At 33.7% G+C, this 57,671-nt stretch carries 51 protein-coding genes, 2 tRNA genes and 1 riboswitch (2 of these 54 running past the window's edge); of the genes, 29 read left to right on the top strand and 24 right to left on the bottom strand.

What is annotated here, in order from left to right; all coding sequences use genetic code 11:
• On the bottom strand, window positions 1-2,012 hold the 5' portion of the coding sequence (locus BUA98_RS05320) for a TAT-variant-translocated molybdopterin oxidoreductase (protein ID WP_072970535.1). 1,042 nt of this gene lie to the left of the window's left edge; 2,012 of the gene's 3,054 nt are visible here — the first part of the coding sequence; it begins with the start codon at window positions 2,010-2,012; its stop codon lies beyond the left edge, outside the window.
• Between the two features lie 32 nt (window positions 2,013-2,044).
• Entirely contained in the window at window positions 2,045-3,376 is a 1,332-nt protein-coding gene (locus BUA98_RS05315) for a c-type cytochrome (protein ID WP_072970534.1), read from the bottom strand.
• A gap of 219 nt (window positions 3,377-3,595) precedes the next feature.
• Here BUA98_RS05315 and BUA98_RS05310 point away from each other — a divergent pair, with 219 nt between their 5' ends.
• Entirely contained in the window at window positions 3,596-3,985 is a 390-nt protein-coding gene (locus tag BUA98_RS05310; RefSeq protein ID WP_072970533.1) for an SPOR domain-containing protein, read from the top strand.
• 71 nt (window positions 3,986-4,056) lie between these two features.
• Here the strand turns inward: BUA98_RS05310 and BUA98_RS05305 are convergent, their stop codons facing one another.
• Window positions 4,057-5,265 carry an MFS transporter gene (locus BUA98_RS05305; protein WP_072970532.1) on the bottom strand — a complete coding sequence of 403 codons (1,209 nt, stop codon included), beginning with the start codon at window positions 5,263-5,265 and terminating at the stop codon, window positions 4,057-4,059.
• A 98-nt stretch (window positions 5,266-5,363) separates the two neighbouring features.
• Here BUA98_RS05305 and BUA98_RS05300 point away from each other — a divergent pair, with 98 nt between their 5' ends.
• Window positions 5,364-6,170, top strand: a complete 807-nt coding sequence (locus BUA98_RS05300) for an AraC family transcriptional regulator (protein ID WP_072970531.1) — start codon at window positions 5,364-5,366, stop codon at window positions 6,168-6,170.
• 105 nt (window positions 6,171-6,275) lie between these two features.
• On the opposite strand, the gene BUA98_RS05295 is transcribed toward BUA98_RS05300, so the two are convergent.
• The 4 genes from BUA98_RS05295 to rimP all read right to left on the bottom strand — a co-directional run bounded on the left by BUA98_RS05295 (window position 6,276) and on the right by rimP (window position 11,596).
• Window positions 6,276-6,785, bottom strand: a complete 510-nt coding sequence (locus tag BUA98_RS05295) for a DUF4920 domain-containing protein (protein WP_072970618.1) — start codon at window positions 6,783-6,785, stop codon at window positions 6,276-6,278.
• A 148-nt stretch (window positions 6,786-6,933) separates the two neighbouring features.
• Window positions 6,934-9,816 carry a translation initiation factor IF-2 gene (gene infB, locus BUA98_RS05290; protein WP_072970530.1) on the bottom strand — a complete coding sequence of 961 codons (2,883 nt, stop codon included), beginning with the start codon at window positions 9,814-9,816 and terminating at the stop codon, window positions 6,934-6,936.
• A gap of 48 nt (window positions 9,817-9,864) precedes the next feature.
• Window positions 9,865-11,118 (bottom strand): transcription termination factor NusA, encoded by a 1,254-nt coding sequence (gene nusA / locus BUA98_RS05285; protein ID WP_072970529.1) that lies wholly within the window; start codon window positions 11,116-11,118, stop codon window positions 9,865-9,867.
• A gap of 13 nt (window positions 11,119-11,131) precedes the next feature.
• On the bottom strand, window positions 11,132-11,596 hold the full coding sequence (rimP, locus tag BUA98_RS05280; protein ID WP_026983725.1) for a ribosome assembly cofactor RimP: 465 nt from the start codon (window positions 11,594-11,596) through the stop codon (window positions 11,132-11,134).
• A 177-nt stretch (window positions 11,597-11,773) separates the two neighbouring features.
• Here rimP and BUA98_RS05275 point away from each other — a divergent pair, with 177 nt between their 5' ends.
• The gene (locus tag BUA98_RS05275; protein ID WP_072970528.1) at window positions 11,774-12,598 is read left to right on the top strand and encodes a universal stress protein; all 825 of its coding nucleotides are present in this window, start codon (window positions 11,774-11,776) and stop codon (window positions 12,596-12,598) included.
• Between the two features lie 76 nt (window positions 12,599-12,674).
• Here BUA98_RS05275 and BUA98_RS05270 read toward each other — a convergent pair.
• A tRNA-Gln gene (locus tag BUA98_RS05270) sits at window positions 12,675-12,745 on the bottom strand.
• Window positions 12,746-13,011: 266 nt separating this feature from the next.
• Window positions 13,012-13,082: transfer RNA gene (locus BUA98_RS05265), tRNA-Gln, on the bottom strand.
• Between the two features lie 246 nt (window positions 13,083-13,328).
• Here BUA98_RS05265 and BUA98_RS05260 point away from each other — a divergent pair.
• Complete coding sequence (locus tag BUA98_RS05260) at window positions 13,329-16,610, top strand: glycosyltransferase family 117 protein (protein ID WP_072970527.1); 3,282 nt, start codon at window positions 13,329-13,331, stop codon at window positions 16,608-16,610.
• A 95-nt stretch (window positions 16,611-16,705) separates the two neighbouring features.
• Entirely contained in the window at window positions 16,706-17,344 is a 639-nt protein-coding gene (locus tag BUA98_RS05255) for a polysaccharide deacetylase family protein (RefSeq protein ID WP_072970526.1), read from the top strand.
• A 28-nt stretch (window positions 17,345-17,372) separates the two neighbouring features.
• Here BUA98_RS05255 and BUA98_RS05250 read toward each other — a convergent pair whose 3' ends face one another.
• The 6 genes from BUA98_RS05250 to BUA98_RS05225 all read right to left on the bottom strand — a co-directional run bounded on the left by BUA98_RS05250 (window position 17,373) and on the right by BUA98_RS05225 (window position 21,872).
• The gene (locus tag BUA98_RS05250) at window positions 17,373-17,675 is read right to left on the bottom strand and encodes a thioredoxin family protein (protein WP_056190453.1); all 303 of its coding nucleotides are present in this window, start codon (window positions 17,673-17,675) and stop codon (window positions 17,373-17,375) included.
• Window positions 17,676-17,745: 70 nt separating this feature from the next.
• Entirely contained in the window at window positions 17,746-18,981 is a 1,236-nt protein-coding gene (locus BUA98_RS05245; RefSeq protein WP_072970525.1) for a metallophosphoesterase, read from the bottom strand.
• A 178-nt stretch (window positions 18,982-19,159) separates the two neighbouring features.
• A complete protein-coding gene (locus tag BUA98_RS05240; protein ID WP_072970524.1) occupies window positions 19,160-19,342 on the bottom strand; it encodes a hypothetical protein in 183 nt (60 codons plus the stop codon).
• Between the two features lie 103 nt (window positions 19,343-19,445).
• Complete coding sequence (locus BUA98_RS05235; protein WP_244279169.1) at window positions 19,446-20,783, bottom strand: sensor histidine kinase; 1,338 nt, start codon at window positions 20,781-20,783, stop codon at window positions 19,446-19,448.
• A 10-nt stretch (window positions 20,784-20,793) separates the two neighbouring features.
• Complete coding sequence (locus BUA98_RS05230) at window positions 20,794-21,468, bottom strand: response regulator transcription factor (RefSeq protein WP_072970522.1); 675 nt, start codon at window positions 21,466-21,468, stop codon at window positions 20,794-20,796.
• Between the two features lie 185 nt (window positions 21,469-21,653).
• Entirely contained in the window at window positions 21,654-21,872 is a 219-nt protein-coding gene (locus tag BUA98_RS05225; protein WP_072970521.1) for a hypothetical protein, read from the bottom strand.
• A 224-nt stretch (window positions 21,873-22,096) separates the two neighbouring features.
• On the opposite strand from BUA98_RS05225, the gene polA reads away from it, so the two are divergent.
• On the top strand, window positions 22,097-24,949 hold the full coding sequence (gene polA / locus BUA98_RS05220; RefSeq protein ID WP_072970520.1) for a DNA polymerase I: 2,853 nt from the start codon (window positions 22,097-22,099) through the stop codon (window positions 24,947-24,949).
• Between the two features lie 44 nt (window positions 24,950-24,993).
• Window positions 24,994-26,106 (top strand): hypothetical protein, encoded by a 1,113-nt coding sequence (locus tag BUA98_RS05215; protein WP_072970519.1) that lies wholly within the window; start codon window positions 24,994-24,996, stop codon window positions 26,104-26,106.
• A 42-nt stretch (window positions 26,107-26,148) separates the two neighbouring features.
• Here the strand turns inward: BUA98_RS05215 and BUA98_RS05210 are convergent, their stop codons facing one another.
• Window positions 26,149-27,174: a LacI family DNA-binding transcriptional regulator gene (locus BUA98_RS05210; protein WP_072970518.1), complete on the bottom strand. Its 1,026-nt coding sequence runs from the start codon at window positions 27,172-27,174 to the stop codon at window positions 26,149-26,151.
• Window positions 27,175-27,367: 193 nt separating this feature from the next.
• Between BUA98_RS05210 and BUA98_RS05205 the strand changes: the two genes are divergently transcribed.
• From BUA98_RS05205 to tsf, 6 genes are all read left to right on the top strand, one after another.
• A complete protein-coding gene (locus tag BUA98_RS05205; RefSeq protein WP_072970517.1) occupies window positions 27,368-28,117 on the top strand; it encodes a ferritin-like domain-containing protein in 750 nt (249 codons plus the stop codon).
• 26 nt (window positions 28,118-28,143) lie between these two features.
• Window positions 28,144-28,956: a ferritin-like domain-containing protein gene (locus BUA98_RS05200; RefSeq protein ID WP_072970516.1), complete on the top strand. Its 813-nt coding sequence runs from the start codon at window positions 28,144-28,146 to the stop codon at window positions 28,954-28,956.
• 192 nt (window positions 28,957-29,148) lie between these two features.
• Window positions 29,149-29,604, top strand: a complete 456-nt coding sequence (gene rplM, locus BUA98_RS05195; protein ID WP_026983738.1) for a 50S ribosomal protein L13 — start codon at window positions 29,149-29,151, stop codon at window positions 29,602-29,604.
• Window positions 29,604-29,990, top strand: a complete 387-nt coding sequence (rpsI, locus tag BUA98_RS05190) for a 30S ribosomal protein S9 (protein ID WP_007808909.1) — start codon at window positions 29,604-29,606, stop codon at window positions 29,988-29,990. The genes rplM and rpsI overlap by 1 nt, the downstream gene beginning before the upstream one ends.
• 176 nt (window positions 29,991-30,166) lie before the next feature.
• On the top strand, window positions 30,167-30,964 hold the full coding sequence (gene rpsB / locus BUA98_RS05185; protein WP_072970515.1) for a 30S ribosomal protein S2: 798 nt from the start codon (window positions 30,167-30,169) through the stop codon (window positions 30,962-30,964).
• A gap of 136 nt (window positions 30,965-31,100) precedes the next feature.
• Window positions 31,101-32,063 (top strand): translation elongation factor Ts, encoded by a 963-nt coding sequence (gene tsf, locus BUA98_RS05180; protein WP_072970514.1) that lies wholly within the window; start codon window positions 31,101-31,103, stop codon window positions 32,061-32,063.
• A 67-nt stretch (window positions 32,064-32,130) separates the two neighbouring features.
• Here the strand turns inward: tsf and BUA98_RS05175 are convergent, their stop codons facing one another.
• Window positions 32,131-34,185: a M3 family metallopeptidase gene (locus BUA98_RS05175; RefSeq protein ID WP_072970513.1), complete on the bottom strand. Its 2,055-nt coding sequence runs from the start codon at window positions 34,183-34,185 to the stop codon at window positions 32,131-32,133.
• 271 nt (window positions 34,186-34,456) lie between these two features.
• Between BUA98_RS05175 and BUA98_RS05170 the strand changes: the two genes are divergently transcribed.
• From BUA98_RS05170 to BUA98_RS05105, 14 genes are all read left to right on the top strand, one after another.
• Window positions 34,457-38,140: a TraB/GumN family protein gene (locus BUA98_RS05170; RefSeq protein ID WP_072970512.1), complete on the top strand. Its 3,684-nt coding sequence runs from the start codon at window positions 34,457-34,459 to the stop codon at window positions 38,138-38,140.
• Window positions 38,141-38,198: 58 nt separating this feature from the next.
• The gene (locus tag BUA98_RS05165) at window positions 38,199-38,861 is read left to right on the top strand and encodes a queuosine precursor transporter (protein ID WP_026983743.1); all 663 of its coding nucleotides are present in this window, start codon (window positions 38,199-38,201) and stop codon (window positions 38,859-38,861) included.
• Between the two features lie 12 nt (window positions 38,862-38,873).
• Window positions 38,874-39,545, top strand: coding sequence for a hypothetical protein (locus tag BUA98_RS05160; protein ID WP_072970511.1), 672 nt, complete (start codon window positions 38,874-38,876; stop codon window positions 39,543-39,545).
• Window positions 39,545-40,114: a DNA-3-methyladenine glycosylase I gene (locus BUA98_RS05155; RefSeq protein ID WP_072970510.1), complete on the top strand. Its 570-nt coding sequence runs from the start codon at window positions 39,545-39,547 to the stop codon at window positions 40,112-40,114. Before BUA98_RS05160 ends, BUA98_RS05155 begins: the two co-directional genes overlap by 1 nt.
• 89 nt (window positions 40,115-40,203) lie before the next feature.
• Window positions 40,204-40,302, top strand: a riboswitch (TPP riboswitch).
• 85 nt (window positions 40,303-40,387) lie between these two features.
• Complete coding sequence (gene thiS, locus BUA98_RS05150) at window positions 40,388-40,594, top strand: sulfur carrier protein ThiS (RefSeq protein WP_072970509.1); 207 nt, start codon at window positions 40,388-40,390, stop codon at window positions 40,592-40,594.
• A gap of 163 nt (window positions 40,595-40,757) precedes the next feature.
• Window positions 40,758-42,581: a phosphomethylpyrimidine synthase ThiC gene (gene thiC, locus BUA98_RS05145; RefSeq protein WP_072970508.1), complete on the top strand. Its 1,824-nt coding sequence runs from the start codon at window positions 40,758-40,760 to the stop codon at window positions 42,579-42,581.
• A 52-nt stretch (window positions 42,582-42,633) separates the two neighbouring features.
• Complete coding sequence (locus BUA98_RS05140; protein WP_072970507.1) at window positions 42,634-43,233, top strand: thiamine phosphate synthase; 600 nt, start codon at window positions 42,634-42,636, stop codon at window positions 43,231-43,233.
• Window positions 43,200-43,955: a hydroxymethylpyrimidine/phosphomethylpyrimidine kinase gene (locus BUA98_RS05135; protein WP_072970506.1), complete on the top strand. Its 756-nt coding sequence runs from the start codon at window positions 43,200-43,202 to the stop codon at window positions 43,953-43,955. Before BUA98_RS05140 ends, BUA98_RS05135 begins: the two co-directional genes overlap by 34 nt.
• Window positions 43,945-44,583, top strand: coding sequence for a thiamine phosphate synthase (locus tag BUA98_RS05130; RefSeq protein ID WP_072970505.1), 639 nt, complete (start codon window positions 43,945-43,947; stop codon window positions 44,581-44,583). The genes BUA98_RS05135 and BUA98_RS05130 overlap by 11 nt, the downstream gene beginning before the upstream one ends.
• Window positions 44,564-45,340 (top strand): thiazole synthase, encoded by a 777-nt coding sequence (locus tag BUA98_RS05125; protein ID WP_072970504.1) that lies wholly within the window; start codon window positions 44,564-44,566, stop codon window positions 45,338-45,340. The genes BUA98_RS05130 and BUA98_RS05125 overlap by 20 nt, the downstream gene beginning before the upstream one ends.
• A 141-nt stretch (window positions 45,341-45,481) precedes the next feature.
• Window positions 45,482-46,618 carry a 2-iminoacetate synthase ThiH gene (gene thiH, locus BUA98_RS05120; protein WP_072970503.1) on the top strand — a complete coding sequence of 379 codons (1,137 nt, stop codon included), beginning with the start codon at window positions 45,482-45,484 and terminating at the stop codon, window positions 46,616-46,618.
• A 59-nt stretch (window positions 46,619-46,677) separates the two neighbouring features.
• The gene (locus BUA98_RS05115) at window positions 46,678-47,388 is read left to right on the top strand and encodes a HesA/MoeB/ThiF family protein (protein WP_072970502.1); all 711 of its coding nucleotides are present in this window, start codon (window positions 46,678-46,680) and stop codon (window positions 47,386-47,388) included.
• Window positions 47,389-47,501: 113 nt separating this feature from the next.
• Window positions 47,502-49,382, top strand: coding sequence for a transglutaminase domain-containing protein (locus BUA98_RS05110; protein WP_072970501.1), 1,881 nt, complete (start codon window positions 47,502-47,504; stop codon window positions 49,380-49,382).
• A complete protein-coding gene (locus BUA98_RS05105; RefSeq protein WP_159433450.1) occupies window positions 49,379-51,271 on the top strand; it encodes a DUF3857 domain-containing protein in 1,893 nt (630 codons plus the stop codon). The genes BUA98_RS05110 and BUA98_RS05105 overlap by 4 nt, the downstream gene beginning before the upstream one ends.
• Here the strand turns inward: BUA98_RS05105 and BUA98_RS05100 are convergent.
• The 4 genes from BUA98_RS05100 to BUA98_RS05085 form a co-directional block, all read right to left on the bottom strand.
• Window positions 51,268-52,062 (bottom strand): MOSC domain-containing protein, encoded by a 795-nt coding sequence (locus BUA98_RS05100; RefSeq protein WP_072970499.1) that lies wholly within the window; start codon window positions 52,060-52,062, stop codon window positions 51,268-51,270. The two genes, BUA98_RS05105 and BUA98_RS05100, sit on opposite strands and share 4 nt — an antisense overlap.
• Before the next feature lies 1 nt (window position 52,063).
• Entirely contained in the window at window positions 52,064-52,702 is a 639-nt protein-coding gene (gene aat, locus BUA98_RS05095; protein ID WP_072970617.1) for a leucyl/phenylalanyl-tRNA--protein transferase, read from the bottom strand.
• Window positions 52,703-52,945: 243 nt separating this feature from the next.
• Window positions 52,946-53,317, bottom strand: a complete 372-nt coding sequence (locus tag BUA98_RS05090; RefSeq protein ID WP_026983757.1) for a DUF3127 domain-containing protein — start codon at window positions 53,315-53,317, stop codon at window positions 52,946-52,948.
• 30 nt (window positions 53,318-53,347) lie between these two features.
• Window positions 53,348-54,223 (bottom strand): flavin reductase family protein, encoded by an 876-nt coding sequence (locus BUA98_RS05085; protein WP_072970498.1) that lies wholly within the window; start codon window positions 54,221-54,223, stop codon window positions 53,348-53,350.
• Between the two features lie 159 nt (window positions 54,224-54,382).
• Between BUA98_RS05085 and BUA98_RS05080 the strand changes: the two genes are divergently transcribed.
• Window positions 54,383-55,537: a sensor histidine kinase gene (locus BUA98_RS05080; RefSeq protein ID WP_072970497.1), complete on the top strand. Its 1,155-nt coding sequence runs from the start codon at window positions 54,383-54,385 to the stop codon at window positions 55,535-55,537.
• 37 nt (window positions 55,538-55,574) lie between these two features.
• Here the strand turns inward: BUA98_RS05080 and BUA98_RS05075 are convergent, their stop codons facing one another.
• Window positions 55,575-55,961, bottom strand: a complete 387-nt coding sequence (locus tag BUA98_RS05075) for an HIT family protein (RefSeq protein WP_072970496.1) — start codon at window positions 55,959-55,961, stop codon at window positions 55,575-55,577.
• A gap of 66 nt (window positions 55,962-56,027) precedes the next feature.
• The gene (gene greA, locus BUA98_RS05070) at window positions 56,028-56,504 is read right to left on the bottom strand and encodes a transcription elongation factor GreA (RefSeq protein ID WP_072970495.1); all 477 of its coding nucleotides are present in this window, start codon (window positions 56,502-56,504) and stop codon (window positions 56,028-56,030) included.
• A gap of 155 nt (window positions 56,505-56,659) precedes the next feature.
• Between greA and BUA98_RS05065 the strand changes: the two genes are divergently transcribed.
• Window positions 56,660-57,073 carry a Rieske (2Fe-2S) protein gene (locus BUA98_RS05065; RefSeq protein WP_072970494.1) on the top strand — a complete coding sequence of 138 codons (414 nt, stop codon included), beginning with the start codon at window positions 56,660-56,662 and terminating at the stop codon, window positions 57,071-57,073.
• Between the two features lie 6 nt (window positions 57,074-57,079).
• On the opposite strand, the gene BUA98_RS05060 is transcribed toward BUA98_RS05065, so the two are convergent.
• Window positions 57,080-57,671: the end of a TonB-dependent receptor gene (locus tag BUA98_RS05060; RefSeq protein ID WP_072970493.1), read on the bottom strand. The gene runs 2,078 nt beyond the window's last position; 592 of the gene's 2,670 nt are visible here — the last part of the coding sequence; its start codon lies off the right edge, out of view; its stop codon occupies window positions 57,080-57,082.

Raw genomic sequence — 57,671 nt, 5'->3', positions numbered from 1 at the left:
TTATATAAAGCGTAAGCATTTAAACCTACCTGCATTTCATCTTTTAAAGCCACTTTACGACCGTAACCTACAGCTAAACCAACTGTACCAATAGCTTGTCCAGGCTGAACAATTACAGGAACATTTTCTAACTTAGCTCCATCAGCAGTAGTAATTGTAGCATAACTACCATTCAAACCACCATTAGCAACAATTTCATTTGTTAAGCCAAGTTTCTTAGCGTCAGCATTAGAAATAGTTACATAATTATCCCAAGAAACTCTTGTGATAGGATCTGGAAACTCTTGCAACCAAGGATTGTTTGCTTGTTGTCCATCACCCATACCTGTTTTAGTATATAATACTAACTCGAAATTTCCAGCTGATCTTGACTTCGAAACTGCACTTGCAGCCGCAGTGTAATCAAAAGAACCTGCAGATAAAGCAGTAGAACCAATTACAAAAACACCATCATGTAAAACTTTATTCCAAGAAGAACCAGCAACAATCCCAGCTGAACTAGCTTTAAGATAATCGTAGAAGTTTCCAGAAACACCGTTTAATGATAATAAAACGTCTTGAAATTGTTTTGTATTGAATATCGGACGAATAGTTGGCTGAGTCAAACTATAAGTTCCTTTAGTAAGCATAACATCACCCCAAGATTCTAAGTAATGAGGAGCCGCAGCAGCAATAGTAGTAATTGAAGCAGTTTCATCTTCTTTTAAAGAAAAAGCAACTGAAGTTTTTACTTTTTTCAATCCAGAAACAAAAGAAGCTGAATCAGCTAATGTGTAAACAGGATTGATACCACTCATGATTAAAGTATGAACACTACCAGCATTCATATCTTTTATTAATTGAGATACAACCGCATTAGAACCTTTTCTAATTTGTCTTGTACCAGCAGTATTAAAAGCTTCACTAGCCAATACCTGATTGATAGCTAAAACTAATAATTGTGCATTTTTATCTTCAATTCCAGACACTAAAACTCCTTTAGAACCAGCAGCTTTTAACTGTTGGGCAGCTTTAACAACTTCAGCTTTAAAGTTACCATCTAAAGTAACAGCAACAGAAGCACCTGCAACTATATTATATATTTGAACTAATGCTTGTTTTTGATCAGCAATAGTCATTGGAACACGCTTATCAGCGGCAGCTCCCGATAATGTCATATTTGATTCAAACTGAAAGTGACGAGACATTTTTCCGTTTTGAGGAATACGTCCTTTAGCATATCCAGCATCGTATCCACCACCTTGCCAGTCTCCTAAGAAATCAGCACCAACAGAAACGATTAAAGAAGCTTTTGAAAAATCATAATCAACTAAAGCTCTTTCACCGTAAACTGTTTCAAATGCATCTAATGCGTCAGATGAAGAAACTGCATCATAGACAACATGTTTTGCATTAGGATTTTTAGCAATGAATTCACCAATTAATTTTTCAGTAGATGGACTCGCCAAAGTATTAGTCAACAATACCACTTGTCCACCTTTTGCTTTTGCATCAGCAAGACTTGATTTAATTTTTAAATCAACAGCAGACCAGCTACTATTTTTTCCTTCCAATTTAGGTTCTTTCAAACGCATACTATCATATAATGATAAGATAGACGCATGAATTCTAGCATTGGCTGAAAATTTAGCTCCAGAAATAGTATTGTTATCAATTTTAATTGGACGACCCTCACGAGTTTTCACTAATAAGTTAGCAAAATCAAAACCATCAAAAACAGTAGTTGCATAATAATCAGCAACACCAGGAATGATTTGTTCCGGTTGCAACACATAAGGGATAGACTTGTGAACAGGACCTTCGCAAGCAGCAAGTGTAACAGCTGCAGTACTAAACCCTACGTACTTTAAAAAGTCACGACGTGAAGTTCCAGATTGAGCTAAAGCATCTGCATTCCCTAAGAATTCTTCTGTAGGAATCTCTTCAACAAATTCGTTATTTCTAAGCGCCTCAACAATAGAACTATTCTCTAGTTCTTCAACACTTTTCCAGTATTTTTTGTTTGATGACATTGTATATAAATATTAAAATCTTAATAATTCGATTAATAGTGGCATTTACCGCATTCTAAACCTCCCATTTGCGCTGCAGTCAGTTTCTCTACACCGTATTTTTTAGAAAGTTCAGCATGAATTTTATCATAATATGCATTTCCTTCCATCTTAACATCAGTTTTTCTATGGCAATCAACACACCATCCCATTGTTAATTTAGAATATTGCTTCATGATTTCAAATTCCTGTACCGGACCGTGACATGTTTGACATTCAACACCAGCAACATTTACGTGTTGAGAGTGGTTGAAATACACGAAATCAGGTAAATTATGAATACGAACCCATTTAACAGGCTGTGTTTTTCCAGTATAAGCCTGTTTAGTCTTATCCCATCCAACAGCATCATATAATTTTTGTATTTGAGCATCATAGAATGCTTTGCTGTACTCTGGGGTAGCAGTAGATTCAGCAACCTCAGAAATATTCTTATGACAGTTCATACAAACATTCAACGAAGGAATACCAGCATTTTTACTTACACGAGCAGCAGAGTGACAATATTTACAATTGATCTCATTATCTCCTGCGTGAATTTTGTGAGAATAGTGAATTGGCTGGATTGGCTCATAATTTTGATCAACACCAACTTGCATCAAATAAGCATACACAAAATAACCACTTGCTAGCAATAAGAATATAGAAGTAACCAATACTAAAAATTGATTTCTGGCAAAAGCTTTCCAAATTGGAGTTCTAGCCTCTCTAGAAGGAATTTCAATACCATTTTTGCTAGCTACTTTAGTCAATACCTTATTAACCATTACTAACATGACAACCAAAATAGCCATCACAAGAGCAAGAGCACCTAAAATTATATTGTTAGAAATTCCACCTTCTTCAACTTTTGTTCCCGGAGGAGCAGCAGAACCAGGCGCACCAGGAGCTGGCTCAGCTTTTACTTCAGAAGTATAAGCAATAATATTATCAATGTCACCTTCAGATAATTGAGGAAAAGAAGTCATTACAGACTTATTGTTTTCTTCAAAAAGTTTAACAGCTACAGCATCGCCTGACTTAATCATGTCAGAACTGTTATGCACCCACTTGTAAATCCAAGCCATATCATGCTTACCAGCAACTCCTCTTAAAGCAGGACCTGTTGATTTAGCATCTAATTTGTGACATGCAGCGCAATTTGCATTAAAAAGTTCCTTCCCTTTTACTGGATCACCACCTGCAGTTGCAGCCGGAGCAGCAGCTTCAGGCGCCGCCGGAGCAGCAGCATCTTGAGCAAATGAAGTTAGGGAGAAAATCAGCGTTAGCGATAAGCTAAGCAGCAATTTTCTGGAGATCGAATTATGGTTACCCACCTTTTTCATATAGTATAATAATTATCTACTAATTTTTGGTATGATTTTTACTGTAGTAAAACAATAAAAAACGAATACCCTCTTTTAAAACTTGCACAAAAATACGACTTATGAACTATTCTCAAAACCTTAAAATAGTCTTAAATATCAATTTATATCAATTCTAAATAATATTAAAATTTTCCATACAAACTTTAAATACTATTTTTGCATAAAAACCATCACATTATGAGAATTTTAACCCCTTCAAAAAGAGTTTTCTTAACATTAACAATGTTAACATTAGCCTATAACATTAATGCTCAAGACCAAAATTTAACAGTAAATCAGGATCCTAAATTTGAGCAGTTATTGAACGACAAACGCAAAATTAACACGTCAATAAGCACAAACGATACTTATAAAATCCAGATTTATAGTGGCAAAAGCGATGAAGCTAAAAAAACTTTATCCGATTTTAAAAGAGAAAATAGTAACATCGATGGCACCATTATTTTCAACACACCAAACTATAAAGTCATTGTCGGAAATTTTAAGACGCGAATCGAAGCAGAACGAAATTTAGCCGAAATTAAAAAGAGATATAAGCTTGTGTTTCTAATCAAACCCAGCAAATAACCATAACTGATATATGATAATAAAAAAAAGCAACTCAATTGAGTTGCTTTTTTTTATCAAATCTAAATATATTAAACTTTCTTACTTTCAATATTAGGTAAAAAACCAGCGATTATACCAATCAATGGTAAAAAGGCACAAATCTTAAATACATATTCAATACTCGTTACATCAGCTAGCTTACCTAAAACTGCAGATCCCAAGCCTCCCATCCCAAAAGCGAATCCAAAAAACAGACCGGCCACCAAACCAACTTTACCAGGCAGCAATTCTGTTGCATATACCAAAATTGCAGAGAAAGCAGAAGAAAGTATCACGCCAATTAACACAGACAAAATTCCAATCCAAAATAATGAAACATAAGGCAACATCAATGTAAAAGGTGCTACTCCTAAAATAGAAATCCATATTACATATTTTCTACCAAATTTATCACCTATAAGACCACCCATAAGTGTTCCTGCAGCAACTGATCCTAAAAATACAAACAAATAAATTTGTGATTGCTGAATAGACAAATGAAATTTATCTATTAAGAAAAAAGTATAATAGCTTGTAATACTAGCCATATAAAAATATTTAGAAAAAATTAAAACCAATAAAATAACCAGTGACAACCAAACTCTTCTTTTAGAAAGCTGATGTGTACTAACTTCTTGTGATGTTGTTTTATTTCTGCGTTTTACTTCCAAATGATCAGTGTACCAAATCGCAATTCTATACAGAGCAAAAATCCCTATCAAGGCTATGACACAAAACCAAACAATATAAGACTGCCCATTAGGTATAACAATTAAGGCAGCCAATAAAGGCCCAACTGCACTTCCTGCATTACCTCCCAATTGAAAAATAGATTGTGCTAATCCTCTTTTCCCCCCTGAAGCTAAATGAGCCACTCTCGATGATTCAGGATGAAAGACAGAGGATCCAACTCCAATCAAACTAACCGCAAGCAATAAATAGGAAAAACTATCTGCAATAGAAACAAAAAACAATCCAGCCAAAGTAAAAGTCATTCCAACAACTAATGAATAGGGTTTAGATTTTTTGTCTGTATACATTCCGACAAACGGCTGTAAAATTGAAGCCGTAAGCTGATAAGTAAAAGTAATTAGCCCTATTTGAGCAAAACTTAAATTAAATTTTTCTTTAAATAATGGATAAACAGAAGGTATTACGGCTTGCAATAAATCATTTATAAAGTGAGAAAAACTAATAATAAAAAGAATGGAATAAATTGTTTTCTGAACCACTTCCGGCTGCGCCTTAACATTTGTCATAATTTGTTATTTATGTTTTGAACAATAATAAATAATGGTAATTTATTTTTAACAAAGATGCTGATTAATTACAATGTCATAATTACTACATTTGGACAATGAATAACGATTATCAGACATATTTTGTTGTTGATTATGGATTTCAAATAAATCCATCATTACCCGTTTTAGGTTATACTGAAAAAATCACAGACGCTATTTGCGCATCTCATTCGCATCCGAGAGCACAACTTCTTTATGCAACAAGCGGCGTCATGAATGTAGTAGTAAAAAATCAGATTTGGGTAGTGAATCCATTACAGGGCTTATGGATACCGGGTGGAATCGAACATCAGGTGTCTTTTCAGAAGAATGTAAAACTATATAGCGTTTTTATAGATCCTTCATTTACAGAAAAACTTCCTGCAAGTAGTTTCTCTTTTGACATTTCTGTATTCTTAAAACAACTAATGTTTAAAATCATCTCATTTGAAAATGAAGAAAACCTAACACTTTCGCAAAAAAGAATTATGGATGTATTTATAGACGAACTAGCCTTAATTGAACCAAGTTCTACTTTTCTGCCCACAAGTAATCATGCAAAACTTCAGAATGTAATTTCGCTTTTAATGAATGACATCGCTAGTAAATACACCTTAGATCATTATGCCGATTTATCGTTTATGAGCACCAGAACACTATCCAGATTATTCATTAAAGAATTAGGAATGAATTTTAGTGAATGGCGCATAAGATTAAAACTTTTAGAAGCCATAAAAAGACTAGGCGAAAAACAATCAATTAAAGAAATAGCTCTAGAATTGGGATACGAAACAACCAGCGCCTTTATCTTTATGTTCAAAAAAAATTTAGGCAAAACACCATCAAACTATATTCTGGAAAATAAAATGAATGAAGTTTTTTAATCCACTTAAAAATAAAAAAAACATATCGAAGAAAATCAGAGTTACATTCAAAATAAAAAAGCCTCATTTTACAATGAGGCTTTTTGAATATTTATGAGTTGTAAATTAATCTACAACCTTAATTCCGTCAGCTAAAAAACGTATCTCTTCTTTTGGCGAAGTAATAGCATTGATCTCAGCTTGTGATTTTTTCGCATCTTTAGCATAATGTTTTAAATCATCAACTGATGTGATTTTTTTCTCAGCATTACCTTCCAAAACCACACTCTTACCTTTTAAAGAAGTAGGCACAAAAAACGCATAATCCTTCATTTTTACAAAAAAAGAAGAACCATTACCTGTTTTCACAGTCAACCAACAGCCACGTTTTTCACAAACATCTGTTACTTCACCCTTAACAACAACATTTTCCACCTTTTTTTCGCTCTCTAATTTAGTTTCTAATTTTTCTACTGAGATCGCTTTACTTTCTGACGCTTTAGAAACATCAACTCCATAATAATCACCAACTAAAGCATTTCCTGCCGGAGGAGACGGCTTTTCAACAGCTTCTTGCGAAAAAGAAATTGTAGAAAAGCTTACAAAAACAATAACTGAATATAAAAATGGTTTCATATCAAATAATTTTATCAAAATAATATTAAAAGTAAACTATAATTTTTAACTACAAATCAATTCTTCAAAAAATAAATATCATAAAATCCTTTTACAAACAAAAGCCTCAATTTTCATTGAGGCTTTAAAATTATATAACTATTGAATATTATTTCAACTTCTTTTTGATTGCTACTTCATGGTATGCTTCAATAACATCTCTTTCTTCAATGTCGTTGTAACCTTTAATCTGGATACCACAATCATAACCTTTAGAAACTTCTCTAACATCGTCTTTGAAACGTTTCAGTGCCACAAGTTCTCCCGTATGCACTACTACTCCATCTCTAATAACTCTAATTTTAGAAGTCCTCATGATCTTACCATCCATCACCATACATCCGGCAATTGATCCTACTTTAGAAATTTTGAAAATCTCGCGAATTTCAGCAGTTCCTAAAATTTCCTCTTTCATCTCTGGAGCTAACATTCCTTCCATCGCATCTTTCAAGTCATCGATAGCAGCGTAGATAATAGAATAGTAACGGATATCGATTTCTTCTTTATCAGCAAGTTGTCTTGCATTTCCAGCAGGACGAACGTTAAATCCGATAATGATTGCATCAGAAGCAGAAGCCAACATAACGTCAGTCTCCGTAATTGCACCAACACCTTTATGGATAATATTAATTTGAACTTCTTCTGTAGAAAGTTTAGAGAACGAATCTGACAATGCTTCAACAGATCCATCAACGTCTCCTTTAAGGATTACGTTAAGTTCTTTAAACTGACCAAGAGCGATACGACGACCAATTTCGTCAAGTGTAATATGACGTTGTGTACGTACAGATTGCTCACGCATTAATTGAGAACGTTTAGATGCAATTTGTTTCGCTTCTTTTTCATCTTCAAATACATTGAACTTATCACCTGCAGTTGCAGCACCATCTAGACCTAATACAGATACGGGAGTTGACGGACCAGCTTCTTTAACAATATGTCCGCGTTCGTCATGCATAGCTTTAATTTTACCATGATGCTTACCTGCTAACATATAATCTCCAACTTTTAAAGTTCCGTGTTGAACTAAAATTGTAGAAACATATCCTTTTCCTTTATCTAAGAAAGCCTCAACTACAGTTCCCTGAGCCGCTTTATTTGGGTTTGATTTTAAATCTAAAATCTCTGCTTCTAATAAAACTTTTTCTAATAATTCTTTTACTCCTGTTCCAACTTTTGCAGAAATATCATGTGACTGAATTTTTCCACCCCAATCTTCAACAAGTAAATTCATACTAGCCAAACGCTCTTTGATTTTCTCAACATTCGCATTTGGTTTATCAATTTTATTGATTGCAAATATAATTGGTACTCCCGCAGCTTGTGCGTGTGAGATAGCTTCTTTTGTTTGTGGCATGATATCATCATCCGCAGCTACAACAATAATAGCAATATCGGTAACCTGAGCTCCACGTGCACGCATCGCGGTAAACGCCTCGTGACCTGGCGTATCTAAGAACGCGATTTTTTGACCGTTATCTAAAGTTACTCCGTATGCCCCAATGTGTTGTGTAATACCTCCAGACTCACCAGCGATAACATTCTCTTTACGAATATAATCCAGTAAAGATGTTTTACCGTGATCGACGTGACCCATTACAGTAACAATTGGTGCCCTAACAACTAAATCTTCTTCTTTATCTTCAACTACCTCAATAGCATCTTCGATATCAACTGTGATGAACTCAACTTCGTAACCAAACTCATCAGCTACAATAGTTAAAGTTTCAGCATCTAAACGTTGGTTCATGGTAACCATGATTCCAAGCGACATACAAGTTCCAATTACTTTAGTAATCGGCACATCCATCATGATTGCAATTTCACCAACTGTAACGAATTCTGTAACTTTAATAGTTTTACTTCCTTCATCAATTGCTCTTTGCTCCTCATCAGATTTCTGACGATGTGTATCTCTTTTATCTCTTCTGTATTTAGCAGCTTTAGATTTACCACCTTTACCCTGAAGTTTTTCAAGAGTCTCTCTAATTTGGTTTTTTACTTCCTCTTCAGTAGGCTCAACTTTAGCTACAATGGCAGGACGGTTTCCTTTTACAAAACCAGGTCTCGCACTTCTGTTAGCATTAAAACCTCCACCACCGGTATTTGGTGTAATTTTATTAGGGTTTGGTGTTCCCGGCGCATTACCTGTAGCAGGTTTTGGTGCACCTGGAGTACCTGGCTTCGGAGCTATTCTTTTACGCTTATTTTTGTTAGCGTTATTTCCTGCTCCCGGAGCACCCGGTTTATTCGGTGTTATTTTCGGATCTTCTTTCTTTTTCTTAGGCTTATTAAATTGAGATAAATCAATGGTTTGCCCTGTAAGAGTAGTTCCTGATAATTTTTGATATTGAGTAGTGATAGTCTCTTCAGCGGTTGTCGGATCTGTTGAAACAACAGGCTCTTGTGCCACCACTTTTGGAGCTTCCACTTTTACTTCTTTTTTCTCTGTAATAATAGGCTGTTCTACCTTTTTCTCTTCAGAAACAACAGGAACAACAACTAGCTCAGGCTGTACAATTTCTTTTTGAACAGGTTTTTCTGGTTGAGCTGGAGTAACAACTGCTTTTGGTTCTTCTACTTTCGCAGGTTCCTCAACAGGAGTAGAAACAATTGCAGGTTTCTTTGGATTTAAATCAATTTTACCAACTTGAACAGGTCCGGTTACAACAGCTCTCGCTTTTATAATCTCTTGCTGTTTTTGACGCTCTTCGTCTTGTCTGCGTTTGTCCTCAATTTCTTTCTCACGCTCAACACGTAAAGCTTCTTTTTCTTTTCTTTTCTCTTCTCCTACCTCTTTAGAAGCTTCCTTATTCCCCTTATCGCCCGCAAATTGGCTTTGTAGGATATTAAATTCGCTATCAGAAATTTTCGCATTCGGATTTGCATCAATAGCAATTCCCTTATCTTTTAGATAATCAACAGCTCTTTCTAACGAAATATTTAATTCCCTTAAAACCTTGTTTATTCTTATTACTCTCTCTTCAGACATATAACCTTTTTATTATTACCTTTTTCGTTGTGTTGTTAGAGTAGATAATTAGTTATCAAACTCTTCTTTTAGTATTTTCATAACGTCAAGAATAGTTTCCTCTTCTAAATCCGTTCTTCTTACTAAATCTTCTACTTCTTGTTTTAGAATACTTTTTGCAGTATCTAAACCTATTTTAGCAAATTCTTCAATTACCCAATCTTCGATTTCATCTGAAAACTCTGTTAATTCAACATCGTCTTCATCAGCCGTTGCTCCTGCAACATCTCCTTCACGAATAACATCTAATTCGTAACCTGTTAGTTGACCCGCTAATTTAATATTGTGACCTCCTCTACCAATTGCTTTAGAAACTTCTTCCAATTTCAAGAAAACTTCAGCTCTTTTGTTTTCTTCGTCAATTTTGATAGAAGAAACTTTAGCAGGGCTTAATGCTCTTGTAATAAACAATTGAATATTGTTTGTATAGTTGATAACGTCGATATTTTCGTTTCCTAATTCACGAACAATTCCGTGAATACGAGATCCTTTCATACCAACACAAGCTCCAACAGGATCAATTCTATCATCATAAGAATCTACCGCTACTTTTGCTTTTTCACCAGGAATACGAACTACATTTTTAACCGTAATCAAACCGTCAAATACTTCAGGAATTTCTTGTTCAAACAATTTCTCTAAAAACTTCTCAGAAGTTCTAGACATAATAATTTGAGGTTTGTTTCCTTTTAGTTCAACGCTTTCAATAATTCCACGAACATTATCTCCTTTACGGAAAAAGTCAGACGGAATTTGTTTTTCTTTCGGAAGTACAATTTCGTTTCCTTCATCATCAACTAAGATAACTACTCTAGGACGCACGTGGTGCACTTCAGCAGTATAAATATCACCGATAATATCTTTAAATTGTTTGTAAAGATTTGTATTATCGTGTTCGTGAATTTTAGATATTAAGTTTTGACGCAAAGCCAAAATAGCTCTTCTTCCTAAGTCAATCAATTTAACCTCTTCAGAAACTTCTTCACCAATTTCAAAATCCGCTTCGATCAATCTTGCTTCAGTCAAGGTAATTTCTTCGTTTTCAAAATCAAGATCTTCGTCAGCAACGATCACTCTTCTTCTCCATATCTCCATATCGCCTTTATCAGGATTTATAATGATGTCGAAGTTATCATCAGAACCGTATTTTTTCTTTAATGCATTTCTAAACACGTCCTCTAAAATTGCCATAAGCGTTACACGATCAATAAGTTTATTATCTTTAAACTCTGAGAATGAATCGATTAATGCTAAATTTTCCATGCGAATTCTTTAATTAAAATGTTACTGTAACAATTGCCTCTTTAATTTCTGTATAAGGTATTTGTTGCTCTTTTTGAACTGTTTCTTTTCCTTTTCCTACTTTTTTCGGTTCTCTTGCTTTCCAAGACAAAATTATAAAAACATCGTTAGCTTCCACTAATTCTGCTTCAATTTTTTCAGTATTTGTAGTAACAATCAACGTTCTACCAATATTCTTCTTGTATTGCCTTGTCATTTTCAAAGGTGATCCTACTCCAACCGATGCTACTTCCAACGAAAAATCCTGCTCTTCACGATCCAGATTATTCTCGATTGCACGACTAACATCAATGCAATCCTGCAGCGCCACTCCATTATCTCCGTCTAAACCAACACTAATTTTGAAAGAATCTGAAATAGATAAATCAATCAAAAAGATTGAAGGCTTTTCCAGAAGAGCTTCTGCGATTAATCCGTTTACTTTTTCTTTAAATGTCATAATTTTATAAAAAGAGGGGACACTTAGTCCCCTCATTATTTAGATTTTAATAAATAACGGTGCAAATATAGTGTTTTTTTTATAAATCAAAATAAATTGATTGCTCTAAAAATATTTCTTATCTTTATGGGAGCATTAAAATAACGGATTATTCAAATAATTTAACCTCAAAAAATTATGAAACGAATTTTAGTCCCTACTGACTTTTCAGAACATGCAGAAGACGCCCTAAAAGTTGCTGCACAAATTGCTCAAAAAAACGATTCTGAAATTATCGTTTTACACATGCTTGAATTACCTCATCAAATGAATGACGCCATATTGGGTGGCGCAAGCATTCCCGAAACCATGCTTTTTATGAAAAAGGCAAACGAAATGCTTGACGACATCTCTTCAAGACCTTATCTGGATGGAATTCCGGTAACTGAAATTGTAAAAATAGACAAACCCATTCACGGAATCACACAAGTTAGCAAAGATTACGATATTGATTTAATTATCATGGGATCTCATGGCTCATCTGGTGTTGAAGAGTTACTAATTGGCTCTAACACCGAAAAAGTTGTTCGAAATTCTGAAATACCAGTTTTAGTTATCAAAAAAGATATTTCTGATTTCAAAGTGGCCAACATTATTTTTGCCTCCGATTTTTCCGAAGAAGCAAAAAAACCATTCGAAAAATTACTAAACTTTACTAAATTCTTTGAATCAAAAATACATTTGGTTACAATCTGCACACCAAACAGTTTCAAACCAACGCACGTTATTGAAAAAGCAATGAAAAATTTCATAACTGAATTCAACATTACCAATTACACAACTCACATTTACAACGATACTAATATCGAAAAAGGAATTATCAATTTTGCCAATAGCATAAATGCAGACATTATTGGAATGTGCACCCACGGAAGAACTGGCTTTGCACACTTTTTCAACGGCAGCATTAGCGAAGGATTAGTAAACCACGCCATAAGACCTGTCATTACCTTAAAAATCTAAATCAGATTTTCACAATTTAAAACTCACCTAAATTTTATCACATAAAAAAAGCCTCTCGATTGAGAGGCTTTTTATGTTGGTCTACTAGGACTCGAACCTAGAAAGACTGCACCAAAAACAGTTGTGTTACCATTACACCATAGACCAGCACTGCCGTTAAGCGAGTGCAAATTTAAAGCTTTTTTTAGTTTACGCAAATTTTTTCAACAAAAGCACAAACAAAGATTAACAAACCATTGCTTATCAGGCTATTTCTTGCTTTTATTTTTTTCATCACACCCCGGACAGATTTCCATATGACACCTTTTTTCTCATCAATACCTTATCTTTTATAAGCAAACCCGCGATCCAAAATTTGAAATTCGCCGAAAAATTAGTGCATAAAAAAAGCCTCTCAAATGAGAGGCTTTATGTTGGTCTACTAGGACTCGAACCTAGAAAGACTGCACCAAAAACAGTTGTGTTACCATTACACCATAGACCAGCAATGCCGTTAAGCGAGTGCAAATTTAAAGCTTTTTTTAGTTTACACAAACTTTTTCGCGAAAAAAAATCTTTTTTTTCTTGTTTTTTTTCCTCCAAAACTCACAACACTTTCACAAGTATTTCACAAACAACACGTTACTTTCAGCAAATAGTTTTGTAGAATTTTATGTTAATGCTCGTTTCTTTACACAAAAAAACATTTTCTTTGTAGAATAGAAAACACACAAAATTTTAACATCTAAATATGGCACAATTCAATTTCAATAAATGGAATACAATTATTGGTTGGTTTGCATTTGCAATCGCTTTAACTACTTACACACTGACTGTTGAACCTACTATGAGCTTCTGGGATTGTGGCGAATATATCGCTACAGCGGCTAAACTAGAAGTTGGCCACCCACCGGGAGCACCTTTATTCCAGATGATGGGAGCCTTTTTTGCCATGTTTGCCATTGATAATCAACATGTCGCATTGATGGTTAATATGATGTCTGTTTTTTCCAGTGCCTTTACTATTTTATTTATGTTTTGGTCATCGTCTATGATTTTGAAGAAAATTGTAGCTCGTTTTACTGAAATCGACAACAACAATGCAATTGTTATTTTAGGAAGTTCGTTTGTCGGCGCATTAGCCTACACTTTCTCTGATAGTTTTTGGTTTAACGCTGTTGAAGCAGAAGTTTACGCAATGGCGTCTTTGTTAATTGCGCTGCTTTTCTGGCTTGGCCTTCGTTGGGAACAGGATATGGACCAGCCTAAAGGAAATAAATGGTTATTAATTATTTCGCTTGTTGTAGGTCTTTCCTTTGGAGTTCACTTTATGGCTTTATTAACAATTCCTGCCATTGGTTTTCTATATTACTTTAAACATTACGAAAAAGTTACCATCAAAAATTTCATCATTGCAAATGCAGTCGTAATTGCAATTTTATTATTTATTTTCAAATTACTTTTACCATTAACCATGGCTTTCTTTGGAAAAACTGAGGTTTTCATGGTAAACAGCATGGGACTTCCTTTTAACTCAGGAACCATTTTTGTAGCATTACTTTTTATTGCTTTCTTCTATTTTGGATTAAAGTATACCAAACAAAAAGGATTGGTTTTCTACAACACAATTATCCTTTGTGTTTTATTTATCCTGATTGGTTTCTCAACCTGGATCATGTTACCTGTACGTGCTAATGCCAATACAGTAATCAATGAAAACAAACCCTCTGATGCAACGGAGGTTTTAGCCTATTACAATCGTGAACAATACGGTGTAAACCCATTATTTTACGGTCCTCAATACACTGAAGTTTTTGCTGGTCTTGACGAAAAAAATCCATACCTGGACAAAAAACCAAACTACGAAAGAGATTATAAAACTGGTAAATATATCATTACGAATAATTACAAAAACGCAGAACAAAACTCTGACGACAATCAAAAAACAATTTTACCAAGAATGTGGAGTACCGAAACCGGACACATTCAAAACTATATCAGCTTTACAAATCCTCCTGCATTTAAAATCAACCCTAATTACCCTTATGAAGATGATTTAACTAAATACGGGATTGACGCGAGTCAATTAAGTGAAGAGGAATACAACAAAGCTACAGCTCAATTGAGAAATGAGGTTGAAAAAACCGTTTCTGAATTCAGAAAAGCATATGCTCAAAAACAAATCGATAACGAAGGTTATGTTAAGTTCTTAAAAAGCTATGGCGAATATTTAATTATCGAAAAACCATCAACTGTAGATAATTTCAGTTTTATGTTCGAATACCAATTTGGATATATGTACTGGAGATATTTAATGTGGAACTTTGTAGGACGTCAAAGTGACGAACAGGGCAAATATGATAATCTTGATGGAAACTGGATCAGCGGAATCAAAGCTCTTGATTCATTACACCTTGGCTCTCAGGATAATTTACCTTCAGATGTTTTAAATAACAAAGGAAGAAATGTTTACTTTTTCCTTCCGTTTATTTTAGGACTTATCGGAATAATGTACCATGCTAACAAAGACCTTAAAAGCTTTTATGTTCTTTTAGCATTGTTCTTATTTACTGGTATCGCATTAAAAATTTATTTAAATGAGAGACCTTTTGAACCTCGTGAAAGAGATTATGCCCTTGTAGGATCTTTTTATGTGTTTGCGATCTGGATAGGTTTTGGGGTCTATTCACTATACGAAAGCATCCAAAAATATATTGCACCTAAAATTGCCGGACCAATTATTATTGCCGGAACTTTATTAGCCGCACCTATCTTAATGGCTTCTCAAAACTGGGATGATCACGACAGATCAAATAAATATACCGCAGTTGCAATGGCTAAAGCATATTTGAATTCTTGTGATAAAAACGCTATTCTATTTACCATTGGTGATAATGATACTTTCCCATTGTGGTACGCACAGGAAATTGAAGGCATTAGAACAGACGTAAAAATTGTAAATACAAGTCTGTTTATGACAGATTGGTATATTGACCAAATGAAAGCGAAATCATATGAATCTGACCCATTACCAATATCATTCAATCACGACGAATATGTGGGAGATAAGCTGGATTATGTAGCTTATATTCAAAAAATTGATACCCGTTGGAACATCAATGACTTTATTAGTTTTATTAAAAATCCGAAATCGACTGTAGGTTTACAAAACGGACAAACGATTCATTTTTATCCAACTAATAAAATTAGAGTACCGGTTGATAAAAATCTTATCATCAAGAACAAAGTTGTGAATCCTAAATACAACGATTCTATCGTTCCGTATATGGATATAGACATTAAAGGAAGTGCGATCTACAAAAATCGTCTGATGATGCTTGACATCTTAGCCAATAACAACTGGAAAAGACCAATTTACTTTAGTGGTGGTGCTTTTGACGATGAAGATTATTTATGGTTAAAAGATTATTTACAATTAGACGGAATGGTATACAAATTAGTACCTGTTAGAAATGTTCCATCAAAAGATGGTGGACCAATGGATATGGGACAAATTGATGCCGATAAAATGTATGATATTGTAATGAAATGGGATTGGGGCAATAGTGATAGCAATAAAATTTACCACGATCCTGAAACAAGAAGAAACAGCATCACATACCGCACTAATTTATCTCGCTTAAGTGAGCAATTAATTGCAGAAGGTAAAATCGACAAAGCTAAAAATGTAATTAATTTAGCAATGACAAAATTACCTGTAGATAAATATGGATACTATTCATTGGTAGAACCGTTTGCAAATGGATATTACAAAGTTGGAGAAACAGCAAAAGCGCATGATTTGCTAAATAAATTAGTTCAGAAATACAAAGAGAACTTAAATTATTACGCAACATTGACACCAGGTGATCAAACCGACTTAGCAATGGATATTATTACCGACATTGAACGTTACAGAAGTCTTTTACAAGTTATGGAACATAACAAGGACAGAGCATTCTATGAAAAACACAAAGTGACTTTCAATACATATGTAAATGTTTTCGAACGTTTTGGACGCGAAAAAGAATAATAATATACGAAAAATATACTGATTAAAAAAATGCAGCGCTTCTAGTTAAATAGCGCTGCATTTTTTATTTTTACATATCTCTAAATCATCTCACAATGAGCTTTTATTGGGTAAAAACAAATTCATTTATAAAAAGGGTGTTTTCAAAGTATTGTTGGGATATTCCAAATCAAGAAAAGAAAATATACCTTACTTTTGATGATGGCCCAACTCCAGAAGTTACGGACTGGGTTTTATCTGAATTAAAGAAATTTGATGCAAAAGCAACCTTCTTTTGCATCGGAAAAAATATCAATGCAAATTCCTCTTTGTTTGAAAGATTAATTGCAGAAGGGCATTCTATTGGTAATCATACCATGAATCATATCAATGGATGGAAAAGCCAAACAAATGATTACATAGAGAATGTAAAGAACTGTGCTTCTATTTTATCAAATGAGAAAAGGCTGAATGGTTTATTGTTTCGCCCTCCCTACGGAAAAATTAAAAAAGCACAATCTAAAATTTTACGAAATTTAGGCTACAAGATAGTAATGTGGGATGTTTTAAGTGCCGATTTTGATCAGAGCATTACACCTGAAAAATGCCTTGAAAACGTTACTAAAAATGTAACATCCGGCAGTGTAATCGTTTTTCATGACAGTATTAAAGCATCGCATAATTTAAAATTCGCGTTACCTAAAACGTTACACTTTTTAAAAGAAAACGGGTATAAGTTTGATATCATTCATTAAAACAACATCAACTAAGAGGAAGTTTTAATTAGATACTGAATTGATCCTGAACAATTCCGATAATAGTATTTGCATCAAGCTCACCTGATTGCCTCCATATCATTTGTCCTTCTTTATAAATCATTAAAGTGGGAAGCCCTTTTATACGCAAGGCTTCGGCAAGCTCCTGATTTTTATCTACATCAATTTTAATTACTTTGGCTTTATCGCCAAGTGCAGCAGCTACATCCTTAATAACAGGATGCATTGATACAGAAGATTCGTTCCAATCTGTGTAAAAATCTATTAACACTGGAACTTGGGCATTTATAAGTTCTCCAAATTTTGACATAAACCAAAAATTTAATTCTTTTAATCTATTAAAAAGAGATAATTAATACAAATGTAGCATTTTTAACGAATTAAGCCACATTGTTACCTTTTTTTAGTTCAATGACTGTTATTTCAGGCATTATACCCACTCGCCCTGGGTAAGCATGGAAACCAAATCCTCGATTTACATAAACGTATCGGCCTACGTTTTCGTATAATCCCGCCCATTGCTTGTAAATATATTGTGCCAAACTCCACTTAAAATAACCCGGAATTTCTATTCCAAATTGCATTCCGTGTGTGTGACCTGACAACGTTAAATGAAAGTTTTTAGGATGATTTTTAATCTCAGCCTCCCAGTGGCTTGGATCGTGACTCATTAAAACTTTGAAATCATCCTGATGCACATTTTGTGAGGCTTTATTTAAATCACCTGCTTTTTTAAAATTAACGCCCCAATTTTCCACTCCAATAAGTGCAATTTTATCGTCACCTTTCTGAATATATTTATGCTCATTCAGCATTAATTTAAATCCTATTTGCTCATAAAGCTTCTTAATCTCTTGAAAATTTTCATCTTTTTGCTTCTCAGAAGGCCAGGTAACATATTCTCCGTAATCATGGTTTCCTAAAACAGAAAACTTACCGTATTTGTATTCTTTAATTCGATTAAAAGTCTCCAGCCAAGGATGCATTTCTTTGGCATGTGTATTTACAATATCGCCCGTAAACAAAATCATATCTGCTTCTTGTTCATTGATTAGGTCAATTGCATAATTTATCTTTTCAGGATTATCAAAACTTCCACTATGAACATCTGAAATCTGAGTGATTCTAAAACCATCAAAAGCATCTGGCAAATCTGGAAAAAAGACTGTTTGTTTGATTACTTTGAAATTATATTTTCCTTCAAAAATTCCGTAAATAATTGACAAAAAAGGTACTGCAGCCAATCCTAAAGCAATCTGACTGATAAACTTTCGCCTATCGGGCATCATTTCCTTTCTTGGTGCATTGTAAATAAAGTAGTTAAAAATACTTGCTCCTATTCTAAAAATATCTTCACCAAATAAAATAAGTGTCACTACTATTTTTGGTACATAAACCAGCAGCATCAAGCCTGTAGTAAACATAAACTGTCTGGTTTGCCCAACAGAACGATCTACTTGTGAGAAAGAATAAATTATAAAGATTAAAATGAACAAACTTAAAACCTGATAACCAATCAAAACCCATCTTAATTTGATTAAAGTTCGAAAAGCCTGATAAGAATAGAACTCAATAAATAGAAACAGAGCACAAAGAATTACAAAACGAAGGATCATGTAGGTATAGTTTTAAGCAAAGTAACAAAGAATGAAAATTTTATTGCTTTTTATTATCAAAAATTTAACTCAAACAATAACAAAAAAAGCTGGTAAATTTCTCCACCAGCCTTTTCTCTACCAAATTTTTTAAAACCTTTTAATCCACAATAAAGTTTATAAATAAACTTATGCTTTCTTATTTTTGAGCTTTTGCCGCTTCTGGCTTAGCTTCTGCTTTTTTAGCTTTTTTATCTGCTTTTTTGTCTTTTTTAGGAGCTTTAGCTTCTTTTACAGGGGTTGTTTGTGCTGGAGTTGTTTGAGCGCTTACCATTGCAGTTGTTCCTAAAATAGCCACTGCTAACATTACTATTTTTTTCATGATCTTAAGTTTTTATGATTATTATCTCATTATTTATAGCTCAAAGATATAATCGGAAAATGAAGACAAAATGAAGATTCAAGTGCTTTTAAAAATTTAACTTTTAATTAGGCAATGGCACTTCAGGAAACATAAGTGTAAAGTTTGATCCTTCATTAATTTCAGAAGTGACCTTAATTTCTATACGGTGAAAAACAGCAATACTTTCAGCAATAGCGAGCCCTAGTCCCTGACCATCCTGATCAGAACTTATTCTGGCAAACCTGTTAAATACTTTTTCGATTTGAGCAGCATTCATTCCAATACCAGAGTCTTTAATAGCAATATAATATTGATTATTATAAAAGCCATCTTCAACTACAATACTGCCTTTTGGTTTATTATATTTTATCGCATTGATAACTAAATTATAAATCAAAATATGAATCAGCGTTTTATTTCCTGTGAAAATGAAATCATGTTTGATCTGATTTGAAAACTGAATTTCTTTGTCCTCGATTCGATCTTGTAAATCTTCCTGCAAATCATTTAAAATCTCTTTAAAATTGATTTTCTCATTCGCTTCATATTGATTGTTTTCAATTCTGGAAATCAGTAATAAGTTATTGATAATTTTTTTCAGCATATCTAAGGTTCTTAATGCACCGGCAATTTTATCAATTGCATTATCGTCTAAAGAATCATTTTGCAATAAATTTTCAAACTTATTTTTAAGCAAAGCAATTGGCGTCAATAATTCGTGCGAAACATTCGAAATAAATTGTTTTTCTTTTTTGAAAAGTTCCCCAATACGATCCATCATCTGATTTAGAACTAAATCTAATTCTCTAAAATCTCTCGATTTTGCATTTATAGGTGTATGATCAAAAGCTTCAGGTTCGTTGACGCGCCTGATTTTCGTATCAATAATTTTATAAAAAGGTTTGAGTAAATATTCAATATAAACCGTATCTGCCACAAAAGTCACTAAAAGAATAACAACCAATACAATAATAATAAACAACCGAATAATAAAAGTAAGATCGTTTACTTCGCTTAAACTGCTTCCAATTTCCAGTTGATAACCTTGACTTTCATAGGTAAAATGATATTGAAGAATCCGATATTCATTTTCCTCCCCTTCAATTGTGCGGTAATCATTGCTGAAAGTTGTTTTTTTCTGATGTGGTTTCCCTGCAATTTTAGAAAGAACCAAAAACTCGCTGTGCAAAGTTGAAAACTGAGAATACTCCTCAGTTGAATCATCTGAGTTTTCGATAAAATCATTAATCTCTTTTTTATTTAGGTGATCAATAAATTTTTCCTTTTTCTCTACCAGCCCATTATTAATGTGTCTGTAAACGACATTTTCAACCAAAATTGGCAGCATTAACCATAAAACCAGAATCACCAACAATCGTGTTAGTGCATTAAAAATGGCTAATTGGTGTTTGATCTTCACAGAAATTTATTTATTCGTTTATACGGTAACCCACATTCCGAACTGTTTCGAACCAATCAATTGCAGTGTATTTATCTAGTTTTTTTCGAAGATTTCGAACATGAACATCAATAAAATTCGAATCTGAATTAACCTCCAGAATATCTCCCCAAATATGCTCCGTTAATTGCAATCGGGTAATTACTCGACCTTTATTCAAAACAAGATATTGAAAAATATCAAACTCTTTTTTGGTCAAGTTGATTGGGATATCATTATAGGTTACTTTATAATCCTGCAGCTGCAATAAAAAACCGTGCATTTCTAAATTGTTCAAAGTAAAACCATGAATTCTTCGGATCACCGCAAACAATCGAGCACTTAACTCAGTTAAAGCAAATGGTTTTGTCAAATAATCATCGGCACCTAAATGAAGACCATTTATCCTGTCATCCAATTCACCGCGCGCCGTTAAGACAATTACAGCCATTTTAGATTTAGTTTTACGGATGGTTTTCAAAACTTCAAAACCATCTCCGTCAGGCAAGCCCAGATCCAACAGCATTGCATCGTAATCGTTACTTCCAACTTCTTCGAGAGCATCGCTACAGCTATTTGCGATTTTACATATATAACCCACGTTACACAAAAAATCGTAAACCTCTACAGCAAGTTCTTTATTATCTTCAACAATTAAAACATTCATAAAAACAGCGTTTAAGCGTAACTAAATTTAAGCAATTCTAAAAAGTCCTGATACGCATTATTAAAAAATTAACAAATAGAAAAAAGCTGACAAATTTCTTCATCAGCTTTCTCATCCACATTCCATAACCATTATTCCTGTTTTGTCTCCTTTAGAATTCTTCGAAAACAAAACAAAAGCAGTGCTTATTTTTTCACTTTTGTTGTTTCTGCTTTCGGAGCTTCTGTTTTTGCTGATTTTGTTTTTTTATCAGTTTTGTTTTTTGGGTGTTTTGTAGCTTTAACTTCTTTTGAAGGAAGTTCTTTCACTTCTTTTGCAGGACCAACTTTTACAGCAGGTGGAAATGCATGTACCATTACACTTGTTCCTAAAACTGCTACTAGTAACATCAATAAATTTCTCATGATTTCTAAGATTTAAATTAATACCTTTTATTTTACAGATCAAATGTACTCTCGTAAAATGAAGACAAAATGAAGAACTGAGCCAATATAAATACTTTAACTTGACATTAACTATTCAAGCATTTTCTTGTCATATAAGTGATATTTTTTAAAACAAATTAATTTTTGAGAACCGAATCATTTTAAAACCCAATTGTTTATTTTTACAGACTAATATTTTTTTTATGTCAACTCAAAAACGTCTTTTTCTTCTCGATGCGTACGCGCTAATTTTTCGTGGTTATTATGCCTTTATAAAAAACCCGAGAATTAATTCTAAAGGAATGGATACATCAGCGATCATGGGATTCATGAACTCGCTTTTGGATGTTATAAAACGTGAAAAACCGGATCATTTAGCTGTAGCTTTTGATAAAGGAGGAAGCCATGTGAGAACCGAAATGTTTGTCGAATACAAAGCCAATCGTGATGCTACTCCGGAAGCGATTAAAATTGCTGTACCTTATATTCAGGAATTATTGAGAGCAATGCACATTCCGATTATCGAAATAGAAGGTTGTGAAGCCGATGACTTAATTGGAACCATTGCTAAACAAGCAGAAAAAGAAAACTATAAAGTTTTCATGGTAACGCCTGATAAGGATTTTGCTCAATTAGTTTCTGAGAACATTTTTATGTACAAACCAGCCCGAATGGGTAACGGAATAGAAATTTGGGGTGTTCCTGAAGTTTTGGCAAAATTTGAAATTGAAAGACCAGAACAGGTAATTGATTTTCTTGGAATGATGGGGGATGCCGTGGATAATATTCCGGGATTGCCAGGTGTTGGTGAAGTTACAGCGAAAAAATTCCTAAAGGAATTTGGTACGATGGAAAATCTTCTGGACAATACGCATTTACTGAAAGGTAAAATGAAAGAAAATATTGAAGCCAATAAAGAAAAAGGAATTTTATCTAAAAAACTAGCTACTATTATCTGTGATTGCGATGTTACTTTCAATGAAGATGATTACGAGCTTTCACGACCTGATATCGAAAAAACCGATGCTATTTTTCAGGAGTTAGAATTCAGAAGAATGGCAGAACAATTTGATAATTTGTTTAAAATTGGCGGTGGAAATGAATTAGCACCTTCAGCAGCTCCGGCTTCTGATGCTAAATTGTACAAAAAACCACAACCTAAAAACGAAGATCAGTTCGATCTTTTTGGCGGTGGAGCAACTACTGATGAAAATTCTGAAACCGAAAGAACTTCATTTTACAATACTTTAGAAAACACCCCTCACTCCTATCAGCTTATTCAGGGTGATTTAGGAATAAAGTTGCTTTTACAAAATCTACAAAATCAGACTTCCGTTTGTTTTGATACCGAAACAACTGGTTTAGATGCTTTGCATGCTGAGTTGGTTGGAATCGCTTTCTCTTATGAAAAAGGAAAAGGCTTTTATGTTCCGTTTCCGGAAAACCAGGAAGAAGCCCATACTTTAATCGAGAAATTCAGACCCTTTTTTGAGAATGAAAACATCGAAAAAATAGGTCAGAATTTAAAATACGATCTAAAAATCCTTTCTAATTATGGTATAAACGTGAAAGGAAAACTTTTTGATACGATGATTGCACATTATCTGATCAATCCGGATATGCGTCATAATATGGATATTTTATCTGAAACGTATTTGAAATATTCTCCAAAATCAATTGAAACTTTAATTGGTAAAAAAGGAAAAAATCAAATTACGATGCGGGATGTTGCCCTTGAAGATATTAAGGAATATGCCGCCGAAGATGCCGATGTTACTTTTCAATTAAAAGAACTCTTCACAACCGAATTAGACAAAACGGAAACCAAAAAATTATTTGATGAAATCGAGATTCCCTTAGTAACCGTTTTGGCTGCTATGGAAACAGAAGGAATTCGCTTAGACGTTGATTTTCTGAAACAAATGTCGACCGAAATGGAGGTTGAGATTAAATCTTTGGAACAAAAAATATACGAAACTGCCGGGGAGAAATTCAATTTAGCTTCACCGAAACAATTAGGAGATATCTTATTTGATAAAATGAAAATTGGCGGTGCTAAACAAAAGAAAACCAAAACCGGTCAATATGCAACTGGTGAAGATGTTTTAATGTATTTAGCCAATGACAATCCGATTATAAAAGAAATTCTGGATTGGCGTCAAATGGTGAAATTACAAAGCACTTATATTTTGGCTTTGCCAGAACAAGTAGACAAGAAAACGTTACGCGTTCATACGGATTATATGCAGACTGTTGCTGCTACAGGGCGTTTGAGTTCTAATAATCCGAACTTGCAAAACATTCCGATTCGTACAGAAAGAGGCCGTCAGATTCGTAAAGCTTTCGTTGCACGCGATGAAAATCATACATTAATTTCTGCCGATTACTCGCAAATAGAATTAAGAATTATTGCTGCTTTAAGTGGCGAAGAAAATATGATCGCAGCTTTCAAAAATGGAGAAGACATTCATAAAGCAACGGCTTCAAAAGTTTTTGATGTGCCTTTAGAAGAAGTTTCACGCGAACAAAGAAGTAATGCCAAAACGGTAAACTTCGGAATTATATACGGTGTTTCAGCTTTCGGATTGAGCAATCAGACTTCATTATCAAGAAGTGAAAGTTCGGCATTAATCGAAGCATACTATAAAACGTATCCAAGATTAAGATCTTATATAAATGAACAAATTGAATTTGCACGTGAAAACGGATACGTTCAAACGATTTTAGGTCGTCGTCGTTATTTAAAAGATATCAACTCGGCAAATGCTGTAGTAAGAAGTGCTGCTGAACGAAATGCTGTTAACGCACCAATTCAGGGAAGTGCTGCCGATGTGATTAAAATAGCCATGATCAACATTCATAAAAAACTAACAGAAGAGAATTGGAAATCTAAGATGTTACTTCAGGTTCATGATGAGCTTGTGTTTGATGTGCACAATGATGAATTAGAAAAAATCCAACCGATGATTAAACACGAAATGGAAAATGCTTTTATGATGAGTGTTCCTTTGGATGTTGAATTAGGTATGGGTAAAGATTGGTTGGCGGCACATTAAGAATTTTAGATTGCAGATTTTAAATTAATTGATTGTATAGTTTTATGAAAAAATATGCCTTGTTCTTTTTTGCCTTCTATTCTATGATTGCAATTGCTCAGGATCAGACTTATTATCTAGAAGGAACTTTGGCGAAAAGTAAAATTTACATGAAAATCGAGGTTTTTAATTCTGATGAAAATCTAAGCGCAACTTATTTTTACCAAAATTCACTAAAAGACATTAAGCTAGAAGGAAAGATGAACAAGAATAGTTTCACTTTCTTTTTTAAACCAAATGATGCAATTCTGGAAAAATTCTATTTAAACAAAGCTGCCAATAATTCTTTTGAAGGATCCTGGTACAACGCATCTGGAAAACAATTACCGGTTAAATTACAGACTATTGACTTTTCAAATTACAAATCTAATCTGGATAAGTATTATGCTGATGATAAACTAAATCTTGTAAAATATAAATTTTTAGAGTTTAAAAAACAGAAAGCAACTACCTACAATAACAAAGAATTTATTTGGTATTCTGAAAAACATTGTGATTCTGATTTTTTCAGATTAGGAAGCAACTTTTCAGAAAAAAACAAAGCGGTTATAAACCCAATTCTGGAAAAAATTCACATACAGAACACATTAGACCAACTAAATTGCGCTTCATCATTTGAATATAGTGAAGGAAAAGGAATAGAAGGAAATTCGACCATAAATTTCCTGAATACTAATTTATTGGGCTTTGAGATTTCGAGTTCATATTATTGCGGTGGTGCTCATCCTGATTTTGGAAGCAGTGGTTTTTTGATTGATTTAAATAACGGAAAAAACTATCAAATAGACAATATTCTTGCTTTTGATAAAAGTGTAACAACAGAGAAAGAAAGTGATTTTTCGAGTTATTCAACTTATAGAAGTACTTATTTTGCTCCTAAATTACTTGCAGTGCTTAACTCAGAATTCCATTTTGAAAAGCCAAAAGACGACGATGATCCTTGTGATTATACTGATGAAGAATATTGGGATTTCCCATCTTGGAATTACACTGAAAAAGGTATAGAATTCACCCCAATTTTTTATAGAGCGGCAAGATCTTGTGAAGAACCTTATTTAGTTCCTTTTGAAAAACTAAAAAAGTATAAGAATCCAAAATTTCCTTATCCATTAGAATAAAAAAAATCCATCAGTTGCGGCTGATGGATTTTTTTATGGACGTTATTTTTTTCTTGTCGACTCTCGTTCTTTCAATTTTGTTTTAATAACGATAGTTTCATAATCTGAAGTTTCTTCTTCAGACTCTTCCAGTCTTTCGATTAGTTTTTTAGCAGCTACTTCTCCAATTTCAATTCCGTGTTGGCTAACCGTTGTTAAACTTGGTGACAGACGTCTTGATGCTAAGATTCCATCTGCAAAACCAATGATCGAAATATCTTCAGGAACTCTGTATCCCTTTTTCAAACTCACTCTTAAAGCTGCAACTGAATCATTTTCATCCAAGGCAAAAATCGCATCAATCTTATTATCAAAAATGGCATCAATTTTACTCTTCATATCATCTTCAGAATCGGTACGTAAAATGATTTTTTCATTTACCGGAATATTATTATCCGCCAAAGCTTTCAAATACCCATCCGCTCTTAATTTTCCAACACTTAAATTGTCTACTGAAGAAATTAAGGCAATATTTTTACACCCTAAATTGATTAAGTGTTGTGTTGAATTCAAAGCCGAATCAAAATCATCCACTACAACTTTGTCACATTCTACTTCATCAGCAATTCGGTCAAACATTACAATCGGGGTTCCGTCATTAATAATGGCAGAAAAATGACTGTAATCTTGTAATTTCTGAGCTTCTTCAGAAACGGAAAGAATAAATCCGTCAATAGTTCCGTTGCTCAACATTTCAAGTGTATGAATTTCTTTTTCTAAAGATTCGTTCGAAATACAGGTAATTACATTATATCCTTTTTTATCGGCTACTTTCTCGATACCACTAAAAACCTTTGCAAAAAAGGAATTTAATATATTAGGTATAATTACACCGATTGTTTTGGTTTTACGATTCTTCAAATTCAGACCAATAACATTAGGCTTATAATTTTTGAGTTTGGCATACTCCTTAATCTTCACCTTCGTTTGCTCACTAATCTCCGGGCTATCATTCAACGCCTTAGACACCGTAGATACAGAAACACCAAGTTCTTTCGCAATTTGTTTTAGAGTTGCTTTAGCTTTCATCTATTAAAATTTTATGTAATTAATACAAATATAGTAGAATTACCTAAAATAAAACAAAAAAGGCCTACCAGTATTTAAAATTATAAGGCTTTTTAGAAAAATTAAAAAATAAATTGGCTTTTTAAAAACCGGATGTCTTTAAATCTCGTTAATACCTTAATATATGTTATTAACCTTTTAAAAGACCTTGATTATGAAAAACGAAGTTAAAATTCATGAAGTTGACCCTTCATTGAATAACAGAAGGAGCTTTCTAAAGCTCAGCGGCTTAACACTAGTTGGCGCAGGTTTGGTTTTAGCTGGCTGCAGCGATAATGATAATGATGACAATGACATGCAGGACAACACCCTGCCCGGAATAAAAAATGGCGTATTTGATTTAGGCTCCGGTGATTTTGGAGTTTTAACCTATGCATACGCCTTAGAACAACTGGAAGCTGATTTTTATACTAAGGTAGTAAACGCCTCTAATTTCAATACTACTTTTAATGATATCGAACGTCAGGTTCTGACCGATTTGTATCATCACGAAGTAGTTCACAGAGATTTTTTCAAAGCGGCACTGACCGGAGCACTTCCTGACCCTAGCTCACAATTGCTTCCTTCATTGGCATTCAATTATGGATCCATGAATTTTAATAGTCGTACTGAAGTTCTCGCAACTGCAAAAGCTTTGGAAGATACCGGAGTTGCCGCATACAACGGAGCCGGAAAATTAATCAAAAGTGCTGACTACCTATTATTAGCCGGAAAAATTGTTTCTGTAGAAGCAAGACATGCTTCAGCAATAAGAAGTTTGATTAATCCAAATTCAAGCGATTTTGCTGGTGATGATATTATCAACACATCAACTGGTCTGGATGTAGCCCAAGATCCTTCTAAAATCCTTCCAATTGCCGGAGGTTTTATTACCACAAAATTTACTGCCAAATATTTACCTTAATCCTAACTAGCTAAAACTTAGAAATTATGAATATCTTAAAATTTATAGAAACCTTCACTGATGATAGCTTAATGAATAGCACTGGTTCCAGAAGAGACAGTTTTTCACAGTTTGGAAATATTGGAAAAAATTTAGCATTTGCAGCCATTCCTTTCGGGCTTTCCGCTTTTGCCAACAAAGCACTAGCTGCAGATATAACCGCCACACCAGCGACACCAATTGGGGCCTTACAATTTGCCCTGACTTTAGAATATCTTGAAAACGAATTTTATGCAATGGCACTAGATTCTGGCGTAATTCCAGCATCTGAAAACGGTGGACGTGATTTAAAAGTTTTTCAGCAGATTGCCGCTCACGAAGCAGATCACGTTTCTTTTTTAATTGCAGGATTAGGAGGAACAATGAGTGCGAACTTTGTTCCTAAACCTACTTTTGATTTTACTGTTGGAGGAGCATTTGATCCTTTTGGAGACTATCCGACCTTTTTGGCATTGGCACAAGCATTTGAAGATACTGGTGTAAGAGCTTACAAAGGACAGGCAGCCAATTTAATCACAACTCCTGATCTACTAACCGCAGCTTTGCAGATTCACTCTGTTGAAGCACGACATGCGTCAGAAGTGCGAAGACTACGCGGATTAAAAGGCTGGATTTCGAATGCGGAAAGAGGTGCCGGCATGCCAGCAGCCACGCAGGCAGTATATGATGGTGAAGGCGTTACCATGCAGGCTGGTTATAATACAGCCAGTTTATTTGGAGCTGCCGCAGGATCAGAAGCTTATGATGAGCCGCTTACAACACAACAAGTTGTAGACATCGCAAATATATTTATTGTTTAACAAAACAAATCCAAATATTGAACCACCTTCGCGTTATTGTGAAGGTGGTTTTTTTTTATTGTTTTAAATAGAAAACTGAAGGCCTGATTTTCAACAGATAAAATATTCTTTTCAGGTATTTGGTTTTAAAATAATTAATTGTACTTTTGCATCCCCTTTATTGGGGATGGAATGTTTAATTAAAATAATATTATGGACGCATTAAGCTACAAGACAATTTCAGCTAGCAAAGCCACTGTAACTAAAGAGTGGATTGTTGTTGATGCTGAAGGGCATAACTTAGGACGTCTTGCTTCAAAGGTTGCGATGATCTTAAGAGGTAAGTACAAACCAAGTTACACACCGCACGTTGACTGTGGAGATAACGTAATTGTTATCAACTCAGAAAAAATTAACCTTACAGGTACAAAAATGAATGACAAAATTTACATGCGTCATACAGGTTACCCAGGAGGACAAAGAACTTTAACTGCTAAAGTATTGCAATCTAAAAACCCTGCATTATTAGTAGAAAAAGCTGTAAAAGGAATGTTACCTAAAAACAAATTAGGAGCTGAACTTTTTAGAAATCTAAATGTTGTTGTAGGTGCTGAGCATACTCACGGAGCTCAAAAACCTAGAACTGTTAACCTAAACGATCTTAAGTAATGGGAGTTATTCACAAAATCGGTAGAAGAAAAACCGCTGTTGCACGTGTATATGTTTCTGAAGGAACAGGAAAAATCACTGTAAACAAAAAAGAATTCGCAACTTACTTTCCAACTGCAACTTTACAATACAAAGTTTTACAACCAATGTCTATGACAGAAAATGTAAACAACTTTGATGTAAAAGTAAACGTTTACGGAGGTGGTTCAACTGGTCAGGCAGAAGCTGTAAGAATGGCATTAGCACGCGTTATGTGTGAAGTAAATGCTGAAAACAGAGCTATCTTAAAACCAGAAGGTTTATTAACAAGAGATCCAAGAATGGTTGAACGTAAGAAATTCGGTCAGAAGAAAGCTCGTAAGAGATTCCAATTCTCTAAACGTTAATATTACCTGTCTTGTACATTTGGTACAAGACAAGATCAATTATTTATTGAAATTAAAAAACACAGTTGTTGTTGCTCTCCTATCGAGGTAGGAAATAGTTTAGCATCTAAATGTATAAAGCCTGGGAAACCGCCATTTATACATTGCTAATCAACAGAACGTAAACTAGTACAAAAATGGCAAACAAAATAGAAGTAAAAGACTTACTAGAAGCAGGTGTTCACTTTGGACACATGACTAGAAAATGGGATCCAAATATGGCCCCTTACATTTATATGGAGCGTAATGGTATTCACATTATCAATCTATATAAAACTGCAGCAAAAATTGAAGAGGCTAATGAAGCTTTGAAAAAAATCGCTGCATCAGGTAGAAAAATCTTATTCGTAGCTACCAAAAAACAAGCTAAAGACATCGTTGCTGAAAAAGCAAAGGCTGCAAACATGCCTTACATCACTGAAAGATGGCCTGGTGGAATGCTAACTAACTTCGTAACTATCAGAAAGGCAGTTAAAAAAATGTCTTCTATTGATAAAATGAAGAAAGATGGTACTTTCATGACGTTATCTAAAAAAGAGCGTTTGCAAGTTGATCGTCTACGTGCTAAATTAGAGAAAAACTTAGGTTCAATCGCTGACATGTCTAGACTACCAGCTGCATTGTTCGTAGTAGATATCAAAGCTGAACACATCGCAATAAAAGAAGCACAAAAATTAAACATTCCAGTTTTCGCAATGGTTGATACGAATTCTGACCCAAGAGAGGTTGATTACGTTATTCCTGCAAATGATGATGCTTCTAAATCAATTGACAAAATTTTATCTTTAGTTACTGCTGCTGTAATCGACGGTCTTTCTGACAGAGGTTCTGATAAAGAGGCTGAAGTTTTTACTGAAGAAGCTGCTGCTGAAGCTGCTCCTGCTGTAGAGGCTGCACCAGCTGTTGAAGCTGCTGCTCCTGCAACTGAAGAATAAATCAAATTTAAATTCCAAATTTTAAATTCTAAAATCCAACCACAAATTAAAAACGTTATGTTGATAATTTAATAAAATTGGAGTTTAGAATTTAAAAGATGGAATTTTTACTTTTAACATTAAAATTCAAAATATTATGGCAACAATTACTGCTGCAGACGTAAATAAATTAAGACAAACTACAGGTGCCGGAATGATGGACTGTAAAAAAGCTTTAGTTGAAGCTGACGGAGATTTCGATAAAGCTATACAAAACCTTAGAGAAAAAGGACAAAAAGTTGCTGCTAACCGTTCTGACCGTGAGTCTTCTGAAGGAGCTGCTGTTTCTTTTATCAATGCTGACAATACTAAAGGAGCTATCATCACTTTAAACTGCGAAACTGATTTCGTAGGTAAAAATGAGGCTTTCGTAACTTTGGCTAAAGAATTAGTACAAAGAGCTATTAACTTTTCTTCTAAAGAAGATTTCTTAGCTTCAGATTTCAACGGAATTACTGTTGCTGAAAAATTAATCGAGCAAACTGGAGTTATTGGAGAAAAAATCGAAATCGGTGGTTTTGAAATTTTAGAAGGCGCTTTCGTTGGATCTTATGTTCACGTTAACAAAATTGCTGCATTAACTGCAATTTCTGCTGCAATTCCTAACGCTGACGTTTTAACTAAAGACGTTTCTATGCAAGTTGCTTCTATGGGAGCTGATACACTATCTTACAAAGATTTTGATCCTGCTTTTGTTGAATCTGAACTTGCTGCTCGTATCGCTGTAATCGAAAAGGATAATGAAGAAGCAAAACGTTTAGGAAAAACTTTAAAAAATGTTCCTAAATATATTTCTTACTCTCAATTAACTGAAGAAGTTTTAAAACAAGCTGAAGAAGATGCTAAAGCTGAATTAAAAGCTGAAGGTAAACCAGAACAAATTTGGGATAAAATTATTCCAGGAAAAGTGCAACGTTTCATCTCTGACAACACTACTTTAGACCAAGAAAAAGCTTTACTTGATCAAAACTTCATTAAAGATGATAGTAAAAAAGTTGGTGATTATGTTAAAGGATACAATGTTGAAATTACAGGTTTCAAAAGAGTTACTTTAGGTTAATATATTATTATTTCAATATAAAAAGCCCGAATATTAAGTTATTCGGGCTTTTTTATTTTTATGAATTCTATACTGTGGGGAAATTTCTAGCTCGCATTAAAGCATTTGATTCCGGCGCCCTTCCTCTGAAATTTTCATACATTTTTTCATTATCAACAGTATTCCCAATACTTAAAACGGTATTGTAAAGACGTTTTGAAATTTCCTTGTCATAAGGGCCTTTTCCTTCTAAAAAGGCTTCATAGGCATCCGCATTAATCACATCTGCCCACAAATAACTATAATATCCGGCTGCATATCCATCACTTGAAAAGATATGTGCAAATTGCGGAATTCTATGACGCATTACAATTTCAGACGGCATATTAATTTCTTCTAAAATCTCTTTTTCAAATTTATGAGGATCAATCGTTTCTGTCGTTAAATGCAGCCTCATATCAACAAAAGAACTTGAAATTGTTTCTACTGTCGCAAAACCTTCATTAAAATTCGCCGCTTTTTCAAGTCTTTCAACTAACACAGCAGGTAATGGCTGATTTGTTTTATAATGCAAAGCAAACTTATTTAATACTTCCGGAGTGGCAAGCCAATGTTCCAGCAGCTGCGACGGAAATTCAACATAATCTCTTGCAACCGCAGTGCCGCTTAAACTTGGATAGGTAACATTTGAGCATAATCCGTGGAGCGCGTGACCAAATTCATGAAATAAGGTCGTAGCATCATCCCACGAAATCAAAACAGGTTCATTTGCTGCGCCTTTAATAAAATTGCAATTGTTAGAAACAATTGGAAGTACATTCTCTTCTATTTTCTGTTGTTTCCTATGTGAGTTCATCCAAGCCCCGGATCGCTTTCCCTGGCGCGCGTAAGGATCAAAATACCACAAACCAACAGGATTGCCAGTTGTTGAATTATTGACCTCCCAAACCCTAACATCTGGATGATACACCGGAACATCAAAAACTTGTTTGAAACCTAAATCAAATAACTCGCCTGCGACCCAAAACATACTTTCACGTAAATTTTCTAACTGCAAATACGGCTTTAACTCGTTTTGATCTAAATCATATTTTGCTTTACGAACTTTTTCAGCATAATAACGATAATCCCACGGCTGAATTTTAAAATTTCCACCTTCCTGATTCACCATTTCCTGCATCGAAGCAACGTCATTTTTTACTTTTTCAACAGCTGGTTTCCAAACAGATTCCATTAAATCTAAAGTTTTCTGCGGCTCTTTTGCCATTTTATTAGATAAACTCCATTGGGCAAAATTATCGAAGCCTAAAATTTTAGCTTTTCTGGCTCTTAATTGCAAAATAGATACAAGTGTTTCATTTGTATTATTTTCATTTGAATTATCTCCTCTCTTTACAAAAATGTCAAAAGCTTTTTCTCTTAAATCCCTGCGATTTGAAAAGGTCAGGAAAGGTTCAATTGAAGATCTCGTATTGCCAATACAAGCTAAAACATTTAAATTTCTTTCTTTCGCCTCTGCGATGGCAGAATTTTTAAATGCTTCTGGTAAGCCATCTAAATCTAGTTCAGACTGCAATTCCAGAAACTGATCATTTTCTTCTGCCAATAACTTTTGACTAAAAAGCGTAAAAAGCCCAGCAAGTTCCTGATTAATTTTAGCCACTTCTTCCTTATCAACTTCACTTAGCTCTGCTCCTTCTTTAACAAAATCTGTATAATAAAGCCAAACCAGACGTTGTTGCTCCTCATTTAATTTTCCCTTTGCATCAGATTTATACAATTTTTCAATTCTGGAAAATAATTTCTTGTTCTGATACATTTTATTATTAATCTGCGCTAATCTTGGAGACATTTCTGTATCAACATCATTAAATTCCGGACTGCTCAAATTAGATCTGTAAATTCCGAAAACGGTCTGAACCTGATTGAGTGTTTTGCCGGAAAGTTCTAAAGCAATAATTGTATTTTCAAAGCTAACTTCTTCATCATTATTTGCTATAGCATCAATTTGATCCAGCTTTTCCTGCATAGCAACTTCTAGCGCCGGTTTAAAATCTGAAACTTTATATTCATTAAAAGCAGGAACTCCCCCGTAAGGTCCTGTCCATTTCTTTATTAAAAAATTAGTAGCATTTGTCGCCATATAAGAAAAATTGAAGTGTATATTTTATGCTTTCCCCTTGCTAAGGAAGCAATAGCACATTATTACCTCAAAAGTACCTAAAAGTTAGCAATCAAGAAACAAATCTTAATTGTCTTAAAAATGACTTGCCAGAAAAACTTTTCCCGCTCTTAAAGCAAATTTTGGTTTTTAAGAAAATACCTTATAAAAATCAAAGAAAAACCCAAATTCATAAACGAAAAGACCGTAATCTATTTTATATTTGTTTAGCTAAACCACTAAACCAACCCTCTTGAAAAAATTACTTTACCTCTCATTATTAATAACTTCGGTCCTTCAGGCACAAAACAAGAGTTTATTTTGGGAAATATCCGGTAACGGTTTAACCAAAAAATCCTATATCTACGGGACTATGCACGTTAATGATAAAATCTCGTTTCATTTATCTGATTCGTTTTTTACAAATCTTCTGGGTTCTGATATTGTGGCCAATGAGAGCAATCCTGAAACATGGGGAGGTCTGAATGATTTGATGAAAAGCACTGATTTCAATTCCTATAAAAAGTTTTATACCGAGTTCTACTTATTCCCCACAACAAAAGAAAATATACAAACCATTTTTATTAATGACAATGGCAAGTATTTTAGAAATATGTTATCCGGAGCCGAAGGAGATCAGGCAGATTTTCAGGAAGACACGGTATTAGACATGTTTATTTTTCAAACAGGAAAGAAATACAAAAAGAAAATTGTTGGCCTTGAAGATGCAAAAGAATCGATGCTTTCGATATTGCAAATTATTGATGAAGATGCAAAACCAAAAGAAGAGAACAAACTTGCTTTAGTCAAAATCTTAAAAAATAGAAACCCTCAAGAGGCTCTAAAAGAATATTACCGAGAGAAAGATATTATAATGCTTGACTCGATTTATAAACTAATATTTTCGAAAAAAGCACATGATGCCCTTATTGTCAATCGCAACAAAGTAATGACCAAAAGTATTGATTCTATTGCCAAAACAGGCAGTTTATTCTCTGCAGTTGGAGCGGCACATCTTGCAGGAAATGACGGTATAATTGAACTTTTAAGACGGAAAGGTTATACGGTAAAACCTATAATCGACACTTTTACCGAAAACGGAAAAAATCAGAAGAAAACTATTGAAGCTTATTTTCCCAATCCTAATTTTACCGTTTCGAATACCAAAGATAAAATGGTACAATTGCCATTATATAAAACCACTATCGAAGAAAACGAAAGCATGGGCTCTCCGGATTTTACCAACGGCGGTGCCATCACGATAAAAAGAATTCCTCTAAATTATTTCCTAAAAAACAATAATGTTACTTATAATCCGAAATCATTGGATAGTTTGTTTTTTGAAAAAATTCCGGGAGACATTATTGAGAAAAAATATGCAGAACAAGCCAATTATGCCAGTTATGACATAAAAAATGTTACAAAAACAGGAAACGCTCAACATTCTAAATTTTACATCACGCCTTTAGAAATCATTTCGATTGCGATGACCGGACCTGCAAATTATGTTCGACAATATGAAAATGAAGTTTTTGAAAATATTAAAATCAAGCCTTTTAAAAATGAATGGGAAAAGATTAAACCCGTAAAAGGAGGTTTTGAAGCTGAAATTCCATCATTTAATTTCGTCTTTGGAAATAGTGCAGAAAAAGGTACTAATATTGACATTCAAGCTTATGACAATCAGGAAAAAGGATTCTACTTTTTAAGAGAGAAAACTTTAAATGATACCAGTTTCCTTGAAAATTCTGAATACGAACAAAAGCAAATTCATTATCAATTTTATCTTCAGCAAAATCAGGATTCTACAGCTACAAAATACAACAAAACCGAAAATTCTTTTGTTTCAACCTCTAAAATTGGCGACCGAAGTATAAAATTAAAAACCATTATTTCTGGCAATAAATATTACTTATTGGGTTCTGTAAATGCATCTGAAGCGAATACAAATCGATTTTTTAATTCTTTTGTACTTGCTCCGTTCGATTACAAATCGAAATCGAAAGTTTTAGTAGATTCAACTGCAAATTATAAAATAGAAATTCCTGAAAAGGAAAACGAAAATCTATTTTTAAAATTAAACAAAAACAAACGCGAGACAAAAAATGCTTTTAAAGCTGTTAATCAGTTTCAGGCATTTAATTCTGAAACAGGTCGAAAAATCAAATTAGCCTATCATAAATTTCCTAAATACGAACGAACATTATCTATTGATTCAGTTCAGCGTATGCTTAAAAAAGAATTTCTAAATCAGTACGAAATTGATACTGAGCAAAATTATTTTGAAGCAGAAGACGATGAAAGTTACGAAACGGCAACATCATTATTAAGTCCGGAATTATTCCTTAAAAAAGGATTCTCACAGTCTTTATGGGAAGAAATTCTTGCTGACAAAAAAGATAATTATGAGTTTTTATCTGAAAGTACCACTTTTAACAAAGAACAAAATAGTTATACTATAAATGCTTTAGTTTCTAAACCAAATGCGACTCAGGCCGTTAAATACAAAGTACTTTACAAAAACAACAGCTATTATTTACTGAATACGCTGGTTGAGAAAAACTATAAAAATGATGATCCTTTCATAGAAAAAACCTTTAATTCATTAGAACTTGTTGAAAATATCAAAACAGATACAGCTGAAGACAAGGTTAAACTTTTTATCGAAGATGCTAAAAGTGAAAAAGACACCATTCGTTATTCGGCCTTAAACACGATCGATAATCTTGATATCACAAAAAAGGATTTTGAAGCGATAACAAATTTTATCAACACTTTTAAATTTAAAGAAAGTGAAACAGATGCCGTTACTTCATTGCTGGAAAAAATTGGTAAAATAGACGATGAAAGAGTAATTCCTTATCTAGAGAATTATTATAAAAAAGAATCGACCAAAACTGATGTACAGATTAGTATTTTAAAAAGTATCTCGCACCAAAAAACAAAAGCGGCATACAAAAAAATCAATGAATTACTAGAGTACGATTTGCCTATTTCTGATTTACAGTATGAGATTGGAAGCCTTTTTTACACGTTTGAAAGAGATCCTGAAAACAGTAAAGAGTTATTTCCTGAGATTTTTCAATATTACAGTATCAAAGAATACAATAAACCAATCATTAGCTTTTGCAATTCACTTTTAGAGAAAAAATTGATTTCGGTTAAAAAACTAAAAGCTTTTAAAAAAATAATCCTGACCAATACCAAACTTGAATATAAAAGAGTAGCGAGCTGGAACGAAAAAAACAAAGCCACACAAGAGGCTGCAACTGCAGAAGATGAAGTAACTTTTTATTCTGAATCATCAAGATCATTAACTGATTTAATAAATTACACCAATTTGATCTATAATTACACCGATGATAATGCTGTAAAAGAAGTATTGAAAAAAATAAAAAATCTGGACATTCCGGAATTAAACATAGAATTAGCCCGATTAGGAATCACGCATAATGCACTAAATACAACCGAAATTGAAGGTTTTTTAAACGATCCTAAAACGCAATTCATTACAATCAATTTGCTATTAAATCAAAACAAAAAAGATGCAATACATTTTATCGATGATGAGATTGCAAAATCAGCCGCTGTAAATTTTCAGAATCTTTCTAAAAAAGATTCTATAACTTTATTAAAAAAGCAAATTGTAGAAAAAGACAATCATGAAATTTCGTTTTACTTTTATCAAATTCAAAGAAAAAATGATGAGACAAAAGCTATCAAAAAGCAATTATACACCATTGTCTTTTTAAACGAAAACAAAAAAATAAATCCGTTGGCTTATACCACCGCTCCAATAAAAACAATAAGTATTGAGGAGGAGCCGGAGAAAACATATGCTCTTATCATCAATGAAACCCTGAATGGCGATCATATGAGAGCAAGTTTTGAAAAAGAAAAGGACGAAGAGGAGTTATCACTGGGTGAAGAATATTAAATCTATTTTCAGCATAAAATAGTTAACTTTGAAGTATCAGATTTTATAGTACGTATTTATGTTCAAAACCAAAAAAGAAATTGTCTTTGTAATTCTGGCAGGAATTTTTATAACAAATGCAGTTGTCGCGGAGCTTATTGGAGGGAAATTAATTCAGATTGGGCCGTTTGTAATGAGTATTGGTATTTTACCATGGCCAGTAGTTTTTCTGACAACTGATTTAATAAATGAATATTTTGGAGAAAAAGGAGTCAAAAAACTCTCATTCATCACGGCTTGCTTAATTGCATATGCCTTTTTAATTTTATTTATGGCCATTGTAATTCCGGCGGCAAAAGGAATTAGTCCTGTAAATGACGAACAATTTCAGGCTGTTTTTGGACAAAGCATGTGGATTATAGTTGGTAGTATTATAGCTTTTATGGTTTCGCAGCTTATAGATGTAAGTATATTTTGGTTCTTTAAAAACCGAACAGGTGATAAAAAAATATGGCTTAGAACAACAGGATCAACTGTAATTTCGCAATTGTTTGATTCGTTTATTGTACTTGGAATAGCCTTCTGGCTTCCGGGAAAAATTGATTTTGATACCTTTCTTTCATCAGCATTGATAGGTTATACCTTTAAATTGTCGATAGCCATTTTATTGACACCATTAATTTACGCAGGACATCATTTGATTAAAAAATACTTGGAAGGAGACATTTCTCATAAGGACTAAAAAATTATTGTTATGAAAAAAACTAATGTAATATTACTATTTTCAATCTGCTGCTTCCTTTATAGCTGTGGCAGCGATGACAAAAAGCAACCTAACGCTAAAGTATATCCTGTTAGTTCTTTAAAACCTGCTCCTCAAAAACCACTTGACCGAACTCCTGCTAAAATAGCAGTGGCAAAAGACAGCGACGATAAATCTCCACTTAATAAAAAAAAGGCTTTTACTGTCACTAAACCCATTGTAACGCCAGAAATTCCTACTGCAAAAATAGCAACAACAGAAAAAGCTCCAACTCCAATAAAAAAAGAAGAGGACTTAATGAGTTTTGTTAATTTACGCAAAATCTTTTCGGGTACTAAAATTGGCCAAACGATGAGTCAAGAAGATTTGACGCAAAATTTTAAAATTCCCGAAGAAGCCGTTAAACTTGTTAAAAGTGTTACCCGAACAGCTCACGATGAATTAAATGTAAAATGGCGTTCAACCTGGCTTGTAGAAAAAGTATCTGATGCCGAACTTGAAGACGGTAAAATGAAAGTTAGATTTCAGGCCAATAAAATGTTCATGTCTGGTAAAGCAATTGGCATTAAATACAACAGAAAAGTCTATAATGATTTAATAATAATTGGTCATTCCGCCTATATACCAAGTGTAAAAGGATATCATTGGCAAATTGGTAAATAATGGAAAACGAAAATTTAATTCGATGCGGCTGGTGCACTTCCAGCGATTTATATAAAAAATATCATGACGAAGAATGGGGAGTTCCAGTTTATGACGACCCTACTTTATTCGAATTTTTAATTTTGGAAACTTTTCAGGCCGGTTTAAGCTGGATTACCATTTTAAACAAAAGAGAGAATTTCAGAAATGCTTTTGATCATTTCGATTATAAAAAAATAGCTCATTATTCTGAAGATAAAATCGAAGAATTGATGCAAAATACCGGAATCATCCGCAATAAACTAAAAATAAAAGCAGCCGTTTCTAATGCTCAGGCTTTTATGAAAGTACAGGAAGAATTTGGCAGTTTCTCTGATTATATCTGGAAATATACCAACGGAAAACCAATCATAAATAACCTCAAAACGTCAAAAGACGCGCCGGCCACTACTCCACTTTCTGACGAAATCAGTAAAGATTTAAAAAAAAGAGGCTTTAAATTTGTTGGTTCAACCGTAATTTACGCACACATGCAAGCTACCGGAATGATCAATGATCACGCGGAAGATTGCTGGAAAAGAAGCCAGTAAACAGTCTCAGTTTTCAGTTTCCAGAGGCAACTTGAAACCTGAAACTTGAAACTTTTTTAAACAACCAAACAAAATTTTATTACATTTGCTTCACACTTTAGGGGTGTCTGCTAAATAAGCAGGCTGAGATTTTACCCTCTGAACCTGATCTAGTTCATACTAGCGTAGGGAAAAGTAAGATGACTTCTGCGCGCATTTTTATGCGTTTTTGTAGCCATTCCTAAAGTAGAGACGCACGGCAGTGCGTCTCTACAAGAAACTAAATCTAAAGGAATGGAACTAAAAATCAACCAACAAATCAAAAAATTCAATGCTGAATCGCTAAGCGTTCAATCATTGCTCGATCTCGAAATCCCCAACAAACAAAACGGAATTGCCGTTGCCATTAACAACACCGTCGTTCCAAAAATCAATTGGAACCAACATTTCGTACAAGAAACCGACGAAATTTTAATTATTTCTGCTACACAGGGGGGCTAAAAGTTAAATTCCAATCGCAAAAACCTCGGGATAAAATCCAAATTCCAATTTCATACAGAAAGTAGACACACCGCTGTTCCTCTACCGAACCATCTTTCATTTTACATCTAACATTCAACACAATCAAGATCAACTTGAAACCTGAAACTTGAAACAAAAAACTATGACAACAGAAGAACAAATTTCCAGAACCCCTTTTCCGAATTCTAAAAAAGTTTATGTCAATGGTGAAATTCACCCCATAAAAGTGGCGATGCGAGAAGTCATTTTAAGCGACACCAAACTATCAAATGGCGGAATTGAGACAAATCCACCTGTAACGGTTTACGATACTTCAGGTGCTTATACAGATCCAAACATCGAAATCGACATTAGAAAAGGATTGCCGCGCTTACGCGAAAGCTGGATTCTGGATCGAAATGATGTTGAAATTTTAAATGAAATAACTTCTGATTACGGTCAAACCCGTTTGAAAGACGAAAGCTTAAATCACCTTCGATTTGAATATTTACATCAGCCAAAACGTGCTAAAAAAGGGGCAAACGTAACGCAATTATATTATGCCAAACAAGGAATCATAACTCCTGAAATGGAATATATTGCGATTCGTGAAAACCAACGCATTGAACTTTTAAACGAGCAAACCAAAGCAATGCAATGCCAGCATGCCGGACATAGTTTTGGAGCAAATACACCAAAAAGTAAAATCACTCCTGAATTTGTTAGAAGTGAAGTTGCCTGCGGAAGAGCCATTATTCCAAACAACATCAATCATCCTGAAAGCGAACCAATGATTGTGGGTCGTAATTTTTTGGTTAAAATAAACGCCAATATTGGTAACAGTGCCGTGACTTCAAGCATTGAAGAAGAAGTTGAAAAAGCAGTGTGGGCTTGTCGCTGGGGAGCCGACACCATTATGGACTTGTCAACAGGGAAAAACATTCATGAAACCAGAGAATGGATTATTCGTAATTCGCCGGTTCCAATTGGTACGGTTCCAATTTATCAGGCATTGGAAAAAGTAAAAGGAATTGCTGAAGATTTAACCTGGGAAGTTTTCCGTGATACTTTAATCGAACAGGCCGAGCAAGGCGTTTCATACTTTACAATTCACGCCGGAGTTTTACTTCGCTACATCCATTTAACCGCTGATCGTGTTACCGGAATTGTTTCGCGTGGCGGATCGATTATGGCAAAATGGTGTTTGTTTCATCATAAAGAAAACTTCTTATATACCCACTTTGAGGAAATCTGCGAAATCATGAAACAATATGATGTGGCTTTTTCTCTTGGAGATGGTTTACGTCCCGGTTCTATTGCTGATGCTAACGACGCTGCACAATTCGCCGAATTAGAAACGCTTGGAGAATTAACCAAAATTGCATGGAAACATGATGTTCAGGTCTTTATTGAAGGGCCAGGTCACGTTCCGATGCACATGATCAAAGAAAATATGGACAAGCAATTGGAACATTGCAACGAAGCACCTTTTTACACTCTTGGACCTTTAACAACTGATATTGCACCGGGCTACGATCATATTACTTCAGCAATTGGAGCGGCCATGATTGGCTGGTACGGCTGTGCGATGTTATGCTATGTGACACCAAAAGAGCATCTTGGTTTACCGAATAAAAAAGACGTAAAAGATGGTGTAATCACCTATAAAATATCAGCTCATGCTGCCGATTTAGCCAAAGGTCATCCGGGTGCCCAATATCGCGACAATGCTTTAAGTAAAGCCCGTTTTGAATTCCGTTGGGAAGATCAATTTAATCTTTCTCTTGACCCTGATACTGCCAGAGAATTCCATGATGAAACACTTCCTGCTGATGGTGCAAAAGTGGCACATTTCTGTTCTATGTGTGGTCCAAAATTCTGCTCTATGAAAATATCTCAGGAAATTAGAGATGTTGCTGCCGCTGAAAAAGGAATGCAGGAGAAATCAGAGGAGTTTATTGAACAGGGGAAAGAGATTTATATTTAAGAATATAGAGAATAGAGTAAAGAAAATAGAATAGAGAACAAAGAAGAAAGATATGATTGTAATTACTAATCCTTCTGCAATTTCTGGCGAAATTGACATTATTGGATCTTTGTTTGAGGAAGGGTTGTCTTTCCTTCATATTCGGAAACCTGAATTTTCTGAAATTGAAATGGCGCATTTTATTGATCAGATAAAAGTAGAATTCAGATCTCATTTGGTTTTACACAGTCATCATCAATTGGCAGAAGATTTTGGAATTAACCGAATTCATTTTTCTGAAAAAGATCGAAAACATTCTCATGATTTTCCTGCAAGGTTTTCAAAACCTTGCAGGTATTCAACATCAACTCATTCTATAGAAGATTTTAATTCTTTAGAAAAAGAGTTCGAATATGCCTTTTTAAGTCCTGTTTTCAAAAGCATTTCTAAAGAAGAATATTATCCTGTAAAAAATCTTTTTGAAGCTTTAGCATTAAGAACAAACACAAATACAAAAGTTATCGCTTTAGGCGGAATTGATCTTGAAAACATCAAAAAAACACTTGAAAATGGTTTTGATGATGTCGCGCTTTTAGGAAGCATCTGGAATAGTGAAAACCCTGTAAAACAATTTAAATTATGTCAGCAAATCGCCCATTCGTACTTAGCATAGCAGGACTTGATCCTTGTGGTGGCGCGGGTGTTTTGGCAGATGTTAAAACATTCGAACAACATCAGGTGACAGGTTTTGCCGTTGCATCGGCAAATACAATTCAGACGGAAGATGGCTTTTATGAAATTCAATGGACCAATTTGAGTTTTGTAATCCGCTCTATTGAAACGTTATTTTTAAGCTATAAAATCAAAACGGTAAAAATCGGGATTATGCCAAGCCTGCATTATTTAAACCGAATTCTTTCCACGATAAAACTATTGTCTCCAACGACTAAAATTGTCTGGGATCCGGTTTTAAAATCCACCACAAAATTCGAATTTTTGAAAGTCGAAGAAGATTCAGATCTTAATAAGATTCTTTCAAAAATTGATTTGATTACGCCTAATTACAACGAAATTGAAATTTTATTTCCTGATTTTATTCCAAACAAACTTTGGCTCCAAAATGAAATTCCAACCAACATTTTACTAAAAGGAGGACATAACGAATCGGAAATTGGTACGGATCGTTTGTTCTTAAAAAATGAAATTATTGAATTTGCCCCTTCCCAAAAAAAATGTTTTGAAAAACATGGTTCCGGCTGTGTTTTATCAGCAGCAATAGCTGCAAATCTGGCATTAGACCAAACTTTGGAAGAAGCTTGTAAAAATGCTAAAACCTACATAGAAAAATACCTGAATTCAACATCAACTTTAATTGGATATCACTATGTACAATAAACTGCAATACATTTCGCAAGGAAAAACAATCGAAGAACAATTGTATAATATTCATCATGCCTTAGATGCCGGATGTGATTGGATACAACTGCGTTTCAAAAATCAAACAGCCAAAGACACTTTTGCTTTAGCGGAAGCGGTGAAATTTTTATGCGAAGAATATCTCGCCAATTTTATTGTAAATGACAATTTATATCTGGCACAACAAATCGCTGCAGATGGTGTGCATTTAGGTTTAACCGACATGAATATTGCAGAAGCAAGAGCAATTTTAGGAAATACCAAAATTATTGGAGGAACAGCCAACACCTTTGAGGATATTGAAAGTCACGTAAAAAATGGTTGTGATTACATCGGATTAGGACCTTTTCGTTTTACCGATACAAAAGAAAAATTAAGCCCAATTTTAGGTTTGTCAGGCTACTACACTATTCTTCAAAAAATGAAAAATAGTAAAATAGAAACTCCTGTTTACGCCATTGGCGGAATCACGTTAAACGATATAAGTCCGTTAATGGAAACCGGAATTCACGGAATTGCTGTTTCCGGAATGATTACAAAAAGTGATCAAAAAGAAAAATTAATTCAACAACTCAACGAACAATTATATGCAAACGTCAGTGTTTAATATTGGTGATAAAAGCTTTAAATCCCGTTTGTTTTTGGGAACAGGGAAATTTGGTTCTAATATCCAGATGGAGGAAGCAATCCTTGCATCAGAAAGTGAATTGGTGACGGTGGCTTTAAAACGTATCGATCTTGAAACGGATACCGATGCTATTTTGTCGCATTTAAAACATCCAAATATCAATTTATTACCCAATACTTCAGGAGCGAGAAATGCCAAAGAAGCTGTTTTCGCAGCTCAACTAGCAAGAGAAGCACTCGAAACCAATTGGGTAAAACTTGAAATTCATCCAGATCCAAAATATTTAATGCCCGACCCGATTGAGACTTTAAGAGCGACAGAGGAATTAGCCAAACTTGGTTTTTTTGTGCTGCCCTACATTCATGCCGATCCTGTTTTGTGTAAACATTTAGAAAGTGCGGGAACGACAGCGGTGATGCCTTTAGGCTCCCCAATTGGAAGTAACAAAGGATTAAAAACTATTGATTTCCTGGAGATAATTATCGAACAAAGTAATGTTCCTGTAATTATCGATGCGGGAATCGGAGCACCATCAGACGCCGCAAAAGCGATGGAAATTGGTGCCGATGCTGTTTTAGTCAATACTGCAATTGCGGTAGCCGGAAACCCAAAATTAATGGCTGAGGCATTCAAAGAAGCCGTTATTGCAGGAAGAAAAGCTTTTGAAGCTAAAATTGCTAATCAACAAAATTATGCTGTTGCTTCTAGTCCTTTGACTTCATTTTTATATGAGTAATTTATTTAACCGCAAAGTTCGCAAGGGTTTTACGCAAAGTTCGCAAAACTTTGCGAACTTTTTCATCAAAAACAAAACACACAAAGCTTTGCGAACTTTGCGTAATCCTTAGCGCACTTTGCGGTTAAAAAACACAATCCAATGAAAACATTTAAAGCAATATTTGAGCAATATAATTGGGATAATATTCAATCTAAAATATACCACACAACTTCTCAAGATGTCGAACGCGCGTTGGCAAAAACAAAACGAACTCTAGATGACTTTTTAGTTTTGATTTCTCCTGTTGCTCAAAATTATCTGGAACAAATGGCGCAGCAATGCCATGAACTAACTAAAAAACGCTTCGGAAAAACGATTCAAATGTACGCGCCGTTATATTTAAGCAACGAATGCCAAAACATTTGTACGTATTGCGGTTTCAGTCTTGACAATAAAATCAAACGAAAAACGCTTACTGACGCAGAGATAAAACTCGAAGTTGAAGCAGTAAAAAATGTTGGTTTCGATCATGTTTTATTGGTTACTGGTGAAGCTAATTACACCGTAAATATTAATTATTTCCTCAATGCCATTGCTTTGATACGGGAACAGTTTTCGATTATTTCTGTAGAAGTGCAGCCTCTTTCCACCGAAGATTACGAACGTTTGCATGAAGCTGGTGTTTATTCTGTTTTGGTGTATCAGGAAACGTATCATCAAGAAGTTTATAAAAAATATCATACTAAGGGAAAAAAATCAAATTTTGATTATCGACTGGAAACTCCTGACCGAATTGGAACTGCAGGAATTCATAAAATAGGTTTAGGTGTTTTATTAGGTTTAGAAGATTGGCGAACTGATAGTTTTTTCAACGCACTTCATTTAGATTATCTGCAAAAGAAATATTGGCAGACTAAATATTCGGTTTCCTTTCCAAGATTACGTCCGGCAGAAGGCATTATCGAACCTAATTTTATTATGGACGATAAAGATCTGACACAACTTATTTGCGCTTATCGTTTATGGAATGAAGATCTGGAAATTTCTATTTCAACTCGTGAAAACGAAAAATTCAGAAATAACATTATTCCGATTGGTGTTACAAGTATGAGTGCAGGATCTAAAACCAATCCGGGTGGTTATGTCGTAGATCCACAATCATTGGAGCAATTTGAAATTAGCGACGAAAGATCCGCAAAAGAAATATCAGAAATCATAAAAAAATCAGGCTACGAACCCGTTTGGAAAGATTGGGATAGAACATTTAGTCAAAGGTCTGAAAGTCGAAAGTCATAAAGTCCGCCAACTTTTGACTTTATGACTTTCGACTTTCAAACTTTAAGACTTAAAAAAAAATGAGCATTATACAAGAATTTCTACGCTATAACCGACAAACCATTCTTCCTGAAATTGGCGATGAAGGTCAGGAAAAACTCAAAAAAGCAAAAGTTTTAGTAATTGGCGCTGGCGGTTTGGGCTGTCCTGTTTTACAATATATTGCAACGGCAGGAGCTGGCTATATCGGAATTATGGATTTTGACACCATTGAGATTCATAATTTACACCGACAGATTTTATATACTGAAAATGAAATTGGAAAAGAAAAAGCGATTATTGCGAAAGAAGTCGTTTCAAAACTGAATCCTTTAATTGAGGTTGAAGCTATTAATGCCAAATTGACAAGGGAAAATGCAGCAACAATCATTCAGCAATACGATGTTATTGTAGACGGATCTGATAATTTTGCAACCCGTTATCTGGTAAACGATACTTGCGTGCAATTTCAGAAGCCTTTGGTCTACGGAAGTATCTTAAAATTTGAAGGTCAGGTTGCTGTTTTTAATCATAACGGAAGTAAGAACCTGCGCGATTTATTCCCTGAAATGCCAGATCCTAAAGAGGTTCCAAATTGTAATTTGAATGGTGTATTAGGAACTTTGCCTGGAATTATCGGAACTATGATGGCGCACGAAACACTTAAATTGATTTTAGAATTGCCCACTTTAAAAAATGAGTTGGTACTTTTTAATACTTTGAATTGGGGATTTACGAAGTTAAACTTTTAAAAAAGTGAAGTAAAAATTGCTACAAATAAACTTTTGCAGAATTATTATAATAGTTGAATTTATTTGTTAATATTGCCTTAATATTTCTAAATACTTTTAATTCTTTTTGATAGATGATTTTATATAGGCACTTCTATTTATTTATATTTTTTTTAGCGATTTTTTGTAGTGCCCAGAGTACAAAACCAAATTCATATATTGATGAAAAAGTTGATTCGTATGAGATTTCTATAAAAAATAATATTCCTTCAATAATTTTAACCTCGAAAGAAAAAAAATGGGTAGGTGATAAAAATGAAAATACAGTTCTGGGTAACAGAATTACCTATATTGATTCATTTGAGAAAGTTTATGACATAGAAGCTTATAGTATTTCTCCAAAAAACAAAAAAGAAAAAATAAGTTATATTGGAACCGGTGATCGCGAAATTGGGGATGTCTTTTTTCATGACATGAAATTCAAATACTACAACTTTTTAAATTTGGAAGAAGGTTCTCAAACCTACTCTTTCTATAAAAAGGAATATAAAAAGCCTCAATTTTTAGAAAGCTTTTATTTCAAAGATTACCTCGATTGTAAATCTTCAAAAATTATTTTGAAAGTTTCTAACGATGTCGAAATCGGATACACAGTACAAGGTAAATTTGATGATAAAATTGATTTTTCGACTCAAAAAGAAGGTGACTTCACTATCTATACCTGGCAATTATTAAATGCTGCTAAAGAAGAAAAAGAAAACGGTTCACCAGGCCCTTCTTATTATAGTCCGCATTTAATCTTTTACATTAAAAATTACAAAACAGCTACTGGCACACAAAATGTCGTTGGTTCTGTAGACAATCTTTATCATTTTTATGCCGAAACCATTAAAAATATTAATAAAGAAGACCAAACGCAGGTAAAAGAAAAAACGGCCGAACTTATTAACGGATTGACCGATAATACAGCAAAGGCAAAAGCTATTTTTGATTATGTTCAGAGTAAAATCAACTATGTTGCTTTTGAAGACGGGATGGGTGGATTTATTCCTAGAGAAGCCGCTTCAGTATTACATAAAAAATATGGCGATTGTAAAGATATGGCCAACTTACTGAATGAAATGCTACACTATGCCGGCATAGAATCGAATATTTCCTGGATTGGAACACGTCAGAACAATTATACCTATGAGAATGTTCCAAGCCCAATTGTGGATAATCATATGATTACTGTTGCGACAATTGATAATAAAGACATCTTTCTCGACGCAACTGGTCATTATACTTCGTTCCCAAATATTACTCCGTTTATTCAGGGAAAAGAAGCTTTAGTAAAAATAGATGATGAGAAATACCGAATCATCAAAGTACCTGTTATCCCAGCTGATAAAAACAAAACTATCGGCAAACTCAAACTCAAATTCGATAAGAATTCCTTGTTAGGTGAAGCAGATTTTAAGTTAAACGGATTTATAAAAACACAATTTATTAGCAGTTATATAACGACAACTGATAAAGATGAAATGCTAAAGGAATACTTGGCGCGTTTCATCCAAAACATTCAAACATCTAATATTGAAATTAAAAATGATGATGTATCGCAAAATGCGCTTCAAATTTTATATCATTTTGAATTAGATAAATGGATCAAACAGACAGACAATCAATTGCTTTTTAAACCAATGCTGTTTTTTCCTTATTCTGATGCAAGAATTAATATTGAGAAAAGAAAAAACCCATTGGAAAATGACTTTAAAAAGTCTTATGAGTTTGAATATGAATTCGCAATTCCAGCAGGATATTCTTTAGATTTTTTACCTGAAAATTTTACTTTTAAAAATGATTTTTTCCAGGCAAGTATCAACTATAAAAAGGTTAACAACACAATCATTATAGATCAAAAAATGGAGATGAATGTTTTACTCTTAGAAAAAGAAAATTTTGAAACATGGAATACTGCCATCAAAAACATTACGAAACAATACAATCAAAATATTATTCTTGTAAAAAAATGAAACAACTATTATTCTTTATCACTTTATTTTTAACTCAAATTACTTTCTCACAAGAGGAAGAGGTCAAAAATTATAAATGGGATGAAAATCCAAAATTTAAAGAAATTCCAGCTGAATTTAGTTCCTATCCAGCCGTAGTTTTAAAAGATTACCGACTTTACGAAAACAAAGTTGGAGGATACGCTTATAAAGCCTTTATTGTAAAACATCAGGCAATAAAAATCTTAACTGAAGCCGGAATCAATGAATACAATAAGGTTTCGATAAACAACCGTTACGTGCGGGATTATAAAGATTTAAAAGTAAGGGTTATTAAACCAGACGGAAAAATTGAAGAACTGCCGAAGGAAAAAATTCTTGAAAAAGAAGGATCAAAAGAAAAGCAATTTGTTTTTGAAGGTGTAGAAAAAGGAGATATAATTGAGTATTATTATGTTATAAAAGATTATCCTGAGTTTAGTGGTTCAGAATATTTTCAGAGAGATATTCCTGTTGTTGAAGCTAAATTTCAAATTAATAAAATTGGTCAGGCGCAAACTTATACCGCTGCCTATAACGGAATGATAAATCAAAGCAAGGATAAAATTACCATTTATACTGCATCGAATTTACCTGCATACAAGTTTGAAAGAAATGCCACAAATTTGGCCAATCTTGCAAAGGTTTATTATTTTCTTGATACTTCTAAGGGATACGATTATATAAGCTATTATAATTCTCTTAATAGTTTTGCCGACGGTGTAAATGCTAAATCAATGATTAAAGATTTTGTTGAAAAATTTAAATTAAATGACCCTGCCCTAACAACTGACGAAAAAATAAAAATAATCGATATCTACCTTAAAGAAAATATCGAAATTGATAAACAATACATTTATAAAAAGGCATTAGAAACCAAAAAAATGATGCCAAAAATGGTTTTATATTTTTATAAGGACGTTTTAGATTATCTTAAAATTAAATATCAATTTACGGCTTCTACAGATAAATTTGATGATAAATTTGACCAGGAAAAGGTTGTTCCTGATGCTTTATCAGAAATTCTGATTTACATACCAGAAACAAAAAAATACCTTTCTCCTTTTCAATTTTGGATGCCGTATGGTCAGCCTAATGCGCTTTCAGTAAACAATGATGCTGTTTATTTTAACAAAGAAGATCGCCAGCAGGTTACATACGAATTCAAAAAAATCGAAAATGTTTTAATGGATGACAACGTAACGAAAGCGACAAGCAACATTACAATTAACGATGATATGGAAACCGTTTTGGTAGATAAAAAAAGCACCTATACGGGTTATCTTGCTTCGTATTTTAGATATGCAGTGAAGCATGTATCTGAAGAAAAAATAAATGATTTTGTTAAGAACAATACATTTAATGATATTGATGTTGAAGTTCAAAAATATTCTTTTGAAAATCAAGAATACAAAAACAATTATGATCCTGAAAAACCTTTTACAATCAACAGCGACATAAAAGTAAAAGAATCCTGGATCGAAAATGCAGGAAAAAATAATTTGATAACGATTGGTAAAGTGTTAGGAAAACAAACCAGTTTACATCAGGAAACGAACAGAACAAATCCGATTGTAATATCGTATCCAAAGAAAAACATTAACTATATTAATTTAAGTATCCCATCAGGCTACAGCGTTAAAAATGTAGGCAGTTTAGCTTTTAACAAAGAAATTAAAAACGCTAATAATGATGTTATTGGTTTATTTAAATCAACCGCTAAAATTGAAGGAAATACGGTAAAAATAGCAGTCGAAGAATTTTACAATTTTACTTATTTAGAGAAAGAAAAATACAGTGAATATCGAGATTTAGTCGACGCACTATATGACTTTAATAACGCCTCATTAATTTTAACCCGAAATAATTAAAAAACAACTTCGTCACCAACACTAATAACTCCTGAATTCAAACTAACAATATTAGTTCCGAATAAAACGGAGTTATTTACATTTCTATATTTACTTAAAGTTTTTAAAGGTTCTTTTTTCAAACGACCATTTGCAGGATCATTATTGACCATAACACATCTTCCGCAAGGCTTTACATTTTTAAATTGAACTTCTCCAATTTTAAACGTTTCAAGATTGTCTTCTTCATGCTCTTTTTGAGTACTGATTACAATGTTTGGACGAAATCTTTTTATGGTAATTTTTTCTGCTAATTTCTCATTCAAAAAATCCATACTTTCGGTACCAATCAACAAATAAGGATATCCATCAGCAAGACTTACATTGAAAGTTTCTTTTAAACGAGAACTTTCATGTTTGCGATCTCCATTTTTAATGATTTTGACCAACTTACATTCAAACCCTAATTGTTCGCTAAACCATTTTGAAGTTGTTTGATTTACCTCAACAACTTCACTTTGATCATCCCAAACATTAACTTTTATTGAATTTTCCAAATTTTCATTAATAGAGAATTCATGTATTTGATCTTTAAAAGAAATTGTAATTTTTTCATCTGTAATCTGTGGATAAAACTGACTCATAATTCGATGTTCTCTTTGTGTTATCATCTGATTATCTGCATCAATCAACATCCATCTGCGATCGTTTTCGAAGCCCATTTCTTCCGCTTTAGCATTTTGGCAGCTAATTCCAGCCAGGCTTTTTATAGGATAGATATAAATTTCTTTTACAATATGAATTGCACTCATTTTACTTACTTTTTAAAATAGATATAAATTCATCACGATCAATTTCGCGACAGCCTAAACTTTCTAAATGCGGATTATAAACCTGACAATCCAATAGCTTATAATTTTCTTTTTTTAACTTATTAACCAAAGCGATAAAGGCAATTTTTGAAGCATTAGAAACTTTTGAGAACATACTTTCTCCACAAAAAATATCTCCCAAATCAATTCCGTACAAACCACCAACCAAAACCTCATCTTGCCAAACCTCAACTGATTTTGCAATTCCTTCTGCATGCAATTTGCAATATGCTTCGATCATTTCATTTGAAATCCAGGTTCCATCCTGACCGTCGCGTTTTATCTTTTGACAATTCGAAATTACATCCTCAAAATTTTGATTAAAGGTAACTTTGAATTGATTTCGGTTCAAAATATTACGCATGCTTTTGGACACAATTAATTCATCCAAAAACAAAACCATTCTAGGATCGGGTGACCACCATAAAATAGGTTCTCCTTCATTAAACCAGGGAAAAATTCCGCTTTGGTAAGCCAGCTTTAATCTTTCCGGATTTAAGTCACCACCAATTGCCAGAATACCTTCTTCATCGGCTTCTGAAACGGGAGGAAAAGCTATATCTTCAAATAAATAATACATCTTATAAAAAATTCCAATAATAAAAATCCAAATTCCAAGCTGTAAACTACACAATCTTGTCATTTCGACGAAGGAGAAATCGCACTAGAAACTCTACAAAGATTGGCGATTTTGTTTGCGGAATTCCGTGTGTGATTTCTCCTTCGTCGAAATGACAAAAATGAGATCAATATAAAAAATTCCAAATCCCAATACACAGAATGATTTGGAATTTGGAATTTATATTTTTCGGAATTTAAACTTTTAGAAAGGCAAATCGTCTGGTTCGTCTTCGTTTAAGTTTGTTGCCGGAGCAAAAGCTTCTGCTGCAGGCATTGGTGCTGTCTGAGCAGGACCTTCTGGAGCTAATCTTTCGATTCTCCAACCTTGAATACTATTAAAATATCTAGTTTCTCCTTGTGGATTAACCCATTCTCTTCCTCTTAAATTGATAGAAACTTTAACAGCCTCACCTTGTTTGTAGCTGCTCAATAAATCACATTTATCCTGAGTAAATTCAATCAAAATATGCTGAGGATATTGCTCGTCTGTTGTAACAACCAACTCTCTTTTTTTGAATGCAGCACTAACTTGTTGCTCTGGATTAACCACTTTTACTTTTCCTGTAACTTCCATCTTCGTCTATATTAATTATTGTTTCTATTCTTATTTTTTGGCTAAAAGCACTTTCCAGGCCGATAAAATATCATCATTATTCAGGTATTTTTTGGCTTCTAAATGAATTTTTTCCTGGTCATCTGAGCTTAAAACTCCTTTTACAGAAAAATTTTCTTTCACAAATATACTAACTTCTTCCGTTGTAGGCAAGGCTTCAATATTACCTAATTTTCCGAGATCATTTCCGTCAAAAACCGGACTTTCCTTGACAAAATTCGGAATTGCATCTACTCCAACTCCTAAAGTAGTTAGTGGTTTTGGCACTTCAAAAAGTCCTTGATTTGACCTTGAGTACCAATTATTTCCAAGTCGCGAAACCAAATCAATTTTATGCTGATCAATACCACCATTTTCATCTAAAACAGCTTCATGAATATGAATTTTCACTACTTCACACAAAACTAAATTTCCTGCTCCCCCTTCAGTTCCTAACGGAATAATCTGCGTGACTTTGCACTCAAACTGAACCGGAGACTCTTTTACACGATACGGTTTTACCAAATCTGACGGAATTTGTGTCAATCCTGCCTTGATAAATTCGTTTACACCTTCTGCATATTCTGTACTGGCCAAAGATGTTTGCTGCACTAAATCATAATTGACCACATTAATAACTACTTCACGTGTTGCTTCGACATTAATCAGTGTATGTTTGACCGTATTATCGCGTACGCGTCGTGCCGGTGAAAAAATTAAAATGGGCGGATTCGCACTAAATACATTAAAAAAACTAAACGGCGACAAATTCGGAATTCCTTTTTCGCTCATTGTACTGGCAAAAGCAATCGGTCTTGGTCCTACAGCACTTTGCAGATAACCATGTAATTTTGCCGTTGGAATCTCTTTTGGATTAATGCTAATCATATTTTTTCTTTTTAACCGAACCTCATTTCGGTATCTGCAAAAGTAGAGAAATCGTTTAATCCAAAGAAATACTTTAGGACATAAAAACAAAAATCTTTAGCAAATAACAAAATATAAAATGTGTTTATTTCGTTATATTTATACCTCAAAAAAATACCTATGTCTTTTTCCGAAAGAAGAAATACTACCCGTTGGATTATCATTTCCATTTCCTTCTTAATCATTTCTCTGATTCTCTGGAATACCTATATCTTTTTTCAGGTTTTCAAAAACGAAGAAAGGTTAAAAATGAACCTTTTAGCCAATGCTCAAAAGGCTTTGGTCAATGCTGATGAAAACACAGACTTAGATTTACCACTTGAGATTTTAAACAACAATCATTCGGTTCCTGTAATGCTAACGATGTATGGCGATAAAATTATCAGTTCGGTCAATGTACCGGAAAGAATAATGGAAAACGAAGAAAAATCACTTTCTTATCTAAATAATCTAAAACGAGAGAATGATCCAATTGTTATTGAATACGCCCCGGGGAAATTTCAAAAATTATATTATGGAAACTCCGAGCTAATCAATAAGCTAAAATATTACCCAATTGCCTTACTGCTAATTATCGTTTTGTTTGGTGCTTTAATTTATAATTTTTACAAAAGCACCAAAATGGCCACTCAAAACAAACTATGGGCTGGTATGGCAAAAGAAACGGCTCACCAAATTGGCACGCCCCTTTCATCTTTAATTGGTTGGGTTGAAATTTTAAAAACAGAAGAAATAGATCCATCGATAACATTGGAAATTGAAAAAGATATTGACCGATTGCAAACCATTACAGACCGTTTTTCAAAAATTGGTTCAGTTCCAGCTTTAGAGTTACATGATGTCGTTTCAGAAACTTTAAGTAGTTATGAATATCTGCAATCGCGCTTTTCAAAACAAGTCACTTTTTCTTATGATGCTCCAAAAGAGCCTGTTTTAGCCATGATAAATCCAACACTACACAGTTGGACGATTGAGAATCTCGTTAAAAATGCCATTGATGCTATGAAAGGAAAAGGAACTTTAGATCTTCAAATTGAACAAGACGCGCATCACATTAAAATTAACATTAAGGATTCAGGAACCGGAATTTTAAAAAAACAATTCAAAACTATTTTTGAGCCTGGTTTTACAACCAAAAAACGCGGCTGGGGATTAGGGCTTTCTTTAACCAAAAGAATTGTAGAAGAATATCATCGTGGCAAAATAAAAGTTTTACATTCTGAAATTGGAAAAGGAACTACATTTCAGATTTCACTAAATAAAAAAGAGCAGTAAAATATTTACTGCTCTTTTTATTTTATTTCGGAATCTATTACAAATTCGACTGAATGCTTTTTGCTAAAGCCTCAAATTCTTCTTTAGAAAGCGATACTTTATTGTGAAAACGCATTTCATCCATATGGTTTAAAGGAATCAAATGAACGTGTGCATGAGGAACTTCTAACCCAACAACTGCCATTCCGACTCTTTTGCATGGAACTGTTTTTTCTAAAGCAATTGCAATCTTTTTAGAAAACTTCATTAATCCTAAATACAATTCATCCTCCATATCAAAAATCTTGTCAATTTCTTGTTTTGGAATACAAAGCGTGTGCCCTTTTGCATTTGGATTTACATCTAAAAAAGCCAAATAATTATCGTCTTCGGCAATTTTATAAGAAGGAATTTCTCCGTTTACTATTTTCGTGAATATAGACATTGTTTATCGTTTATTTGGTTAATCGTTTAACCGATTGAACGATTAAACGGTTAAACTTTAAAAAAATTAGTCTCTTGAGATTTCAAGAATTTCAAATTTCAGAACTCCGTTTGGTACTGTAATTTCAGCTACTTCTCCAACAGATTTCCCTAGTAAACCTTTTCCAATAGGAGACGTTACCGAGATTTTTCCAGTTTTAAGGTCAGCTTCGCTTTCAGCAACAAGCGTATATTTCATTTCCATTCCGTTGCTTTGGTTCTTAATTTTTACATTAGAAAGCACCAATGCTTTCGAAACATCTAATTGTGATTCGTCAATTAATCTGGCGTTAGAATACACTTCTTCCAGTTTAGCAATTCTCATTTCTAATAAACCTTGCGCTTCTTTTGCTGCATCATATTCGGCATTTTCAGATAAATCACCTTTATCTCTTGCCTCTGCTATATCTTGAGATGCCTTCGGACGCATTACACTTTTTAAATGCTCCAACTCCTCTTTCAACTTTTTTAATCCTTCTGCGGTATAATAAGATACTTTACTCATAACTTCATCGTTTATATAAATACAAAAAATCCCATCGGGACGGGATTTCTTATTACAAATATACTATTATTTTTAATAGTACATAATTATATGTTAATCATATAAAATTCAAAACTAAATAATTTATTTTTGTTTCTCTAATTCTTAATTAAATAATGAAAAAAATCTGGCTATTAATCGTATTTGTTTCTATTCTTTTCTCTTGTAGTGGTAGTGAAAGAAGTAATAATAATCCAAACATACCAAACTATTCTGTAAACTTATCTGTAGATATGAATTTGCCTGCCTATTCAAATCTTAAATTTGTAAGCAACGGTGTTATTGTTCCAAATTTTGGAGCCAAAGGGGTTATTATTTTTAATGCCGGAGGTACTTATAATGCTTTTGATGCTGCGTGCCCAAATCAGGCTTTAAATTCCTGCACCGCTATGACCATTGATGGTATTAATGCAGTATGCTCTTGTGATAAAACATCTTATAGTTTATTTACCGGACTTGGAGGCAAAGAATATCCTTTAAAACAATACAAAGTAGAAGTTAACGGAACGTTGATTCACGTTTATAATTAAAAGTAGTTACAATTTATACGATAGCGTAAATATAATGGCTCTGGGCAAAATATAGACAGCCTGCTCGCTTATCATATAGTCAGAGAATGAATAACTATTTTTCTTTTTGATATCAAACAAATTATTAGCCGTCAATTCAAAACCCAACGGACTATTTTTCTTTTGATAAAAAAGTGACGTGTTTAAAATATCATAAAAATTAGACTGTTTATTATCGTTTGTATTTTTTAAACTCTCATAATCTATTTTATAAGTCCAGGATTTTAAAAATGTGCATTCAAAGGATGATGTCAGAGCATCCGTTTGATATTTTGATTTTGTCAAACCCGAAAATTCACTAAAACCTTTTGTATAACCAATAGTAAAGTCTGGCCATTTTTTATAAGCGGTTTTAAAAATCAGACCAACATTCTGATTATTTCTTTGGTTATTTGTCGTAATATCATTTAATGTTTGCGAATAATTAAACCATGATAATCTTGTATTTAACTTCAAATTAAATCGATAAATTCGTTTAGATACAAAACCATTAAACCCAATATTTGTTTCGGGATTATCGGTTAAAATTGGCGTATTGAACTGATCGATTCCATCCAGT

Source organism: Flavobacterium saccharophilum, assembly GCF_900142735.1.
Taxonomy (GTDB): domain Bacteria; phylum Bacteroidota; class Bacteroidia; order Flavobacteriales; family Flavobacteriaceae; genus Flavobacterium; species Flavobacterium saccharophilum.
This window is presented reverse-complemented; position numbering and strand designations above follow the sequence as displayed.

What these genes read in the sequence shown, in the direction of transcription:
- BUA98_RS05315 (WP_072970534.1), bottom strand. Translation starts at nt 3,376, where the DNA reads ATGAAAAAGGTGGGTAACCATAATTCGATCTCCAGAAAATTGCTGCTT.
- BUA98_RS05310 (WP_072970533.1), top strand. Translation starts at nt 3,596, where the DNA reads ATGAGAATTTTAACCCCTTCAAAAAGAGTTTTCTTAACATTAACAATG.
- BUA98_RS05305 (WP_072970532.1), bottom strand. Translation starts at nt 5,265, where the DNA reads ATGACAAATGTTAAGGCGCAGCCGGAAGTGGTTCAGAAAACAATTTAT.
- BUA98_RS05300 (WP_072970531.1), top strand. Translation starts at nt 5,364, where the DNA reads ATGAATAACGATTATCAGACATATTTTGTTGTTGATTATGGATTTCAA.
- BUA98_RS05295 (WP_072970618.1), bottom strand. Translation starts at nt 6,785, where the DNA reads ATGAAACCATTTTTATATTCAGTTATTGTTTTTGTAAGCTTTTCTACA.
- infB (WP_072970530.1), bottom strand. Translation starts at nt 9,816, where the DNA reads ATGTCTGAAGAGAGAGTAATAAGAATAAACAAGGTTTTAAGGGAATTA.
- nusA (WP_072970529.1), bottom strand. Translation starts at nt 11,118, where the DNA reads ATGGAAAATTTAGCATTAATCGATTCATTCTCAGAGTTTAAAGATAAT.
- rimP (WP_026983725.1), bottom strand. Translation starts at nt 11,596, where the DNA reads ATGACATTTAAAGAAAAAGTAAACGGATTAATCGCAGAAGCTCTTCTG.
- BUA98_RS05275 (WP_072970528.1), top strand. Translation starts at nt 11,774, where the DNA reads ATGAAACGAATTTTAGTCCCTACTGACTTTTCAGAACATGCAGAAGAC.
- BUA98_RS05260 (WP_072970527.1), top strand. Translation starts at nt 13,329, where the DNA reads ATGGCACAATTCAATTTCAATAAATGGAATACAATTATTGGTTGGTTT.
- BUA98_RS05255 (WP_072970526.1), top strand. Translation starts at nt 16,706, where the DNA reads ATGAGCTTTTATTGGGTAAAAACAAATTCATTTATAAAAAGGGTGTTT.
- BUA98_RS05250 (WP_056190453.1), bottom strand. Translation starts at nt 17,675, where the DNA reads ATGTCAAAATTTGGAGAACTTATAAATGCCCAAGTTCCAGTGTTAATA.
- BUA98_RS05245 (WP_072970525.1), bottom strand. Translation starts at nt 18,981, where the DNA reads ATGATCCTTCGTTTTGTAATTCTTTGTGCTCTGTTTCTATTTATTGAG.
- BUA98_RS05240 (WP_072970524.1), bottom strand. Translation starts at nt 19,342, where the DNA reads ATGAAAAAAATAGTAATGTTAGCAGTGGCTATTTTAGGAACAACTGCA.
- BUA98_RS05230 (WP_072970522.1), bottom strand. Translation starts at nt 21,468, where the DNA reads ATGAATGTTTTAATTGTTGAAGATAATAAAGAACTTGCTGTAGAGGTT.
- BUA98_RS05225 (WP_072970521.1), bottom strand. Translation starts at nt 21,872, where the DNA reads ATGAGAAATTTATTGATGTTACTAGTAGCAGTTTTAGGAACAAGTGTA.
- polA (WP_072970520.1), top strand. Translation starts at nt 22,097, where the DNA reads ATGTCAACTCAAAAACGTCTTTTTCTTCTCGATGCGTACGCGCTAATT.
- BUA98_RS05215 (WP_072970519.1), top strand. Translation starts at nt 24,994, where the DNA reads ATGAAAAAATATGCCTTGTTCTTTTTTGCCTTCTATTCTATGATTGCA.
- BUA98_RS05210 (WP_072970518.1), bottom strand. Translation starts at nt 27,174, where the DNA reads ATGAAAGCTAAAGCAACTCTAAAACAAATTGCGAAAGAACTTGGTGTT.
- BUA98_RS05205 (WP_072970517.1), top strand. Translation starts at nt 27,368, where the DNA reads ATGAAAAACGAAGTTAAAATTCATGAAGTTGACCCTTCATTGAATAAC.
- BUA98_RS05200 (WP_072970516.1), top strand. Translation starts at nt 28,144, where the DNA reads ATGAATATCTTAAAATTTATAGAAACCTTCACTGATGATAGCTTAATG.
- rplM (WP_026983738.1), top strand. Translation starts at nt 29,149, where the DNA reads ATGGACGCATTAAGCTACAAGACAATTTCAGCTAGCAAAGCCACTGTA.
- rpsI (WP_007808909.1), top strand. Translation starts at nt 29,604, where the DNA reads ATGGGAGTTATTCACAAAATCGGTAGAAGAAAAACCGCTGTTGCACGT.
- rpsB (WP_072970515.1), top strand. Translation starts at nt 30,167, where the DNA reads ATGGCAAACAAAATAGAAGTAAAAGACTTACTAGAAGCAGGTGTTCAC.
- tsf (WP_072970514.1), top strand. Translation starts at nt 31,101, where the DNA reads ATGGCAACAATTACTGCTGCAGACGTAAATAAATTAAGACAAACTACA.
- BUA98_RS05175 (WP_072970513.1), bottom strand. Translation starts at nt 34,185, where the DNA reads ATGGCGACAAATGCTACTAATTTTTTAATAAAGAAATGGACAGGACCT.
- BUA98_RS05165 (WP_026983743.1), top strand. Translation starts at nt 38,199, where the DNA reads ATGTTCAAAACCAAAAAAGAAATTGTCTTTGTAATTCTGGCAGGAATT.
- BUA98_RS05160 (WP_072970511.1), top strand. Translation starts at nt 38,874, where the DNA reads ATGAAAAAAACTAATGTAATATTACTATTTTCAATCTGCTGCTTCCTT.
- BUA98_RS05155 (WP_072970510.1), top strand. Translation starts at nt 39,545, where the DNA reads ATGGAAAACGAAAATTTAATTCGATGCGGCTGGTGCACTTCCAGCGAT.
- thiS (WP_072970509.1), top strand. Translation starts at nt 40,388, where the DNA reads ATGGAACTAAAAATCAACCAACAAATCAAAAAATTCAATGCTGAATCG.
- thiC (WP_072970508.1), top strand. Translation starts at nt 40,758, where the DNA reads ATGACAACAGAAGAACAAATTTCCAGAACCCCTTTTCCGAATTCTAAA.
- BUA98_RS05140 (WP_072970507.1), top strand. Translation starts at nt 42,634, where the DNA reads ATGATTGTAATTACTAATCCTTCTGCAATTTCTGGCGAAATTGACATT.
- BUA98_RS05135 (WP_072970506.1), top strand. Translation starts at nt 43,200, where the DNA reads ATGTCAGCAAATCGCCCATTCGTACTTAGCATAGCAGGACTTGATCCT.
- BUA98_RS05130 (WP_072970505.1), top strand. Translation starts at nt 43,945, where the DNA reads ATGTACAATAAACTGCAATACATTTCGCAAGGAAAAACAATCGAAGAA.
- BUA98_RS05125 (WP_072970504.1), top strand. Translation starts at nt 44,564, where the DNA reads ATGCAAACGTCAGTGTTTAATATTGGTGATAAAAGCTTTAAATCCCGT.
- thiH (WP_072970503.1), top strand. Translation starts at nt 45,482, where the DNA reads ATGAAAACATTTAAAGCAATATTTGAGCAATATAATTGGGATAATATT.
- BUA98_RS05115 (WP_072970502.1), top strand. Translation starts at nt 46,678, where the DNA reads ATGAGCATTATACAAGAATTTCTACGCTATAACCGACAAACCATTCTT.
- BUA98_RS05110 (WP_072970501.1), top strand. Translation starts at nt 47,502, where the DNA reads ATGATTTTATATAGGCACTTCTATTTATTTATATTTTTTTTAGCGATT.
- BUA98_RS05105 (WP_159433450.1), top strand. Translation starts at nt 49,379, where the DNA reads ATGAAACAACTATTATTCTTTATCACTTTATTTTTAACTCAAATTACT.
- BUA98_RS05100 (WP_072970499.1), bottom strand. Translation starts at nt 52,062, where the DNA reads ATGAGTGCAATTCATATTGTAAAAGAAATTTATATCTATCCTATAAAA.
- aat (WP_072970617.1), bottom strand. Translation starts at nt 52,702, where the DNA reads ATGTATTATTTATTTGAAGATATAGCTTTTCCTCCCGTTTCAGAAGCC.
- BUA98_RS05090 (WP_026983757.1), bottom strand. Translation starts at nt 53,317, where the DNA reads ATGGAAGTTACAGGAAAAGTAAAAGTGGTTAATCCAGAGCAACAAGTT.
- BUA98_RS05085 (WP_072970498.1), bottom strand. Translation starts at nt 54,223, where the DNA reads ATGATTAGCATTAATCCAAAAGAGATTCCAACGGCAAAATTACATGGT.
- BUA98_RS05080 (WP_072970497.1), top strand. Translation starts at nt 54,383, where the DNA reads ATGTCTTTTTCCGAAAGAAGAAATACTACCCGTTGGATTATCATTTCC.
- BUA98_RS05075 (WP_072970496.1), bottom strand. Translation starts at nt 55,961, where the DNA reads ATGTCTATATTCACGAAAATAGTAAACGGAGAAATTCCTTCTTATAAA.
- greA (WP_072970495.1), bottom strand. Translation starts at nt 56,504, where the DNA reads ATGAGTAAAGTATCTTATTATACCGCAGAAGGATTAAAAAAGTTGAAA.
- BUA98_RS05065 (WP_072970494.1), top strand. Translation starts at nt 56,660, where the DNA reads ATGAAAAAAATCTGGCTATTAATCGTATTTGTTTCTATTCTTTTCTCT.